This window comes from Allocoprococcus similis (genome assembly GCF_054660775.1).
On the sequence record NZ_BAAHSG010000009.1, the window covers coordinates 1 to 57,671 of the forward strand.

General features: G+C 43.9%; 57 protein-coding genes and 1 pseudogene (1 of these 58 running past the window's edge). 37 read left to right on the forward strand and 21 right to left on the reverse strand.

The genetic code is table 11. The features are described 5' to 3' along the window. Positions 1-136 precede the first annotated feature (136 nt). Positions 137-724 carry a TetR/AcrR family transcriptional regulator gene (locus tag ACYQ5K_RS05135; protein WP_173688994.1) on the reverse strand — a complete coding sequence of 196 codons (588 nt, stop codon included), beginning with the start codon at positions 722-724 and terminating at the stop codon, positions 137-139. A 264-nt stretch (positions 725-988) separates the two neighbouring features. Here ACYQ5K_RS05135 and ACYQ5K_RS05140 point away from each other — a divergent pair, with 264 nt between their 5' ends. From ACYQ5K_RS05140 to ACYQ5K_RS05185, 10 genes are all read left to right on the forward strand, one after another. Then, a complete protein-coding gene (locus ACYQ5K_RS05140) occupies positions 989-4,264 on the forward strand; it encodes a M14 family metallopeptidase (RefSeq protein WP_243259198.1) in 3,276 nt (1,091 codons plus the stop codon). Positions 4,265-4,296: 32 nt separating this feature from the next. Next, a complete protein-coding gene (locus ACYQ5K_RS05145; RefSeq protein WP_173688993.1) occupies positions 4,297-4,989 on the forward strand; it encodes a DUF969 domain-containing protein in 693 nt (230 codons plus the stop codon). Between the two features lie 14 nt (positions 4,990-5,003). Next, complete coding sequence (locus ACYQ5K_RS05150) at positions 5,004-5,957, forward strand: DUF979 domain-containing protein (protein ID WP_173688992.1); 954 nt, start codon at positions 5,004-5,006, stop codon at positions 5,955-5,957. Between the two features lie 91 nt (positions 5,958-6,048). Then, a complete protein-coding gene (locus ACYQ5K_RS05155; RefSeq protein WP_243259199.1) occupies positions 6,049-7,038 on the forward strand; it encodes a M29 family metallopeptidase in 990 nt (329 codons plus the stop codon). 23 nt (positions 7,039-7,061) lie between these two features. Beyond that, entirely contained in the window at positions 7,062-7,706 is a 645-nt protein-coding gene (pcp, locus tag ACYQ5K_RS05160; RefSeq protein ID WP_173688991.1) for a pyroglutamyl-peptidase I, read from the forward strand. A 357-nt stretch (positions 7,707-8,063) separates the two neighbouring features. Next, on the forward strand, positions 8,064-9,470 hold the full coding sequence (locus ACYQ5K_RS05165; RefSeq protein WP_173688990.1) for an alanine/glycine:cation symporter family protein: 1,407 nt from the start codon (positions 8,064-8,066) through the stop codon (positions 9,468-9,470). Between the two features lie 299 nt (positions 9,471-9,769). Beyond that, on the forward strand, positions 9,770-10,855 hold the full coding sequence (locus tag ACYQ5K_RS05170; RefSeq protein WP_459777316.1) for a PD-(D/E)XK nuclease family transposase: 1,086 nt from the start codon (positions 9,770-9,772) through the stop codon (positions 10,853-10,855). A gap of 442 nt (positions 10,856-11,297) precedes the next feature. Continuing rightward, positions 11,298-14,777 (forward strand): DNA polymerase III subunit alpha, encoded by a 3,480-nt coding sequence (locus ACYQ5K_RS05175; protein ID WP_459777317.1) that lies wholly within the window; start codon positions 11,298-11,300, stop codon positions 14,775-14,777. 85 nt (positions 14,778-14,862) lie between these two features. Beyond that, complete coding sequence (gene pfkA, locus ACYQ5K_RS05180; RefSeq protein ID WP_055247911.1) at positions 14,863-15,840, forward strand: 6-phosphofructokinase; 978 nt, start codon at positions 14,863-14,865, stop codon at positions 15,838-15,840. A 24-nt stretch (positions 15,841-15,864) separates the two neighbouring features. Further along, a complete protein-coding gene (locus ACYQ5K_RS05185) occupies positions 15,865-16,338 on the forward strand; it encodes a YwiB family protein (protein WP_055247913.1) in 474 nt (157 codons plus the stop codon). A gap of 102 nt (positions 16,339-16,440) precedes the next feature. Here the strand turns inward: ACYQ5K_RS05185 and ACYQ5K_RS05190 are convergent, their stop codons facing one another. Continuing rightward, a complete protein-coding gene (locus ACYQ5K_RS05190; protein WP_022221110.1) occupies positions 16,441-16,881 on the reverse strand; it encodes a hypothetical protein in 441 nt (146 codons plus the stop codon). 237 nt (positions 16,882-17,118) lie between these two features. On the opposite strand from ACYQ5K_RS05190, the gene tig reads away from it, so the two are divergent. Together tig and ACYQ5K_RS05200 are read left to right on the forward strand one after the other, a co-directional pair. Then, entirely contained in the window at positions 17,119-18,243 is a 1,125-nt protein-coding gene (gene tig, locus ACYQ5K_RS05195; RefSeq protein WP_195230951.1) for a trigger factor, read from the forward strand. Positions 18,244-18,363: 120 nt separating this feature from the next. Further along, positions 18,364-19,005: an HAD family hydrolase gene (locus tag ACYQ5K_RS05200; RefSeq protein WP_195230953.1), complete on the forward strand. Its 642-nt coding sequence runs from the start codon at positions 18,364-18,366 to the stop codon at positions 19,003-19,005. 232 nt (positions 19,006-19,237) lie between these two features. Here the strand turns inward: ACYQ5K_RS05200 and ACYQ5K_RS05205 are convergent, their stop codons facing one another. Further along, positions 19,238-19,948, reverse strand: a complete 711-nt coding sequence (locus ACYQ5K_RS05205) for a gamma-glutamyl-gamma-aminobutyrate hydrolase family protein (RefSeq protein WP_173688985.1) — start codon at positions 19,946-19,948, stop codon at positions 19,238-19,240. Positions 19,949-20,064: 116 nt separating this feature from the next. Here ACYQ5K_RS05205 and ACYQ5K_RS05210 point away from each other — a divergent pair, with 116 nt between their 5' ends. The 3 genes and pseudogenes from ACYQ5K_RS05210 to ACYQ5K_RS05220 form a co-directional block, all read left to right on the forward strand. Then, entirely contained in the window at positions 20,065-20,532 is a 468-nt protein-coding gene (locus ACYQ5K_RS05210) for an HAD family hydrolase (protein ID WP_022221108.1), read from the forward strand. A 42-nt stretch (positions 20,533-20,574) separates the two neighbouring features. Beyond that, positions 20,575-21,777 (forward strand): class I SAM-dependent rRNA methyltransferase, encoded by a 1,203-nt coding sequence (locus ACYQ5K_RS05215; protein ID WP_459777318.1) that lies wholly within the window; start codon positions 20,575-20,577, stop codon positions 21,775-21,777. Positions 21,778-21,824: 47 nt separating this feature from the next. Beyond that, positions 21,825-21,896, forward strand: a pseudogene (locus ACYQ5K_RS05220) (hypothetical protein); the annotation flags it as partial. Here the strand turns inward: ACYQ5K_RS05220 and ACYQ5K_RS05225 are convergent. The 5 genes from ACYQ5K_RS05225 to ACYQ5K_RS05245 form a co-directional block, all read right to left on the reverse strand. Beyond that, positions 21,895-22,380 (reverse strand): gamma carbonic anhydrase family protein, encoded by a 486-nt coding sequence (locus tag ACYQ5K_RS05225; RefSeq protein WP_459777319.1) that lies wholly within the window; start codon positions 22,378-22,380, stop codon positions 21,895-21,897. The pseudogene ACYQ5K_RS05220 and the gene ACYQ5K_RS05225 sit on opposite strands and share 2 nt — an antisense overlap. 32 nt (positions 22,381-22,412) lie before the next feature. Continuing rightward, a complete protein-coding gene (locus tag ACYQ5K_RS05230) occupies positions 22,413-24,251 on the reverse strand; it encodes a Na/Pi cotransporter family protein (RefSeq protein ID WP_459777320.1) in 1,839 nt (612 codons plus the stop codon). A gap of 182 nt (positions 24,252-24,433) precedes the next feature. Further along, complete coding sequence (gene bilS, locus ACYQ5K_RS05235; RefSeq protein WP_459777321.1) at positions 24,434-24,964, reverse strand: flavodoxin family protein BilS; 531 nt, start codon at positions 24,962-24,964, stop codon at positions 24,434-24,436. Between the two features lie 20 nt (positions 24,965-24,984). Continuing rightward, entirely contained in the window at positions 24,985-25,704 is a 720-nt protein-coding gene (locus tag ACYQ5K_RS05240) for a J domain-containing protein (RefSeq protein ID WP_459777322.1), read from the reverse strand. A gap of 21 nt (positions 25,705-25,725) precedes the next feature. Next, entirely contained in the window at positions 25,726-26,121 is a 396-nt protein-coding gene (locus tag ACYQ5K_RS05245) for a zinc ribbon domain-containing protein (RefSeq protein ID WP_173688868.1), read from the reverse strand. A 232-nt stretch (positions 26,122-26,353) separates the two neighbouring features. Between ACYQ5K_RS05245 and srtB the strand changes: the two genes are divergently transcribed. The 10 genes from srtB to dnaB all read left to right on the forward strand — a co-directional run bounded on the left by srtB (position 26,354) and on the right by dnaB (position 34,792). Further along, positions 26,354-27,184, forward strand: a complete 831-nt coding sequence (gene srtB / locus ACYQ5K_RS05250; RefSeq protein ID WP_173688867.1) for a class B sortase — start codon at positions 26,354-26,356, stop codon at positions 27,182-27,184. Positions 27,185-27,199: 15 nt separating this feature from the next. Beyond that, positions 27,200-27,394 (forward strand): DUF951 domain-containing protein, encoded by a 195-nt coding sequence (locus tag ACYQ5K_RS05255; protein WP_173688866.1) that lies wholly within the window; start codon positions 27,200-27,202, stop codon positions 27,392-27,394. A gap of 100 nt (positions 27,395-27,494) precedes the next feature. After that, the gene (gene rpsF, locus ACYQ5K_RS05260) at positions 27,495-27,782 is read left to right on the forward strand and encodes a 30S ribosomal protein S6 (protein ID WP_008368913.1); all 288 of its coding nucleotides are present in this window, start codon (positions 27,495-27,497) and stop codon (positions 27,780-27,782) included. Positions 27,783-27,795: 13 nt separating this feature from the next. Further along, positions 27,796-28,236 carry a single-stranded DNA-binding protein gene (locus tag ACYQ5K_RS05265; protein WP_055155542.1) on the forward strand — a complete coding sequence of 147 codons (441 nt, stop codon included), beginning with the start codon at positions 27,796-27,798 and terminating at the stop codon, positions 28,234-28,236. 21 nt (positions 28,237-28,257) lie between these two features. Continuing rightward, on the forward strand, positions 28,258-28,521 hold the full coding sequence (gene rpsR / locus ACYQ5K_RS05270; protein WP_008368909.1) for a 30S ribosomal protein S18: 264 nt from the start codon (positions 28,258-28,260) through the stop codon (positions 28,519-28,521). 208 nt (positions 28,522-28,729) lie between these two features. Beyond that, a complete protein-coding gene (locus ACYQ5K_RS05275) occupies positions 28,730-29,653 on the forward strand; it encodes a nucleotidyltransferase family protein (RefSeq protein ID WP_195230957.1) in 924 nt (307 codons plus the stop codon). 142 nt (positions 29,654-29,795) lie between these two features. Beyond that, a complete protein-coding gene (galE, locus tag ACYQ5K_RS05280; protein WP_459777323.1) occupies positions 29,796-30,812 on the forward strand; it encodes a UDP-glucose 4-epimerase GalE in 1,017 nt (338 codons plus the stop codon). Between the two features lie 114 nt (positions 30,813-30,926). Then, positions 30,927-32,975: a DHH family phosphoesterase gene (locus tag ACYQ5K_RS05285; RefSeq protein WP_173688864.1), complete on the forward strand. Its 2,049-nt coding sequence runs from the start codon at positions 30,927-30,929 to the stop codon at positions 32,973-32,975. A gap of 1 nt (position 32,976) precedes the next feature. Beyond that, a complete protein-coding gene (gene rplI / locus ACYQ5K_RS05290) occupies positions 32,977-33,423 on the forward strand; it encodes a 50S ribosomal protein L9 (protein WP_173688863.1) in 447 nt (148 codons plus the stop codon). 13 nt (positions 33,424-33,436) lie between these two features. After that, positions 33,437-34,792: a replicative DNA helicase gene (dnaB, locus tag ACYQ5K_RS05295; RefSeq protein WP_055155539.1), complete on the forward strand. Its 1,356-nt coding sequence runs from the start codon at positions 33,437-33,439 to the stop codon at positions 34,790-34,792. Positions 34,793-34,852: 60 nt separating this feature from the next. Here the strand turns inward: dnaB and ACYQ5K_RS05300 are convergent, their stop codons facing one another. After that, positions 34,853-35,464, reverse strand: a complete 612-nt coding sequence (locus ACYQ5K_RS05300; protein ID WP_173688862.1) for a helix-turn-helix domain-containing protein — start codon at positions 35,462-35,464, stop codon at positions 34,853-34,855. 233 nt (positions 35,465-35,697) lie between these two features. Continuing rightward, on the reverse strand, positions 35,698-35,868 hold the full coding sequence (locus ACYQ5K_RS05305) for a DUF362 domain-containing protein (protein WP_008368888.1): 171 nt from the start codon (positions 35,866-35,868) through the stop codon (positions 35,698-35,700). A 346-nt stretch (positions 35,869-36,214) separates the two neighbouring features. Here ACYQ5K_RS05305 and ACYQ5K_RS05310 point away from each other — a divergent pair, with 346 nt between their 5' ends. Then, positions 36,215-37,435 (forward strand): substrate-binding domain-containing protein, encoded by a 1,221-nt coding sequence (locus ACYQ5K_RS05310; protein WP_173688861.1) that lies wholly within the window; start codon positions 36,215-36,217, stop codon positions 37,433-37,435. Positions 37,436-37,678: 243 nt separating this feature from the next. Here ACYQ5K_RS05310 and ACYQ5K_RS05315 read toward each other — a convergent pair whose 3' ends face one another. From ACYQ5K_RS05315 to ACYQ5K_RS05325, 3 genes are read right to left on the reverse strand one after another with little or no spacing between them, the layout of a single operon-like run. Then, a complete protein-coding gene (locus tag ACYQ5K_RS05315) occupies positions 37,679-39,091 on the reverse strand; it encodes a sensor histidine kinase (protein WP_173688860.1) in 1,413 nt (470 codons plus the stop codon). After that, complete coding sequence (locus tag ACYQ5K_RS05320) at positions 39,091-39,792, reverse strand: response regulator transcription factor (RefSeq protein ID WP_173688859.1); 702 nt, start codon at positions 39,790-39,792, stop codon at positions 39,091-39,093. Before ACYQ5K_RS05320 ends, ACYQ5K_RS05315 begins: the two co-directional genes overlap by 1 nt. Before the next feature lie 17 nt (positions 39,793-39,809). Further along, positions 39,810-42,185, reverse strand: a complete 2,376-nt coding sequence (locus ACYQ5K_RS05325) for an endonuclease MutS2 (RefSeq protein ID WP_173688858.1) — start codon at positions 42,183-42,185, stop codon at positions 39,810-39,812. Between the two features lie 158 nt (positions 42,186-42,343). Between ACYQ5K_RS05325 and ACYQ5K_RS05330 the strand changes: the two genes are divergently transcribed. From ACYQ5K_RS05330 to ACYQ5K_RS05380, 11 genes are all read left to right on the forward strand, one after another. Continuing rightward, positions 42,344-43,633, forward strand: a complete 1,290-nt coding sequence (locus ACYQ5K_RS05330) for a S1C family serine protease (protein ID WP_173688857.1) — start codon at positions 42,344-42,346, stop codon at positions 43,631-43,633. A gap of 56 nt (positions 43,634-43,689) precedes the next feature. After that, the gene (locus tag ACYQ5K_RS05335; protein ID WP_008368874.1) at positions 43,690-44,631 is read left to right on the forward strand and encodes a 3'-5' exoribonuclease YhaM family protein; all 942 of its coding nucleotides are present in this window, start codon (positions 43,690-43,692) and stop codon (positions 44,629-44,631) included. 31 nt (positions 44,632-44,662) lie between these two features. Further along, complete coding sequence (gene rlmD, locus ACYQ5K_RS05340) at positions 44,663-46,336, forward strand: 23S rRNA (uracil(1939)-C(5))-methyltransferase RlmD (protein WP_459777324.1); 1,674 nt, start codon at positions 44,663-44,665, stop codon at positions 46,334-46,336. 24 nt (positions 46,337-46,360) lie between these two features. Next, positions 46,361-46,609, forward strand: coding sequence for a DUF6061 family protein (locus ACYQ5K_RS05345; RefSeq protein WP_173786273.1), 249 nt, complete (start codon positions 46,361-46,363; stop codon positions 46,607-46,609). A gap of 159 nt (positions 46,610-46,768) precedes the next feature. Beyond that, positions 46,769-47,503, forward strand: coding sequence for a MerR family transcriptional regulator (locus tag ACYQ5K_RS05350; protein ID WP_173786272.1), 735 nt, complete (start codon positions 46,769-46,771; stop codon positions 47,501-47,503). Further along, positions 47,496-47,699: a PLDc N-terminal domain-containing protein gene (locus ACYQ5K_RS05355; protein WP_096239140.1), complete on the forward strand. Its 204-nt coding sequence runs from the start codon at positions 47,496-47,498 to the stop codon at positions 47,697-47,699. Before ACYQ5K_RS05350 ends, ACYQ5K_RS05355 begins: the two co-directional genes overlap by 8 nt. After that, the gene (locus ACYQ5K_RS05360; protein WP_173786271.1) at positions 47,699-48,598 is read left to right on the forward strand and encodes an ABC transporter ATP-binding protein; all 900 of its coding nucleotides are present in this window, start codon (positions 47,699-47,701) and stop codon (positions 48,596-48,598) included. Before ACYQ5K_RS05355 ends, ACYQ5K_RS05360 begins: the two co-directional genes overlap by 1 nt. Next, entirely contained in the window at positions 48,595-49,365 is a 771-nt protein-coding gene (locus ACYQ5K_RS05365) for an ABC transporter permease subunit (protein WP_195230965.1), read from the forward strand. The genes ACYQ5K_RS05360 and ACYQ5K_RS05365 overlap by 4 nt, the downstream gene beginning before the upstream one ends. A 140-nt stretch (positions 49,366-49,505) precedes the next feature. Then, a complete protein-coding gene (locus tag ACYQ5K_RS05370; protein ID WP_096239143.1) occupies positions 49,506-50,117 on the forward strand; it encodes a TetR/AcrR family transcriptional regulator in 612 nt (203 codons plus the stop codon). A 5-nt stretch (positions 50,118-50,122) separates the two neighbouring features. Continuing rightward, positions 50,123-51,004: an ABC transporter ATP-binding protein gene (locus ACYQ5K_RS05375; protein ID WP_177296726.1), complete on the forward strand. Its 882-nt coding sequence runs from the start codon at positions 50,123-50,125 to the stop codon at positions 51,002-51,004. Then, the gene (locus tag ACYQ5K_RS05380) at positions 51,001-51,792 is read left to right on the forward strand and encodes an ABC transporter permease subunit (RefSeq protein WP_173786268.1); all 792 of its coding nucleotides are present in this window, start codon (positions 51,001-51,003) and stop codon (positions 51,790-51,792) included. Before ACYQ5K_RS05375 ends, ACYQ5K_RS05380 begins: the two co-directional genes overlap by 4 nt. A gap of 57 nt (positions 51,793-51,849) precedes the next feature. Here the strand turns inward: ACYQ5K_RS05380 and ACYQ5K_RS05385 are convergent, their stop codons facing one another. From ACYQ5K_RS05385 to ACYQ5K_RS05420, 8 genes are all read right to left on the reverse strand, one after another. Continuing rightward, positions 51,850-52,284 (reverse strand): DUF3021 domain-containing protein, encoded by a 435-nt coding sequence (locus ACYQ5K_RS05385; protein WP_173786267.1) that lies wholly within the window; start codon positions 52,282-52,284, stop codon positions 51,850-51,852. Beyond that, positions 52,281-52,724 carry a LytTR family DNA-binding domain-containing protein gene (locus tag ACYQ5K_RS05390; RefSeq protein ID WP_173786266.1) on the reverse strand — a complete coding sequence of 148 codons (444 nt, stop codon included), beginning with the start codon at positions 52,722-52,724 and terminating at the stop codon, positions 52,281-52,283. The genes ACYQ5K_RS05385 and ACYQ5K_RS05390 overlap by 4 nt, the downstream gene beginning before the upstream one ends. Positions 52,725-52,735: 11 nt before the next feature. Continuing rightward, a complete protein-coding gene (locus ACYQ5K_RS05395; RefSeq protein ID WP_096239148.1) occupies positions 52,736-53,467 on the reverse strand; it encodes an ABC transporter permease in 732 nt (243 codons plus the stop codon). Then, positions 53,464-54,195, reverse strand: coding sequence for an ABC transporter ATP-binding protein (locus ACYQ5K_RS05400; RefSeq protein WP_173786265.1), 732 nt, complete (start codon positions 54,193-54,195; stop codon positions 53,464-53,466). The genes ACYQ5K_RS05395 and ACYQ5K_RS05400 overlap by 4 nt, the downstream gene beginning before the upstream one ends. 119 nt (positions 54,196-54,314) lie before the next feature. Next, positions 54,315-55,490, reverse strand: a complete 1,176-nt coding sequence (locus ACYQ5K_RS05405) for a hypothetical protein (RefSeq protein WP_173786264.1) — start codon at positions 55,488-55,490, stop codon at positions 54,315-54,317. A 63-nt stretch (positions 55,491-55,553) separates the two neighbouring features. Further along, complete coding sequence (locus tag ACYQ5K_RS05410; protein ID WP_173786263.1) at positions 55,554-56,279, reverse strand: MerR family transcriptional regulator; 726 nt, start codon at positions 56,277-56,279, stop codon at positions 55,554-55,556. Further along, positions 56,263-57,225, reverse strand: coding sequence for a DUF2268 domain-containing putative Zn-dependent protease (locus ACYQ5K_RS05415; protein WP_092979410.1), 963 nt, complete (start codon positions 57,223-57,225; stop codon positions 56,263-56,265). Before ACYQ5K_RS05415 ends, ACYQ5K_RS05410 begins: the two co-directional genes overlap by 17 nt. 87 nt (positions 57,226-57,312) lie before the next feature. Continuing rightward, a protein-coding gene (locus ACYQ5K_RS05420) for a DUF6076 domain-containing protein (RefSeq protein ID WP_459777325.1) crosses the window boundary here: on the reverse strand, positions 57,313-57,671 show its 3' end. 799 nt of this gene lie beyond the right edge of the window; only the last 359 of its 1,158 coding nucleotides appear in the window; its start codon lies beyond the right edge, outside the window — the gene reads right to left on this strand; the stop codon is at positions 57,313-57,315.

The window sequence follows — 57,671 nt, forward strand, 5'->3', positions numbered from 1 at the left end:
CCTATTCTTTTTCTAAATCTGCCCTCAAGACTTTGGGCGCAGACCTGGCGGCTGCTAAACATAAAAATTCAGGAAACTATAGAGAGATAGTTTCCTGGTATATGGGAGAGGGTATTTATATTGAGGGTGGGTTAGGTTAGTTTGCGCGTAATGATTCAATAAATGGTGTGAGGAGAGACTCGCCGTACTGTAACAGGGAGAAACTTTTCTGGGTGAGGCACCAGGAGTAGGTGAGGCCGATCTGGGCAGAGGTGATCATCTGGGAGAGTTCGACGTAGGAGTAGTCTGACTTTAGTTCTCCACATTTGATCCCGTCGAAAAGGATCTTGCGCAGGATCTTATAATAGTTACGATCCTGGTTTAAAATATGTCTGGTTCCGGTAGTAGTTACCTGAAGGCCGTAGAGGGACGGGAAGAGATCCATATATGGGGAGTGCTCCAGGTTGTTCAGCACAAAATGGTTGAAGGCGAGCAGCAGATCGGCGGCTGGAAGCGTCCGGTCGCAGGTCTGAAGCCAGCTATCATAGTCACTGTCGTAGGAATAGGCGAGGCTGAAGAGAAGCTCGTCTTTTCCACGAAAATGATGATAGAAGGTGCTGCGGGATTTGCCGGAAAGCTCAATGATCTGGGAAATCGTAGTTTCGTCATAGCCCTGTTCTGTGAAAAGCTTCCATGCTGCATCCATGATGTCCTGTTTTGCATGTCGTTTGCCGTGCGTTGTCATAATTGATCGCTCCTGCCTTCTTGAAAGTATTGAAGCTATTGTAACACAGGGATGTGGAGAGTGCAATGTTTTGTTTCTGCATACATTTTAATGTTTTGTTTCTGCATACATTTTGTTGAAAATGTCCATATAAGGAGAATATAGTTGACTTTATTTAAATACTTTAGTAGAATGAAGAGTATAAAAAAGCAGAACGCAGTTCGGAATATAGTATCTTTTTAGACCGCGGTACGAAAACGAACTACAGTGCTTTGGAGGTGTAAGATGGAAAAATTAAAACTTGCAGCCGGCATGACAGGAGAACAGAAGCGTTATGCGGTTGAAGCAGCACTGCTTCTGGGATTTCAGACAGAGACAGCTACATTTCCGGTGATCACAGCGGACGGTGAGATTCCGGTGCCGGAGAATATGGAAGAGCTGAAAGCCCTGTGGAAAAAGAGTACAGGGGAGACACCGGAAGAGTACGAATCAGCATCAAAGCATACAGGTCCGATCTTTGATCTGGATTTCCGTAAGGAAAAAGGGCTGGAGATGATGCTTCAGAAAGGCGATTTCCTGAAAGACGAGAATCAGGATCTTCTTCCGGATGTGCTGGATGTGAAGATTGTACTTCCGGAGGATGCAGATGATGCGATGCTCGTTGCAGCATGTAACCTGGCATGGCGTTTTGGTATGGAGACAACCGGATATAAAGGAAATATTACGGCAGATGCAGCTTATGCAGGCAACCGGCTCGTTCTGGAAAAAGCAGAGCAGACAGAGCTTGTACAGGAAAAAGAAGGAGAAAGTGTAAAAGTATCTCTTCGCGGTGACGGAGAGGAACTAATCGCATTTACCTCCCGCCTCTGTACGGAATTTCCGCAGATCAATGGTCAGAGAAGCTGGAAAGACCTGCTGATGGATATGGTGGATGACTTTGTACTGCGCGGCGCAGATGGACAGCTCGCAGCTTTGAAAGCGATGCAGAAAGAGCAGACAGGAGAATATGAAGTATACGGATCTCCGCTCTGGAATGATACACAGAAAAAAGAAGCCGGGGATGCAAAGGTATATAATTACAAATCCGGACAGAAGATGTACGAGAAGGTGTATGAGCTTCCGTGGGAAGTGGAAGTGTTTGAAAAACTTCTGGAAGAAAAGGTTTATCCGCAGATCCGGAAAGGAAGCAAGGTAAAGATTACCGGTGCGGTAAGTGAAAATATAAAAGTACGCCAGAAGATAAAAGAAAAAATCGAAGACAGAATCCAGATGTTAGGTGCCAAGCCGGAGGATACCTCCGTTATCTGTGCATACAAGCAGGGATATTCCTGGATCGTTGAAGAGATGCTTTCGGTGATGAAGGAAGCGCAGGCAGATCAGGTTGAGATTTATTTCAAACCGTTCCTGCCGGAAGGTCAGACAGACTGGCTGGATGAGAACGGTGCAACCCCGTCCTATCACAATCTGAATGCAGACACTCCGGACAAGTGGTATGATCTTCCGATCCGCTATTTGCAGGAACTGTATCCGGTAGAAGATATTCTGGTAAAAGAGCTTGGAATTGAAAGAGATAAAGTCATTTTCAAAGCTTATGAAGGCGAAGAAGATATCACTTATCTCTGCAAGGGGATCAAGGACGAAAAGGTCTGCTGTGAGGATACTTACAAAGCAGTCTGGTCGGAAAGACCGTATATGGATGAATATCCGCAGATGGGAAAGGTTCATCCGGCAACCGGTTATGTAAAAGCAGAGATTGACGGACAGGAAGTATTTTATCAGACAGTCCGTACCGATATGGAAGAGATCTGGGATGTTTACCAGAAAGAAGTTCTTCCGGACTGCAAACGCTATATTGAGGAAAAGACAGGCGGAAAGATCTCCGCAGACCTGCAGCCGTTCTTCCATGAACTGCGTCTGGATGTGACCGCAAGTGAACCGGACTATGCGACCGGATCAAGAGAGGATCTGATCTCTTCGCTGGATGCTTTGCATGAAGATATGTATTTTGTCGGAAGCGACTATTTTAAAAATTATGGTGTGAAGAAAGCAGATGTCATGCTGGATGCGCCGGGACTGATCCTTCCGGTGATCCATGAAAAAGAAGGCAGACCGGTATTTAAGGTGACACTGACCGAGCCGTTAAAAGAAGAAGCATGCATTGTAAAAGATGGAAAAACAGTTCTTTTGCAGAGAAAACGGGAAGAAGCAGATGCATGGATCCGTGCCATTTCATGGGAAAATGATAATTTTACTTTCCATATCCGCACAAATGGGGTACAATCTAATATATTACACTCTTACGCATCATTGTGGTCAAAGGGTGTACTGGCAGAGTGCGAAAGTGTTGCGGCAGGTACGAAGCTTTTGTTTGAAAGTGAGCAGGGCGAGATACAGTATGCAGCACTTACGCCGGAAAGAGAAGAAAAACCAAAGACGAAACGGATCGAAGAGATTGATCTGCATGAGCATGAACTGATCGGATATGATACTTACCGTGAGATCATCGAAGACCTGAAGCAGGTTCCTGGAATCGAAGTGTTCCGGACTGCGGTATCTTATACAGGACGTGAACTCTATGCAGTATGGATCAAACCGGAATACGAAGGCTATCTGTCCATGACGAAGCGTATATCAAGAATTCCGAGCGAGATGATCAATGCAAGACATCATGCGAATGAAGTATCTTCGACAAATGCAGCATTTATCCTGATCAAGAAGCTGCTGACCGAAGATGTTTACAAAGATTTACCGGATAAACTGAATCTGGTGATCGTTCCGATGGAAAATGTGGATGGTGCGGCAATCCATTATGAATTGCAGAAAGAGCATCCAACCTGGAAATTCCATGTGGCAAGATTTAATTCTCTTGGAAAAGAGTTCTACTATGAACATTTCCAGCAGGATACGATCCACAGCGAGGCGATGGGATTAACCCGTATTTTTGACCGGTATGTCCCGGATATGATCGTGGACAATCACGGAGTACCGAGTCATGAATGGGAGCAGCAGTTTTCAGGTTATACCTCCCCGTCTTACAAAGGCTTCTGGCTTCCGAGATCTCTGCTTTATGGTTATTTCTGGTATGTGACCAATCCGGAGTACAAGGATAATTACCCGGTCAATAAGGTAATGGAAGATGTGATCGCAGACAAGATTGCCGAGTATCCGGAGATGAGAGAATTGAACCGTGAATGGAGTGCTCAGTTTGAAAAATATGCACATGCATGGATGCCGAAATTGTTCCCGGCAAACTATTATAAAGAAATGATCAATTACTGGATCCCGTTCGCGGCAGATCCAAACCATCGTTATCCGTCGATCCGTTTTCCGTGGATCACAACGGTTGCTTATACCAGTGAAGTTGCAGATGAGACGGCACAGGGTGAATACCTGAATTTGTGTGCAAGGGCTCATGTGGCACATGACGAGGCGACTATCCGGATGCTGATGGAAGCGGAACATGTGATGGAATGCTCTTTAGAGGAGCAGGATGGACAGATTTTGACCAGTTACATAAGACAGCGGCCGATGATTGTCAAAGTGACTGGAAAAAATAAATAACTTTTATTATTTATCTAAAGGAGGAGTTAGGTATGGAACTCATCAAATTACTTGGCGTGTTAATCGTAATCGTCGGATTCGCGCTGAAACTGGATTCAATCCTCATTATTTTCCTGGCCCTTATCACGACAGGGATTGTTGGAGGACTTGGAGTGAGCGGACTTCTGGAAACAATCGGTACAAACTTTGTAGCGAACAGAAGTATGGCGATCTTTATCATGATCCTGCTTGTTACAGGTACTCTTGAAAGAAACGGTCTGCGTGAAGCAGCGGCCAACCTGATCAGAAAGGTTAAGAGTGCGACAGCAGGTAAGCTGGTTGCTGCATATGGTATTCTGAATGCGCTGTTTGGAGCATTCAATGTCAGTTTCGGTGGTGTAGCCGGATTTATCCGTCCGGTGCTTCTTCCGATGGCAGAAGGTGCGATCACCAACAAATTTGGCAAAGCAAATGAAGATCACGTGGATAATGCAAAAGGACTTTCCGTTGCAATGCAGAACTTCACATGGTTCTTCTTCCAGGTACTGTTCGTAGGTGGAGCAGGTGGAATCCTTGTACAGACAACACTTGCAGGTCTTGGATATGAAGTAGAACTGATCGACCTTGCTGCAGTTGAAATCCCGGTAGCATTATTCGCACTGGTTGTTTCTTGCATTTTTGTTATCGCGAAAGACAACCGACTGATGAAGAAATATTACGGGAAATCAGCAGATACTAAGAAATAGAGGGAGGAAGACAGATGAGTAATTTAAAATTTATACAGATCGGTGATTCATTTAATACCATCGGACTGAATGTGGTATGGATCATTATTGGACTGATCACAATTTATGCAGGAATCAAGAACCTTCTGGACAAAGAGAATCCGTCAAGAGTCGGAACCGCTGTTTTCTGGTGTTCTTTCGGTGTCGTATGTGGATTCGGTACATGGTTGCCGGCAAAAGTTTCCGGTGCCCTTGTTCTGATCATGTGCCTGCCGCCGATCTTTAAGAAGGTTAAAATCGGCAAAGTCGATAATCCGACAAAAGAACATACAGAACAGCAGTTTAAGAAGATCGGTATGAAAATTTTCATCCCGGCATTCTCAGTAGCTGTATGCTCCCTGTTCTTTGCATTATTCAGTAACATGAGTTCAATGATCGCAATCACAATTGGTGTTATTGTTGCAATGATCTTACTGATTGCTTACGATTCAAAACAGAATAAACCGGTAGTATTCTTAAATGATTCGGAAAGATTCCTCGGAATCACAGGACCACTCAGTATGCTTCCTCAGTTACTGGGATGCCTTGGTGGTGTATTTACGGCAGCAGGAGTCGGCGATGTTATCGCACAGCTTGTTGAAAAGGTCGTTCCGAAGGGAAATGTAAACGTTGGTATCATCATATATGCGATCGGTATGGTACTCTTTACTATGATCATGGGAAATGCATTTGCTGCGATCACAGTTATGACCGTTGGTATCGGAGCACCATTCGTACTTGCTTACGGTGCCAATCCGGTAGTGATCGGTATGATCGCACTTACATGTGGATACTGTGGAACTCTGCTTACACCAATGGCAGCAAACTTCAATATCCTGCCGGTAGCGATCCTGAATATGAAGGACCGTTGGGGCGTAATCAAGAATCAGGTTCTGGTTGCACTTATTATGCTTGTATTCCAGATCTGTTATATGATAGTATTAAAGTAAATAAGATATGAGAAACTAAGGTCATCGTTTTCTGACTTTTCAGAGAAATGGTGGCCTTAGAATCCGTAAGCGATAGAAAGAAGAGGAACATATGACACCGAATATGGAACGGGGGGCCCGGATCATTATTCACGAATGGGTAAAAGTAAGGGCGTGGGACAAAGTACTGATCGTGACATCGAAGGAATATCTTGCAGAAGCAAAAGCAATGGAAAAAGAGGCTTCCGGAAAAGCACGGTCAGTGAATACGCTGCTTGTCGAGAACAAGGGGCGTCATGTGGGAATCTTTTTTGATGATAATGAAGCAGTTTTTGATCCTTATACGGCAATTATCGCGGCGACAGAGTATTCGCTGGTGACAACGAAAGCCGCAAAGCGTGCGATACAGAAACACAAGAAATTCCTGTCCCTGCCACTGGCAACCAATGACGGAAGATCTTTTCTGGAATACGATTTTCTGACGATGGATACGAAGAAGAGCCGGCTGATGGCAAAGGCATTTATCAAATATCTCAAGTATTCAGAAAAAGTCCGTGTGACAACTCCGGCAGGAACGGATATGATGTTCTGCAAAGTGGGCAGAGATCCGGGATTTTTTAACGGAGTTCTGAAGGATGGAAAGGGATATTCTTCTTCCAGTATTGAGGTCTATGTTCCGATCGAGGAGACAAAGACAGAAGGGGTGATGGTGCTTGACGGTTCTCTCGGATATATTGGTCGCGCAGAGGAACCGACAAGGATTTTATTTAAAGGCGGACGGATTACGGAGATTGAAGAGACACCGACCGGAATTCGGTTGAAAAAATATATGGAAGATTATCAGGATCCCCGGATCTATATTGCAGGGGAGCTCGGGATCGGATTAAATTCATGCTCGCAGTGCCTTGGAAACTGTTATATTGAGGATGAATCCGCTTATGGGACATTCCATGTAGGACTTGGGCGTAATATTGCTCTTGGAGGTATTCAGAACGCCAAAGGGCATTTTGATCTGGTATGTATGGAACCGGATATTTACACGGACAACAGACAGATCATGCAGCAGGGGAAGGTTATTATCCCGGAGCCTGTGTTATACTAAGAGATATAAAGGAGGAAATTAACATGAAGGTTTTATTAACAGGATTTGATCCATTTGGGGGAGAAAGTGTAAATCCGGCATTCGAGGCAATCAAGCTTCTTCCGTCAACAATTGCGGGAGCAGAGATCGTATATGTAGAGATCCCTACAGAATTCAAGAAAAGTGCACCGGCAGTTGAAGCAGCGATCAAGGAACATAACCCGGATATAGTGATCAACGTAGGTCAGGCAGGCGGACGTTCCTGCGTAACGGTAGAAAAAGTAGGAATCAACCTTGCAGATGCCCGGATTCCGGACAATGCAGGTGACCAGCCACTTGATGAGCCACTTCAGGCAGACGGTCCAACCGGATACTTTGCAACAATTCCGGTAAATGCAATGGTTCAGAATGTACGTGCTCACGGACTTCCATGCCATGTATCTTTTACAGCAGGAACCTACGTATGCAACTGTGTAATGTACAATGTACTGCATATGTGTGCAACCAAATACACCAACATCCGTGCCGGATTTATCCATGTTCCATTCGCATGCGAACAGGTTGTAGATAAAGCGAACGGAATGGCAAGCATGCCGCTTGAGACCATCGCAAAGTCTCTGGAATACTGTATTGAAGCTGTAGTGAATAATACAGAAGATGTAAAAGAGGCTATGGGAACTACCCATTAATATGTAAATAGGAAATACCGTCGCATTGGAAATGAGATCTGATGCGGCGGTATTTTTTTGAGAAATTCTATCAAAAATACAGTATCATATCACTTAAAGAGAATGAATGTTCATTAAATATTAAAAAATTCTATTATAAAGAAAAAGAATTGATTTGTCATGGAAAAGAATGTTATGTATAATATGCATAAAGAAAGCGAAGCGGAAATAAGAAAAATGAACAATTTTACGAACGAAGAGAGCTTTTTTTAAAAAATCAAGTTGATTAAGAAGGTGAAGAAAACAATCTAGTGGGGAAAAGATTATCGTAAAAAAAATATGGATGGAAAACAATAACAGAGGCGAAGGAGAAGTGAAATGAGTAATTTAATGGGGATGCTGACGACTATCCAAAGTTATGTATGGGGACCTCCGACATTGTTGCTGCTGATCGGTACAGGGCTTTACTTTACTATCAAATTGAGAGGGCTGCAGATCACAAAATTTCCACGTGCGGTAAGGATCATCTTCGAAAAAGAAAGTGGAACCGGGAGCGGAGAAGGAGATGTATCGGCATTTGCGACGCTATGTACAACGATGGCAGCAGATATAGGAACAGGAAGTATTGTTGGAGTTGCAACGGCGCTTCGAATTGGTGGACCGGGATCGTTATTCTGGATGTGGATTTCAGCCATACTTGGTATGGTGACGAAATATTCGGAAAGTCTTTTAGCGGTAAAATATCGAGTGACGGACGAGAATAACCAGATGGCTGGCGGACCGATGTTTTATATCCAAAATGGTATGGGAGAGAGGTTTATTTGGCTTGCAAAAATCTTTTCTGTGTTTGGCATATGTACAGCATTATTTGGCTGCGGAACGTTTCCGCAGGTAAATGCGATCACAGAATCTGTCAATGTGACATTCCATATACCGATCATTGTAGCAGGTGTGATTGTGACGATACTTACTGCGGTTGTAACGATCGGAGGAATTAAAAGTATTTCAAAGGTTGCTGAAATTGTGGTGCCGATCATGGCGCTTACTTTTCTTGGAGGCTCGGTAGTGGCGCTGGTGATCAACCGGGCGGCGGTACCGGATGCTTTTAAGACCATTTTTACCTGTGCATTTGCAAAAGAATCGGTAATCGGAGGAACTGCAGGAACAGGTGTCATTACGTTTATGACGGTTATGAGAACCGGGATTGCCAGAGGGGTCTATACAAATGAGGCAGGACTTGGAAGTTCACCGATCGTTGCAGCAGCAGCGAAGACGAACTCCGGTGTGAGACAGGGGCTTCTTTCCATGACAAGTGTGTTTGTTACTACGATTCTGACCTGTTCTATGACAGGACTGGTTATCATCAGTAGTGGGCTGATGAACAGTTCGGATATGAACGGAAGTACGCTTGTTACGGCGGCATATAACATGTGTCTGCCGCACAATATAGGAAAGTATCTGATCGCAGTAGGAATTATGTTCTTTGCATTTACCACCATTTTGGGATGGAATTATTACGGAGAACGCTGCCTGGTTTATCTGACCGGCACAACAAAATGGATCAAACCATATAAGATCATCTACATTGCAGCGATTGCACTGGCGCCGTTTTTATCGCTGGAACCAATCTGGCTCCTGGCAGATATCACGAATGCGCTGATGATCATTCCAAATCTGATCGCAATTATTGCACTTAGAAAAGTGATCATTGGGGAAACAAAACTGTATTTTTCAAAACCAAATATAAAAAAAGTTTCTGTTGGCGTGAAAGCGACAGAATCGTAGGAAATATCCTGATGGTAGAAGTGTTCTGCTATCAGGATATTTTTATTGTGTGTATTTGGGAGAGCGATTCAAATTTCTGAGTCCTTTGTTATTTGAGGTTGTGATATCAACAGACCTCTTTATTTTCAGAACATTTGCTAATTGAAGACGGACTGGGACCATGTTATAATCAGGCAACAAGATGTGGAGAAAAAGAACGATAGAAAATCTAAAAATCAAATTATAGTCATATAACCAGCAGCTTATGGAAACTCATATCTGAAAATGCTCCTGATAAAAATTGTAGCGGGAGGAAATATATGAGAACGAAATTACAGAAGTATTTCCCAATGATAAAGACCAGGCAGGCGATTCTGGACGAGATTGATGGGAATACAAAAATGCATAGTGTTTTTTACAGCTGGGAAAAGAAACAGAAGGAAGAATTTTTAGATTTTTGTACAGGTGTAAAAGGGGTAAAATTACTGTATGATTCATTTTTTAAGCAGATTATGAATCCGGAGACGGCACCGAGGCGGCTGGAAGAGTTTATTTCAGCAGCAATAGGGGAGAAAGTGAAAATCCTGCATGTGCTGCCAAATGAATCTGCGAGAATTGCAGCAGAGGATTCACTTTTAATTATGGACATGGTGGTACAGTTGACGGACGGAAGTCTGGCAAATGTGGAAATCCGGAAGCTGGGATACCGCTTTTCAGGACAGAGAAGTGCGTGTTATTCAGCTGATTTGCTTTTACGGCAGTATAAGCGACTACGGGAAGAAAAAGGAAAGAGTTTTACATATAAAGATGTCAAGAACGTATATACAATCGTGTTATTTGAAAAAAGTGAGAAGAAATATCATGAATTTTCAGAGCAGATTTATATCCATCATATGGAGCAGAAAAGCGATACCGGAATCCAGGCAGATCTGCTTCAGAAATACACGTTTATATGCCTTGACATCTTCCGGGATGTCATTCAAAATAAAGATGGAGAGATTGAGAATAATCTGGAAAAATGGTTATTATTTCTAAGTGAAGATAATCCGGAGAGAATCATGCAGCTAGTCGAAAAAATACCGGAGTTTAAGGCTCTTTATGAAGAAGTATATACCATGTGCCAGAATGTGGAAAGGATGATGGAAATGTTCTCGAAAGAGCTGGAGATATTGGATAAAAATACAGTACGGTATATGATCGATGAGATGCAGGAAGAGCTTGAAGGGCAAAAGAAAGAAATCGATGCCAAAAATAGAGAGATCAAAGGACAGCAAAAAAAGCTTGAAGATCAAGGCAGGATCATCCATGAAGATGCAAAGCGTATAGAAGAAATGAATCAACTTCTTAAAAAAAGAGAAGAAAAGATTCAGGAACTGATGGAGCAGTTAGAAGAGTCATCCAGATAAGAGAAGGGCGTACTGGTTACTGGCTATAATAAAAGATGAATATCGTCGCATTGGAAATATGTCTGATGCGGCGGTATTTTTGCGTTAGAGGATAAATAAGGTTGTGACAGCACAATTAAGTATAATCTGTGTTTCCATCAATTCTCTTTCAGAAGATTCCAACACCCCCAGAAAATCATTCGATACCGTTGAACAGGCGGATTTCCAAATATATGTACTCCGGTTCCCTTCGAGGCAATGGAGATGAAACCCAGGAATCGTGGAAGCCATTGCTGAACACGATTCCCGTTTTCGGGGGTTCATCGGAATGTTTTGCCGAGGGGAACCGGAGTACATATATTTGGAAATCCGCCGCCACCAACCAACAAAATTTTCCTCCACCAGTTGGAAATCCCCCGCATTTCTGCTAGAATGGAACACAGAGAAAAGGAGCGAACACAATATGAATTTTGCGCATTTGCACGTCCATACGGAATACAGCCTTCTGGACGGTTCAAATAAAATTAAAGAATATGTTGCCAGAGTCAAAGAACTGGGGATGACAGCCGCGGCGATCACAGATCATGGTGTTATGTATGGCGTCATTGACTTCTACAGGGCGGCAAGGGCGGCAGGAATCAATCCTGTGCTGGGATGCGAAGTCTACGTGGCACCGGGATCCAGATTCGATAAAACGGCCGTAGGACGCGATGAGGACCGATATTATCACCTGGTACTTCTTGCCGAGAATAATACGGGCTACGCCAATCTGATGAAGATCGTGTCACGTGCATTTACGGAAGGTTACTATTATAAGCCAAGAGTAGATTATGAGCTTCTGGAGACCTATCACGAAGGAATCATTGCCCTCAGTGCATGTCTTGCCGGAGAGGTACAGAGGAATCTGGCGAGAGGGATGTATGAAGAAGGAAAAAAGGCTGCGCTTCATTATGAACAGATTTTTGGGAAAGGCAACTTTTTTCTGGAACTGCAGGATCATGGGATTCCGGAGCAGCGCACCGTCAACCAGCAGCTGATGCGTCTGTCGCAGGAGATCGGAATCGATCTTGTGGCGACCAATGACGTGCATTATACCTACGCAGAAGATGAAAAGCCACATGATATCCTGCTTTGTCTTCAGACAGGGAAAAAGCTCGCAGACGAGGATCGGATGCGCTATGAAGGCGGACAGTACTACGTGAAGTCCAAAGAAGAGATGGCAGAACTTTTCCCATATGCACCGGAGGCGCTGGAAAATACACAGAAGATTGCAGACAGATGCCATGTAGAGATTGAATTTGGTGTGACAAAGCTTCCGAAATTCGATGTGCCGGAAGGATTTACCTCATGGGAATATTTGAATAAGCTCTGTTTTGACGGACTGAAAAGACGATATGGAGAAGACCCGGATCCAGCTCTTGTGGAGCGTCTGAATTATGAATTGGGCGTTATCAAAAGCATGGGTTACGTGGATTACTTCCTTATTGTATGGGATTTCATTCATTTTGCAAAAAGCAATGGAATCATGGTTGGACCTGGGCGTGGATCTGCGGCGGGAAGCATTGTGGCGTACACACTTGCGATCACCAATATCGATCCGATCCGGTATCAGCTGCTGTTCGAGCGTTTCCTGAATCCGGAACGTGTGTCCATGCCCGATATCGACGTGGACTTCTGCTTTGAAAGAAGGCAGGAGGTCATTGACTATGTTGTGCGTAAATACGGCAAAGACCGGGTGGTGCAGATCGTAACCTTTGGTACACTGCAGGCGCGCGGGGTGCTGCGGGATGTGGGAAGGGTTATGGATCTTCCCTATGCCTTTGTGGATTCAATTGCAAAGATGATTCCGAAAGAACTGAATATTACACTGGATAAATCCTTGAAGATGAACCATGAGCTGAAGAAGCTCTATGATGAAGACCCGCAGGTAAAAGAGCTGATCGATATGTCAAAGAGACTGGAAGGTCTGCCACGGCATACATCCATGCATGCCGCGGGAGTCGTGATCAGTCAGAAGGATGTGGATGAATATGTTCCGCTGGCACTTGGAGCGGACAATAATGTGGTCACACAGTTTACCATGACTACGCTGGAAGAACTGGGACTTCTGAAAATGGATTTCCTAGGGCTTCGTACCCTGACCGTCATCCAGGATTCGATCAGACTGGTTGAAAAAAGTACCGGTGTGAAGCTGGTAACAGAAGAATTAAATTATAATGATAAAGCAGTACTTGACTATATCGGAACCGGCAAGACAGACGGTATTTTCCAGATAGAAAGTGCAGGGATGAAGAGCTTCATGAAGGAGCTTCGCCCACAGAGCCTGGAAGACATCATCGCCGGAATTTCCCTTTACCGTCCGGGGCCGATGGATTTCATTCCGCAGTATATCAAAGGAAAGAACCATCCGGAGCTTATTACTTACGAATGCCCACAGTTAGAGCCGATCCTGGCACCGACCTACGGCTGCATCGTATACCAGGAACAGGTTATGCAGATCGTGCGTGACCTTGCCGGATATTCACTTGGGCGAAGCGACCTTGTACGTCGTGCCATGAGTAAGAAAAAGGGCGACGTGATGCAGAGAGAGCGTCAGAATTTTGTATATGGTAATGAGGAAGAAGGCATTCCGGGCTGTGTCAAAAATGGAATCGATGAAAAGGTTGCGAATAAGATCTATGATGAAATGATCGATTTTGCAAAGTATGCGTTTAACAAATCACATGCGGCAGCTTATGCGGTTGTCTCATACCAGACAGCGTATCTGAAATATTATTATCCGGTAGAATATATGGCAGCGCTTATGACTTCTGTCATCGACAATCCGGGAAAGGTTGCCGAATACATTTACACTTGCCGACAGATAGGAATTTCTATCCTGCCGCCGGATATCAATCGTGGGGTTGGTGATTTTTCTGTGGATAATGGTAATATCCGTTACGGACTTGCGGCGATCAAGGGGGTCGGAAGACCGGTGATCGAGCAGATCATCCGGGACAGAGAAGAGCATGGCACGTTTCGTGATCTGAAGGATTTTCTGGAACGGCTTTCCGGTAAGGAAGTCAATAAACGTGCGGTAGAAAACTTTATCAAATCCGGCGCATTTGACAGCCTGAAAGGGACCAGAAAGCAGTTTATGATCATTTATGTGCAGATCATGGATCAGGTAGCGCAGAACAAGAAAAATTCGCTTGCCGGACAGATATCGCTCTTTGATATTGTGGATGACGAACAGAAAAAAGAATTTGAGGTCACGCTTCCGGATGTGGGGGAATACCAGAAGGAGACGATGCTTGCATTTGAAAAAGAAGTACTCGGCGTGTATATCAGCGGACATCCATTGGAAGAATATGAAGAGAAATGGCGGAAGAGTATTTCTGCAACAACATTGGATTTTCAGCTTGATGAAGAGACCGGACGGACAAAAGTGCGTGACGGGTCAAGGGAGATCATCGGTGGTATGATCACATCAAAGACGATCAAATACACAAAGAAGAATCAGACGATGGCATTTATTACCGTAGAGGATCTTCTTGGAACGGTAGAGGTTGTCATTTTCCCGCAGAGCTATGAGAAGAGCCAGCAGTATCTGCAGGAGGACAGCAAGGTATTTGTGCGCGGACGCGTATCGGAAGAGGACGATAATGCAAGTAAGCTGATCTGTGAGGAAGTAATTCCGTTTGAGATGACGAAAAAAGAACTGTGGATTCAGTATGCAGACAAACAGAGTTACCTTCAGGATGAGCAGAATCTGTTCCGGATGCTCGCGGAAAGTGAGGGTGAGGACCAGGTTGTAATCTTCTGCAAAGCGGAGAGAGCGGTAAAAAGATTGCCTAAAAACGCAAATATCCAGGTAGAACCTGGGATTTTGAGCAGATTGACGAATTATTTCGGAGAAGATTGTGTAAAAGTAATAGAAAAACCCATTGAAATGAAGGGGTGAATATTATACAATAACGTGTGAATTGAGATAAATTAAGCAAAAGGATAGTAAAGTTACAAAGTAGAAGAGACGGAGGAGACATATCATGGCAGAAAAAGTAATCAGAACTATCGGCGTATTGACCAGTGGTGGAGACGCACCGGGAATGAACGCTGCAATCCGTGCAGTTGTAAGAACCGCATTGGGCAAAGGACTGAAAGTAAGAGGAATCAGAAGAGGTTATTCAGGACTTCTTAACGAGGAAATTATTGATTTAAGTGCCAGAGATGTATCGGACACGATCCAGAGAGGTGGAACGATTCTTCTGACAGCCCGTTGCGAGGAAATGCGTACACCAGAAGGACAGCAGAAAGCAGCAGCAATCTGTAAGAAATACGGAATTGACGGTCTGGTAGTTATCGGAGGAGACGGTTCCTTCAAGGGAGCACAGAAATTATCTGATTTTGGAGTAAATACAATCGGACTTCCGGGAACGATCGACCTTGATATCGCATGTACAGAATACACAATCGGATTCGATACAGCGGTTAATACAGCGATGGAAGCAATCGACAAAGTACGTGATACATCTACATCACATGAAAGATGCAGTGTTATCGAAGTTATGGGACGTGATGCAGGATACCTTGCACTGTGGTGCGGTATTGCCAATGGAGCAGAGAAGATTCTTCTTCCTGAGGAACATGACTACGATGAAGCAAAGATCATTGCAGACATCAAAGAAAGCAGAAAACGCGGTAAAAAGCATTACATTATCATCAATGCCGAAGGTATCGGTGATTCTATGAATATGGCAAAGAGAATCGAAAAAGAGACAGGTATGGAGACCCGTGCTACGATTCTTGGTCACATGCAGCGTGGTGGAAGCCCGACAGCAAAAGACAGAGTATATGCATCTATCATGGGATCTCTTGCCGTAGATCTTCTTCTTGAAGGAAAAACAAACCGTGTAGTAGGATACAAACATGGCGAGTATATTGACTTCGATATCAACGAAGCACTGGCAATGCAGAAAGGAATTCCGGAGTACCAGTACGATATCGCAAAACAGCTTGCCATCTAATAACAGACAGATTGGATGACGTGTATGACACAGGATGTATTATTGACGATTTCCGGACTGCATGATATGGCATTTGCAGATCCGGAAGAAAATGAAGAGAATGAGCCGATCGAAGTGATCACTCCGGCGAGCTATTACTGGAAGAACGGAAAGCATTATATTCTTTATGATGAAGTAATGGAAGGGATTCCGGGGGTGGTTAAGAATAAGATCAAGATCACCGGTGAAGATTCGATGGAGATCATGAAGAGCGGAATTACGAATGCACATATGGTATTTGAGAAGAATCAGATGAATGTTACTTATTATGATACACCGTATGGGCAGCTTCATGTTGGAATTCATACACGGAAGCTGGATGTGAATGTGGATGATGAGCGAATTGATATTGCTGTGGAGTATGGGCTTGATGTGAATCATGAAGCGACGGCAGACTGCCGGATCGCAATGAGCATAAGACCGAAAGCACAGGCAGAGGAAGCAATTTCAGGAAAATAAAACAAAAAGGGTAAATGATTCGATCGGCTCAGAATCATTTACCCTGTTTTTCATTATGGGGAATAAAAAAGAACGTACCTTATGGCACATTCTTTTTTAATCTTACTTGTTCCGCAGTCTTGCCCAGAATCCTTTTTTCTTAGGTGGAGTCTCAAGAGAACCTCTGACTCCTTTTACTGCAGTGATGTAAATACCGCTTACGGTTGCTTTTACTTCTTTTTTGACTGGAATAAGATCATAGATGCTTGCATCACACATCAGAGTCATGATCTTTGGTCCGACTTTTGCCTTGACTACCGGTACCTTTGAACGACGAAGATACTTAGGTGTATTCTCAAGAACAACTGACGGGAAACCGGCATCTTTAAGCTTCATCTTACCTTTGTCGATAACCAGGATGTTGACCTGCTGTGCAGCAGCTGCAATCATCTCTTCCTGTTCTGCCTGCTTTTTCTGCGCTTTCTTACCGAGGAAATACAGAACAACCAGGGCGATAAGCAGTACGGCAAGAATTACCAGTAATACGATCGTTATCTTACTCACGGGTTTTCCTCCTCAAATCATATTTACACATAGCTTATTGTAGCATTGTTTGTAGACAAGTGCAAGTAATTTGAAGTTTTTGGCGGCTTTTTGAAAGTAATGGAAAATCTGAAATAAATGTGAATTTTGGGAAATCCCTTTTCAATGACGGATTATGTGTTATAATCATATGTAGCGCTCTGATGTGGGTGATTTGGACAGTCAGAGAGAATGAAGATATAAGAGGTGTAAAATAAAATGAAAAAGAAATTAACAGTACTGGCAGCAGGTATCTGTGCATTGTCATTACTTCTTACCGGATGCTCCGGTGAGATTTCCAATGATTATGTTACGATTACAAAATATAAAGGTGTGGAGATTGATAAAGTAGATGCGGATGCGATATCGGATAATGATGTAGAAACACAGATCAACAGTGTGCTTCAGTCTAAATCAACTACAACAGAAGTTACAGACCGTGCAGCACAAACCGGAGATACAGTAACGATCGACTATGAAGGAAAAAAAGATGGTGTGGCATTTGATGGTGGAACAGCGACAGATGCACAGCTTACATTAGGAAGCGGTCAGTTTATTGACGGATTTGAGGACGGTGTTGTCGGACATAATATCGGTGATACCTTTGATCTGGATCTGACTTTCCCGGAAAACTATGGAAATGAAGAGCTTGCAGGTCAGGCAGTTGTGTTTACCGTTACACTGAAGGGAATCAGCCAGACCGATGTACCGGAGCTTACCGATGAATTTGTACAGAGTGTTTCTGAGACTTCCAAGACGGTGGAAGAGTACAAAAAGGAAATCAAAAAATCTCTGAAAAAAAACAGCAAAGAAAACCAGCAGAATACAATCAAGGAAAATGCATGGAAAGCAGTACTTGAGAACACAACTGTGAACAAGTATCCGAAGAAGGATCTGAAGAATATGATCAGTTCGATCAAGACACAGTATAAGAATATGGCATCTTATTATAACCTTGATTTTGCAGATTTCCTTAAACAGTATATGAATATGGATGAGGAAACTTTTAATTCAAAGGCAACCCAGGCTGCAAAGGATCAGGTAAAGGCCAACCTTGCGGCAGATCTGATCATTGAGAAGGCAAAGATCGATGTGTCAGATAAGACACTTGAGAAGAAGTATAAGGAGTATGCAAAGGCTTACGGATACGAAGATGTAGATGCACTCAAAAAGGCACTGGAAGATGCAGGGAACCTGGAGAATCTGGAAAAGACAGCAAGACTGGATATCGTAGAAGACTGGGTAGCAGACAACTGCAAGCAGGTGAAAAGTACTTCATCTGACAGCAGCAAAAGCGGTTCAAGCAATACAGGAAGTACCGGCAGCACAGAAAGTACAAAATAGATATAAGCAAACAGTCAAAAGGCGGAGAGTAAAATCTTCGTCTTTTTTCTTTCTGAAGGGAATGGTATGATATAGAAAGTAATTGTTTTTACAAAATGAAATATGCTACAGGAGGACAAGATGAAAGCAGTACTTTTTGATATGGATGGCATCCTGATCGATACAGAGAAATATCTGACAGTATACAAACAAAAGGCAATGCGGGAGGCGGGATACCGGCTGGATCTGGAAACGGCCTACAAATTCCGCAGCTGTGCATCCGTATTTGCAAGAGAGCAGATGAAGGAAATTTTTGGAGAGGATTTTCCATACGATGAGCTCAGACGGCGCAGACAGGAACTGATGAGTGATCACATTGCGCGTTTCGGAATCGAGAAGAAGCCGTATGTGGAAGAGACGATCAAGGAGCTGAAAAGACGTGGTTATCAGACAGCGGTTGTGACGGCTACAGCGGAAGACAGGGCTGTGCGTTATCTGGAAATGGTCGGATTTAAAGAGCTGTTTGATGAGATCATCAGTGCATCTATGGTGAAATTGGGAAAACCGAGACCGGATGTGTATCTCTATGCCTGTGAGAAGATCGGGCGGAAGCCTGAAGAGTGCATGGCGGTCGAAGATTCACCGAACGGGGTAAATGCGGCTTATCAGGCGGGCTGCCATGTGACGATGGTTCCGGATCTGACACCTGCAGACGAAGAGGTCAAAAAGATGGCAGATCATGTTGTCCCAGACCTGCGAGGACTTCTGGAATATCTGAAATAACCCCTGAAAATGAGGAGAGCCGATATCCGGTTTCCCGAATATCGGCGTTTATGAAAAAGAAAAATTTTATTATGTGAAAAGGTTTATTTCCTTTTGACAATTATTAGTATACTCATATCTTGTGAAAAAAGTGTGTTTATAATTTGAAAGAATTATGAACGTTTGTGAACATGTTATACATATATTCTGAAGGGACCGCAGAAAGCAGAGTCTGCAGCCCGGCAAAAGGAATTTAATCTGTTCCGGGAAGCATCGACCGGACGAAAAGCGAAAACAATTCCCGCATGCATGGAGAAGTAAAAAACATGGATTCCGGATGCCACTGTACGCCAAGTGCAAAAGGCTGTCCTTCGATTTCGATTGCTTCGACTGTGCCATCAGAAGTGTGTGCACAGGCATGGACATTTTTTCCGAGCAGATGAACGGACTGATGGTGGAAACTATTGGTGTACAGAGTGTCTCCGGTCAGTTCATGAAGATGGCTGCCTTTGGTGATGAAGATCTGATGCCACATATCGCTGCGGTTCTGTGAGGTCTGCATATGCAGAAAAGGATCTCCGGGCTGGCAGGAAAGATCCTGATAGACCGTTCCGCCACAGGCAGCGTTGAGTACCTGCATACCCCGGCAGATGCCGATTACCGGCAGATGACGTTTTAAGATTTCCTCTGCAAAATGAATCTGGAAAAGATCCACAGAAAGATTGGTCTGTCCTACACCGGGAAGTGGATCTTCATTGAAGAGAAACGGTGTAAAATCACCTCCTCCGGGGAGCAGAAATCCATCGCATATGTCAAGATAAGAATCGATCGGGAAGTCCTGAGGAAGAATCGGTATCAGAAGGGGGATTCCTCCGGAAATGCGGACTGCCCTCACATAGGTATCGGTTACAAACTGGTTTTTGCCGTCGAAGCCACAGCATAAGATTCCAACAACTGGTTTCATATTTACAATCCTCCTCTTTATCAGATAAAACAGTTGTTACAAAATATGTGGAGTCTGTATGAAATATGTATTATAATAGAAAAAGCAACGTGCCAGATGGCAGGAAAGGAGTTCCTATGAAACTGGTTATTCCGGAGTATAAAACATTAGAACTTGATACGATATTTTTAGATATGAACGGGACGATCGCTGTGGACGGCGTGATCCCGCCGAGTGTGAAGGAACGTCTTATCGCACTTTCAGAGCAGTTCCGAATTTATGTACTGACTGCAGATACGCATGGAAATGCGAAAGCGCAGTGCGAAGGGCTTCCGGTGATCCTGGAGACATTTCCGACAGGCAATGCAAAGGAGTATAAAAGGGAATTGGTAAAAGCAACCGGTGCAAAGCGCTGTGTGGCAATCGGCAATGGCAGGAACGATGAGTGGATGCTGAAAGAGGCGGCACTTTCCATCGCTGTTATGGACCGGGAAGGGGTCTATGGAAAATTATTGAAAAATGCGGATCTCTGTGTCAGATCTATGCAGGATGGACTGGATCTTCTGCTCTATCCAGGCCGGATCATTGCAGGACTCCGTGGATAATATTTGCAGAAGAATACGTAAGAGTATGTGGAAGGAGAAAAGATGCGTCAGGCTATAGTGACATTGAAAAAGGGTGAGGGACGTCTGCTGAAATCAGGCGGCGCCTGGATATTCGATAATGAAATTGATTCGATCATGGGAGAATTTGAGAATGGTGACATTGTGATCGTCCATGATTTTGACGGATACGGAATGGGAAGAGGATTTATCAACATGAATTCTAAGATCCGGATCCGTATGATGACAAGAAAGCAGGATCAGGAGATCGATCATGCATTTCTGGAAATGCGGGTGAGAGATGCGTGGGAATACCGGAAAAAGACAGTAGATACATCAAGCTGTCGTGTGATTTTCGGGGAAGCGGATTTTCTTCCCGGACTGGTGATCGATAAATTCTCGGATGTGCTGGTTGTAGAGTCTCTTGCACTCGGAATCGACCGGATGAAAGAAGAGATCGTGGACATTTTGAAAGCGGTTCTTTCAGAAGATGGAATTACGATCCGTGGCGTGTATGAACGGAGCGATGCAAAGGTTCGTCAGAATGAAGGCATGGAGAGAGTCAAAGGCTTTATCGGTGAAGAATTTGATACCAAAGTTGAGATTGTCGAAAATGGTGTCAGATACATGGTTGATGTCAAAGACGGACAGAAGACAGGATTTTTCCTGGATCAGAAATACAATCGTCTGGCAATCCAGAGACTTTGTAAGGATGCAGAGGTGCTGGACTGCTTCACGCACACAGGCTCTTTTGCGCTGAATGCAGGGATTGCAGGGGCAAAGCATGTAACAGGTGTAGATGCTTCAGAACTTGGCGTAGAACAGGCAAGAGAGAACGCAAGGCTCAATGGATTAGAAGACAGAGTTGAATTTGTCTGTGCAGATGTATTTGATCTGCTTCCAAAGCTGGAAGAAGAAGGAAAACAGTATGATGTGGTAATCCTGGATCCACCTGCATTTACCAAATCCCGTAAGACGATTAAGAATGCGACAAAGGGATATCGTGAGATCAATATGCGCGGAATGAAGCTGGTAAAACCAGGCGGATATCTGGCAACCTGTTCCTGCTCGCATTTTATGGATTATGAGCTTTTTACGAAGACGATCCACCAGGCAGCGCAGAATGTGCATAAGAGGGTCAGACAGGTAGAATACCGGACACAGGCACCGGATCATCCGATTTTGTGGTCTGCAGAAGAATCGTATTATTTAAAATTCTATGTGTTCCAGATCGTCGATGAAAAGTAGACTTTAAACGCATTTTAAATACTGCAATTTATATAATAAAAAGGGGATTGAAAATCCAATGTAAAAGATTTTCAATCCCCTTTTTTGTATGCGCGGAGACATATTTTGTACAAAATTCTATTCAAACTGCGCAGCCGATAATGCAACATAATCCGCAGCATTTTTATAAATCGACTGGATTTCCGCCTCGGTGAGAGGTCTTTTTACTTTCGCCGGGCTTCCGATAACCAGCATTCCATCCGGAATAACTGTGTTCTGAGTAACCAGACTTCCGGCACCGATCAGGCAATGCTTTCCAATCTTTACACCGTTTAAAATCGTACTTCCCATCCCGATCAGAGACGCGTCGCCAATTGTACAGCCGTGGATCACACAGTTGTGACCGACAGTGACATCATCACCGATAACGGTCGGAAAACCGTAATCTACATGGACGGTACTGTTATCCTGGATATTACTTCGCTCGCCAATAGTGATGGACGATTCATCACCGCGGACAACGGCATAATAGAACACACTTGAGTCTGCACCAATTGTAACATCGCCTAGGATAACGGACTGACTGGCAATGTGCGCCTGTGGTGAAATATTTAAAGAAGACATTTTCTCTGGCATCCTTTCTGGTAGTGCGATCGCTATTTTACTTCTTGGGCAGTATCAGCGGCGGTTGCTTTTGCGGCTACTTTTGTATCCTGTTCTGCTTCCGGCTGATAACCATTGATATTATACTTCTGTTCATAATAATCAAAGGTGGATACATAAGTGTTGTCTTTCAGTTTCCGCACACTCTTGGTATATTCGTGCATATCGAAATTGGAAGAATCCAGTTCCAGGATTGCAACGGCAATGTTAGAACAGTGGGCTGCAATACGATCATAGTTGGTGAGCAGGTCGTTAAATGCAAATCCGGTGTTCAGATCACACTGCCCGTTACGGAGCCTTTTAATATGACGCATTTTCAAATCGTTGCATAAAATACCGATCAGTTCGCGAAGCGGTTCCACTTTGGCAGCATTTACAAGGTCTTCATCTACAAATGAATTGATCGTGAGATCAAGGAGCTCTTTTAATGCGGATTCAAGAACATGAAGCTCGTATTTGGCTGCATCTGAAAAAATACGTGATTTTTCATGAAGTTCCTGTGCAACACGGGAAATATTGACTGCATGGTCACCCAGACGTTCAAAATCACTGATCGTATGAAGGAACTTGGCGGTCTGTTTGGACTGCTCCGGTGTCAGGTCATGCATATTGAGCTGCATCAGATAGGTTCCCAGTTTATCTTCGTATTTATCGATCAGATTTTCCTTTTCCTGAACTTTGTTGAACTTATTATCTGAAAAATCTTTCAGCAGTGCAAGGGCGCGACGGATATTTTTGTATGCTTTCTTTGCCATTCCGTTGACTGCAAGCTGGCTCTGTGTGATTGCCAGTGGCGGATAATTGAGGAAACGTTCCTCAAGAAGATCAAAATCTGCCTGCTCTTCGTTGTCTTCATCGGTATCTTTAATAAGGAAGAAGACAAGTTTTTCAATCTTGCCGATAAATGGAGCAAGAACAAGGATCGTCAGAAGCCGGAATACCGTATTCAAAAGTGCCACACGGAAAGGTGACATGATTTCACCCATAAATGGGAAATGCACGATGGCATTTGCAGAATAGAATACGATGGACCAGAAAATCATTCCAAATAAATCGTTCAGCAGATAGATCAGAGCAGTACGCTTTCCGTTCTTGTTCGTTCCGATTGAGGAAAGAAGAACCGGACATGCGGCGCCAACGCCGATACCCATTGTGATCGGAAGTGCAGCTGCAAAGGTGATCGATCCGGTAATGGACAGTGCCTGGAGGATACCTACAGAAGCAGAAGCGCTCTGCAAAACTGCTGTAAATACGATTCCGACAAGGATTCCCATAAATGGATTCGTGAACATGGTCAGAAGTCTGACAAAATGCGGATTCTCTTTCAGAGGAGAGACGGCACCGCTCATGGTCTGCATTCCGATCATCAGGATCGCAAAGCCAAGCATGATGTCACCGATATCAGAATACGGTTTTTTCTTGATAAATGTACGGAAAATAATTCCGATGATTGCTACGATTGCAGAGATTGTAGCGGTTGATAAAAGCTGCGCGATTCCGCTGGAACCATCAATGTAGGAGAGACATAAGATCCATCCGGTGATACTGGTTCCGATGTTGGCACCCATGATGATACCAATTGCCTGTGCGACCTTCATCATACCAGAGTTTACAAATCCGACTACCATAACTGTCGTTGCAGAGGATGACTGAATGATAGCGGTTACGACAGTACCCAGCAGAAGTCCTTTCAGAGGAGTATTGGTCAGCCTGTATAAAATAAGTTCAAGCTTATTGCCGGCAACTTTCTTCAGACTGTCGCCCATCAGTGACATACCGTATAAAAACAGTGCTACCCCACTGAGCAATGACAAAACCATTGTAATTCCCATAATTTTGTTTTCCTTTTCTTTAAGCATTAGTTTACATTTTGTCGCAAAAAAAATATCGTACAGCTACTTTAAATATGAAAAGTCTGCATGCAGATCACACAAAGTGACGCTATACGACACCTTTATTATATAACAAGAAAGTTTCCATAGGTAGACTGAAACGATATTTTTTTACACTTTTTTTACACGGACTTAACTTTTTCTATACATTCGGTAGCAAAAAGAGCTGCATTTTCAAGGTCTGTGCGTGTCGGATGAATCATTGCTTCGTCAAAATTCTGTAATTGCCGGCGGATTTGCTGGCAATCGCAATCTTCTGTTGTGTTCAACAAGGATTCATATTTTTGACGGACAGCAAGTGGCATTTTCCCCTGGCAGATAAAAGAACCAAGATAGTGATTGTCATCTTCAAGCCAGATCCGGACACTGGACGCGATCTCTTTGTAGTATTCCGGGCTGTTCCCTGCACCGCAGGTTCCAAAGAGAGCGACGGATTTGTCCGACAGACCGGAAAGGAAGTTGCCGATCTCGAGGCGGCAGGTTCCGCGGTGAACACAGAAACCAACAAAATAAATTTTGGCTTCTGGGAAATCGGTACGTTCATGAAGATTTATCAGATCTTTGGACATCCCCGGAAGGGATGCGAAAATTTCTGTTGCTATTTTTTTTGTATTTCCTGTCTCACTGTCATAGACAACAAGATAATCTAACATATAGTATTTCCTCCTGTCATTTAGTGGTATGTATAAGGAGAACCGCAGAAGAATCCACCGCCGCCACAGCAGAGATTGCACATGATGTTGGCAATGCAGAGCTTCACGCAGAAATCATTGTTGATCGTTGGTGTGCCGCCATACATTGTCTGCTGTGTACGATACCAGCTCCCGCCATTTTCAAGACGGCTGACAAGGGACTGATATTGATAGTTGGACGGTTCCAGACGAAGTGCTTCTTTGGCGTGCTCCAGGGCGAGGACATTATTGCCCATGCCGGAATTGGCGATAGAGCTGTAATAGTACCATCTGGCAGAACGGTCTTTGATTCCTGAAAGGACATTTAAAGCTTCTTTATAATGGCCACTGTTCAGATAATTGGCGGCGGCACGCAGATGAATATCTTCTTCTGTCTCGGTTGTCTGCTGATTCTGATTGGTATACTGACCGTAGAAACCGCCGAATGGACCAAAACCGCCAAAACCTCCATATCCGCTTCCGGCACCACCATAATCTCCGGAGCCTGTTCCGGTATATCCGGAAGCACCCATTTCTTTTTCCTTCATGATCTGCTGGTAAGCCTGCTGGATTTCTTTGAATTTGGCTTCTGCCTGATCTTTATTTGGATTGTTGATATTGGCATCCGGATGATAAATGCGGCTTAATTTGCGGTAGGCTTTCTTGATCTCCTCGTCGGAAGCATCCCGTGAAACGCCGAGTATTGAGTAAGGATCCTGCATAATTGATTATTCTCCTGATCGTTAGCTTTTTTTGATAAAAGTAGTCTGGCATTTTGGACAGCGGATCTCAATTTTACCTTTTCCCTTTGGAACACGGATCTTCTGTTTGCAGTTTGGACACTTGTAAATGTGGTGTGTCTTGCGCTGCGTTGCCATATACTTCTGTTTTGCAAAAAATCCACGGATCTTTGAAGTGTGCTGGAGAAACTTCTGGTTTTCCAGTGCACGCTTGTAGGTCTGGCGTGAAAATATGCGATAGTAAGAGTATATCACGAATGCCCATCCAATTACATAAAAAATACGAAAATGGAAGATGCTTGTGATCAGCATCAGAATTACGCCGCTCCATAAGAGAAATTTGCCGAAGGTATCTACTCCGTACCTTCCATACATAAAACGCATCAGTTTTTCTTTCATAATGTTCACCCAATCTTTTTTATTTTTATAGAATATGATACTATACGATGGTTTACATTGTACGCCTGCACACACAAAAATCAATAAACTCTCTATTAAAAAACTCTAAAAAGTATGTTATACTGCTGATATCGTGAAAATATAAAAGAAAATAGGACTTCCGGGATTGCTGGAATTGCATGGCAATGGAGCAATCCGGGAACATCATATATAAAAAGCAGAGGAGGAAATTATGGGACGGAAAGAACATGACCGGGATGAAAAGCATTCCAGGCGTGACCGGCGCAAGAAAAAAGGTGGAATCATCAGTACGGTCATTTTGATCGTTGCAATCTGTGTGTTTGCATTTTCTGCCTTTCAGCTGTATAAAATCTTTAACGGATATCACAAAGGGGAAAGTGAGTATGATGATCTGGTAAAGCTTGCGGTTACGGAAGATAAGGGAGAGCAGGAGAACGGGACGGACGATCAGGATGGAAGCAGATTTTCCGTGGATTTCGATGCGCTCAGACAGATCAATCCGGATGTGGTTGCATGGATCCGTTTTGATGAACCGGCGGTGATCAATTATCCGGTTGTGCAGGGAAGTGATAATTCAGAATATCTGAGTAAGACATTCAAGGGATATGACAATACCGTAGGAACGATTTTTGTAAATGCTTATAATCATGCGGATTTTAATGACAGAAACACGATCATTTACGGACATTATATGTATAATGGAACGATGTTTAATGAGCTGGAGCAGTATCACGAAAAAAGTTTCCGGGAAAAATACCCTTACTTCTATATTTATACACCGGATGGCAATGTGGCTACTTATCAGATTTATTCTGTTGGAGTGGTAAAAGATACTTCCGAAGGCTATACATATCAGTTCGCAGATGATGCGGCGTTTGCATCCTTCCTTGAAGCAACGAAGGCGTCTTCTTTATATGATACAGGTGTGGAAGTGGGAAATGATTCGCAGATCGTGACGCTGTCCACCTGTACACGGGAGGGAAATGATGACAGAACGATCGTGCACGGTGTCAGGGTAAATGTACAGCCGGCAGGAAAATAAAAGAGGAGTAAAGAGATGGAAGCAGAAGCAAAATTTGAAGTCGGAGATGTGATCCGGATGAAAAAACCGCATCCGTGCGGAAGCTCAGAGTGGGAGATCCTGAGAGTAGGAGCGGATTTTCGTCTGAAATGTCAGGGGTGCGGACACCAGGTAATGGTACCGCGCAGACTGGTTGAAAAAAATACAAAAGAAATAAGAAAAAAGGCTTGAAACAAAGCCTGAATTATGATATCATACCAACTTGTGATATATTATTTATCCTTGTTCCCGGCGAATCCGGGAGCCAAAAGACCATAAGGAGGTGCAGGACATGAGCAAATATGAATTAGCAGTTGTTGTCAGCGCAAAACTCGAAGACGACGCCAGAGCAGAAGTAATCGAAAAGGTGAAAGCACTTGTTACACGTTTCGGTGGTAACATTACTGACGTTGACGAATGGGGAAAGAAGAGATTAGCTTACGAAATCCAGAAGATGAAAGAAGCTTACTACTACTTCATTCACTTTGAATCTGAAACAACAACACCAGGCGAAATCGAAGAAAGAATTCGTATCATGGATGGTGTAATCAGATATTTATGCGTGAAACAGGAAGCTTAGAAAGAGGCAACGTATGAATAAAGTAGTTTTAATGGGACGTCTGACAAGAGATCCTGAAGTGAGATATTCACAAGGTGAGAACGCTCTCGCTATTGCAAGATATACATTAGCTGTAGACCGCAGATTCAAGCGCGATGGAGAACAGACCGCAGATTTTATTAACTGTGTTGTGTTCGGAAAGAGTGCTGAATTTACAGAACGTTATTTCCGTCAGGGAATGCGCGTAGTGGTTTGCGGAAGAATCCAGACCGGAAGCTATACCAACAGGGATGGTGTAAAGGTCTATACAACAGAAGTTGTTGTTGAGGAACAGGAATTCGCAGAAAGTAAGAATGCTAGCAGTGCTAATACACAGTCTTATCAGGCAGCCCCGGCACCGGCGCCAAGCGCTGATGCAGGTGACGGTTTCATGAACATTCCGGATGGAATTGATGAGGAGTTACCGTTTAATTAAGGTTGAAAGGAGATGTGTACAATGGCATTCGAAAAAGGAAACAGACCGGATTCTCCAATGAAGAGAAGAGGCGGACGCAGAAGAAAAAAAGTTTGTGTATTCTGTGGTAAAGAAAACAACGAAATCGATTACAAAGATACAGCAAAATTAAAGAAATATGTTTCTGAGAGAGGAAAAATCCTTCCGAGAAGAATCACAGGAAACTGTGCAAAACATCAGAGAGCTCTTACAGTAGCAATCAAGAGAGCAAGACATATCGCTTTAATGCCATACGTTCAGGATTAATCGAATATGATCAGAACAGGATTTCCATTTTGGAAGTCCTGTTTTTTTATTTCCTAGGAAATAAAAGGCACTGCGTGCCGGAGATGCGCACTCGCACATTCTTTTTTACTATCTTTCTGTCCGGCAGACGATTGAAAAAGCAGTCGTTTGGGGTTAGAATAAGAAAGACAAAGTTTTGAAATCTAAAAAAGAATTGGAGAATCAAATTATGAAAAAACCAGTTTTAGTAATTATGGCAGCGGGAATGGGAAGCCGTTATGGCGGACTTAAACAGATCGATCCGGTTGATAAAGAGGGACACATCATCATGGATTTTTCCCTGTTTGATGCAAAAAGAGCCGGATTCGAGAAGGTTATTTTTATTATAAAGAAAGAAAATGAAGACAGTTTCAGAGAAGCAGTAGGAAACCGTATGGCAAAATATATGGAGGTTTCTTATGTATTTCAGGATATCAACAACATTCCGGAAGGTTTTGAAGTTCCGGAAGGCAGAGTGAAACCGTGGGGAACCGGCCATGCAGTCCTCAGCTGCATTGATGAGATCGACGGACCGTTTGCTGTTATCAATGCAGATGATTATTATGGAAGACATGCGTTTGAAGCAATTTATAATTATCTGTCCGAACATGAGGATGATGACAGGTATCGTTATGCGATGGTCGGATATCTTCTGAAGAATACAGTAACAGACAATGGCCATGTGGCAAGAGGAATCTGTACGACCAATGAAGAGGGTGAACTGGTAAATATTACAGAAAGAACCCGCATTGAGAAGCGTGACGGTAAGATTGCGTTTACTGAAAATGATGGCGAAACCTGGGAAAATTTACCAGAGGATACACTGGTTTCTATGAATATGTGGGGATTTACGAGAAGCATCCTGGATGAGCTGAAAGCAGAATTTCCACAGTTCCTGAAGAAAGGACTTACTGAAAATCCGATGAAATGTGAATATTTCCTGCCGGCAGTCGTAAGTAATCTTCTGGAGGCAGACCGCGCAACAGCAGCGGTTCTTCCGTCTACAGACAAATGGTACGGCGTAACTTATAAAGAAGACAAACCGGTTGTTGTAGAAGCGATCCGCAATCTGAAAAAAGAAGGTCTTTATCCGGAAAATCTCTGGGAAGAGTAGAGATATGTCAAAATTTAGTAAATAGTTCGCTTGATTTACTAAAAAATATAAAAAATTTAGTAAAAACACTTCCATATAGGCAGGATGTGTGCTATAGTGTGTAAAGAAAAGTAAATGATTCTAATTTCAGGAGGAAAAAATCATGGCAATTTTAGTAACAGGCGGAGCCGGATTTATCGGCAGTCACACATGTGTAGAGATGCTGAATGCAGGATATGAAGTTATTGTAGTAGATAATCTTTGCAATGCTTCTGAAGAAGCAATCAGACGTGTAGAGAAGATCACCGGCAAGAACGTTACATTTTATAAAGCAGATATCAGAGATAAAGAAACACTGGATCAGATTTTTGACAAAGAAAGTGTAGAATGTGTCATTCATTTCGCAGGACTTAAAGCAGTCGGAGAATCTGTTGCAAAGCCACTTGAATATTATCAGAACAATATTGCAGGTACACTTACACTCTGTGATGTTATGCGTAACCATAATGTGAAGAACATCATCTTCAGTTCTTCAGCAACGGTATATGGTGATCCGGCGTTTATCCCGATTACAGAAGAATGCCCGAAGGGAACCTGCACGAATCCTTATGGATGGACAAAATGGATGCTTGAGCAGATCCTGACAGACCTGCATAAGGCAGATCCGGAGTGGAATGTTGTTCTTCTTCGTTACTTCAACCCGATCGGCGCACATGAGAGCGGACTGATGGGAGAAGATCCGAAGGGTATCCCGAACAACCTGCTTCCATATATTGCACAGGTTGCAATCGGTAAACTGGAATGCCTGGGTGTATTTGGCGATGATTATGACACACCGGACGGAACAGGTGTGAGAGACTACATTCATGTAGTTGACCTTGCAATTGGACATGTAAAGGCGCTGAAGAAGATCCAGGAAAAATCAGGCGTAAGCATTTACAATCTTGGAACCGGAGTGGGATATTCAGTACTGGATGTATTGCATGCATTTGAAAAAGCATGTGGAAAAGAGATCCCTTACCAGATCAAGCCAAGAAGAGCCGGAGATATCGCAACATGCTACTGTAATGCAGAAAAAGCAAAGAATGAGCTCGGATGGGTTGCAGAACGCGGAATCGACAAGATGTGTGAGGATTCATGGAGATGGCAGACAATGAATCCGAATGGATACGAAGCTTAATAAAAGAAAGAAAAATGTGTCAGGGTGTACGTTGCCCCGGCACATTTTTTAGTTCCCTAATATCCGGAAAGGTGATATAATACAAATATCTATAGGTTTTAAGAGGGCTGAAAGATGAAAAAGGATATAAAGTTAAAGGGACAACTGAAATTATATATGCAATGGCCGGGAATTATGATTCTTTTCCTGATCCTGATGAATATCTGGATCTTCAGGATGGACCGAAAGGCCGGGCTGCTTATGGGCGCGTTTGTGCTGGTTTATGCAGTCGTCATTGGTATTATGTATTTTTACAACAAGTCTCTGATTCTGGCAGACATGGTAGAGTTTGCAGCGCAGTACGGGATTGTCCAGAATACACTTCTGAAGGAGCTTTCGATTCCGTATGCAATTTTACTGGATGATGGAAAAATCATCTGGACGAACACACAGTTCCGGGAAGTCCTTGGGACGACTATCCGGAAGGATACCTATCTGAGTAAATATATTCCGGAGTTGAACCGGGGTGTATTTCCAAAGGAAGACAATGAATCGGTAAGTCTGGAATTCAGTTATCTTGACAGAGATTATCAGGCTGAGATCCAGTGCGTATCGGTCGAAGGCTTCAGTGAGACAGAGCAGCTTCTGGAGATACCGGAGGAAAAGGAATATTTTATTGCGATACATCTTCAGGATGTGACAGAGCTGAACCGGTATATCCGTGCGAATGAAGAGCAGCGGCTGGTGGCCGGACTGGTTTATATTGATAACTATGAAGAGGTCATGGAAAGCGTCGAGGAAGTAAGGCAGTCTCTTCTGGTGGCACTGATCGACCGTAAGATCAACCAGTATATTGCGGATTTTTCCGGTATTGTGAAGAAGCTTGAGAAAGACAAATATTTTGTTGTGATCAAAAAAGAGAGCTTCAATCAAATGGAAAAAGACCGTTTTTCTTTACTTGATGAGGTAAAAGGAGTCAGTATCGGTAATCAGATTCCGGTTACACTAAGTATTGGGCTTGGACTCAGTACAGATACCTATGCTGCAGGATATAATTATGCCCGTATAGCGATCGATCTTGCACTTGCAAGAGGCGGAGATCAGGTAGTTGTGAAGAATAACAAGGGAATCAGCTATTATGGCGGAAAGCGTGAGCAGACTTCTAAGAATACCCGGGTAAAAGCAAGAGTAAAAGCAGAAGCACTCCGGGAGTTTATCACCGGAAAAGAGCGTGTGATCGTGATGGGACATAAGATGGCAGATGTGGATTCATTTGGTGCGGCAATCGGTATTTACCGGGCAGCAAGTGCGATGGAAAAGAAGGTCAATATTGTTCTGAACGATATTTCTGTGACACTCAGACCGCTTTATGAAGCATTTACTGATGATCCGAAGTATCCGGATGATCTGTTTGTGACTTCCCATGAGGCGGAGGAACTGGCAGATGACAATACGATGGTAGTTGTTGTTGATACCAATAAGCCAAAGATGACAGAATGTGAACGCCTGCTTCGTCTGACGAAGACGATTGCAGTTCTGGATCACCACAGACAGAGTGATGAAGTGATTGAGAATGCTGTCCTGTCGTATATCGAGCCATATGCTTCCTCGGCGTGTGAGATGGTAGCAGAGGTTCTCCAGTATATCGGCGATGATCTGCGTCTGAATTCCATGGAAGCGAACAGTATGTATGCAGGTATTCTGGTTGATACCAACAATTTCATGTCCAGAACAGGAGTCCGGACCTTTGAGGCAGCTGCGTACCTGAGAAGATGTGGCGCAGATGTTACTTATGTAAGAAAACTCCTCCGTGATGATATGGCATCTTACCGTGCAAAAGCTGCAGTAATCAGCAGTGCTGAGGTGTATCGGGATGTATTTGCGATCGCGCGAGGCGAACATCTGGGAATTGAAAGTCCCACCATCATTGGAGCACAGGCATCAAATGAGCTTCTCAACATTGAAGAGATCAAGGCTTCTTTTGTACTGACTGAATATAATGGTAAGATTTACATCAGTGCACGTTCTATTGATGAGATCAATGTACAGATCATTATGGAGCGGCTCGGCGGAGGCGGTCATATCAACACTGCCGGTGCCCAGTTCCCGTATTCCGATATGGAAAGAGCGATTGAAACTCTGAAAAAGACAATCGATATTATGATAGAAGAAGGAGATATTTAAGATGAAAGTTATTTTATTGGAAGATGTAAAATCCCTTGGGAAAAAAGGCGAGGTTGTAAATGTAAGTGACGGATATGCAAGAAACTTCATTTTCAAAAAAAACCTCGGACTGGAAGCAAATGGAAAGAATTTAAATGACTTAAAGCTTCAGAAACAGAATGAAGAAAAGGTTGCACAGGAGCATCTGGAAGCAGCGCAGGAGCTTGCAAAGAAATTAGAAGCAGCAAAAGTAGAACTCAAGATCAAGACCGGGGAAGGTGGAAGAACATTCGGTTCTGTGTCTTCAAAGGAAATTGCAATTGCAGTAAAAGAACAGCTTGGATATGATCTTGATAAGAAGAAGATCCAGATCAAAGAAGCGATCCGTACACCGGGAATGTATCTTGTACCGGTCAAGCTTCACCAGAAAGTGACTGCTGAATTAAAAGTGCACGTCGGGGAAGCTTAGGAGGATCTGAGACATGGATGAAGCACTCATTAAGAGAGTACCGCCACACAGCATAGAGGCAGAGCAGTCTGTTGTCGGAGCGATGCTGATGGACCGGGATGCGATTACAGTAGCTGCCGAGATCATTTGTGGAGACGACTTTTATCAAAAGGCATATGGTGTAATTTTTGATTCAGTGGTAGAACTTTTTAATGAGGGAAAACCTGTTGACCTGATTACACTGCAGAACCGTCTGCGTGAAAAAGCTGTTCCGGAAGAGATCAGTAGTCTTGAATTTGTCCGGGATCTGGTAACAGCAGTTCCAACCTCGGCAAATGTAAAGTATTATGCTGAGATCGTCTCTGAAAAAGCAACGTTGAGGCGTCTGATCAAGATGAATGAAGCGATTGCGGATGAATGTTATCAGGGGCAGGAGCCGCTGGAGGCGATCCTTGAAAGGACAGAGAAGCAGGTTTTTGAGCTGGTGCAGAACCGCGGAGGAAACGGTGAATACGTGCCGATCAAGCAGGTAGTATTAAATGCCCTTGAGAAAATTGAGAAAGCATCTAAGAGTAAGGGAACTGTTACAGGAATCCCGACTGGATTTATTGACCTGGATTACAAGACATCCGGTCTGCAGCCATCCGATCTGATCCTGGTCGCAGCCCGTCCTTCTATGGGTAAGACGGCGTTTGTACTGAACATTGCACAGCATGTGGCGTTTAAGCAGAACCGTACAGTTGCCATATTCAGTCTGGAAATGTCAAAGGAACAGCTGGTAAACCGTCTGTTCTCGCTGGAATCCTATGTAGATGCACAGCTTTTAAGAACCGGTAATCTGAAGGATTCCGACTGGGAAAAGCTGATCGAAGGTGCCGGAACAATTGGAAGATCGAACCTGATCATTGATGATACACCGGGTATTTCGATTTCGGAAATGCGTTCCAAATGCAGAAAATATAAAATGGAACATAATCTTGAGCTGATCATCATCGACTACCTGCAGTTGATGAGCGGAAGTGTTGGTGGACGTAATGAGTCCCGTCAGCAGGAAATTTCTGATATTTCCCGTTCCTTAAAAGCGCTTGCCCGGGAATTGAGTGTGCCGGTCATTGCGCTGTCACAGCTGAGCCGTGCGGTTGAGCAGAGACCAGATCACAGACCGATGCTTTCTGATCTGCGTGAGTCCGGGGCGATCGAGCAGGATGCCGACGTGGTTATGTTCATTTATCGAGATGATTATTATAATAAGGATACGGAGCATGTCAATGAGGCAGAGATCATTATTGCCAAACAGAGAAACGGTCCGATTGGAACCGTAACGCTTACATGGCTTCCGCAGTACACGAAATTTGCCAATTCAGAACGAAAAGTTGTGGATGGGGAATGAGAAATTATAAAATGAAAAAGACAGGGAACAGAATTAAAACTGTTCGCTGTCTTTTGATTTTTATGTGGTTTCGCCAAATAATTTCCGTAGGTAATGTCCGGCGGCAGGTTTTGAAGCTTCTTTCCGGAGCGCCTGCTGCTGACGAAGTAAATGATCAAGCTTCCGGTAACGGTCTTCTTCCAGACGTTCTTTTGCCTGTAAAAGAAAATCCATTTCCTTTGTTACTTTTTCAGATACGGATTTGCCGAGAGAACCCTCCAGGATCTGGTTGTTTTCCAAAAGAATTTTTCGGAGAGACTCTTCGAGCAGAGGCTGATAAACAGAAAGAGAAAGGTTGTCCGCTGTATTAACAGAAAGAGCCGGATCCTGGGGTTCAGCAACTTCGTTTATCGAAGCGGCAGCCTTTGGTGCATCCGATTTTCTGGCTTTCAGAAGTGCTTTTGTGCGAAGCATGTCCGGAAGGAGCTGTTTGATCTCCTTCAGGAGCAGTCCCTGTTCTTTGAGTTCTTTGATACAGCTAAAAAGCTGTATATCTTCTTCCGTATAGTGCCGATGTCCCATCTCAGTGCGTCCGATCGGAAGATCAAGCTCTTCCTCCCAGTAGCGAAGAACATGTGATTCTACGCCGACGTGTTTGGCGGCTTCTGAGATCATGTAATGAACGTCGCCCATACGATAACCCCCTTATTAAAATAAGTATGTGATATAGATTGAGTACAAGTCTATTGTAGCATAAGAAGAAGAGATGGAAAGAAAAATCGTTCGACAAATGTTGCAGAGGGAGAATGTCAGATAGGATGATGCTTACCGGATCTGTACCTGGTTCAGGCGTGTATATAAAAAGAGACGATCTTCAGATGAAAACCGTCTCTTTCTTAATGTCTTATTCAATCTACGTGTTCTGATTACTCAGCGCTGATTGCTCCTGTAGGACATGCTGATTCGCAAGCACCACAGTCAACACATGCAGAAGCATCGATCTGCATATGATCTGCACCCATAGAGATTGCTCCTACTGGACATTCGCTTTCGCAAGCTCCGCAGCTTACACATTCGTCTGAAATTACGTGTGCCATGATATGTATCCTCCTTGTTATTATGAAAAAATTAAAATCGATATGCCTTTCGCATACCCTTATTCTAATACAGAACATGAAAATATACAAGAGGAATTTATGCTTAAAAATAGATACAATTGAGTTAGAAATGTCAAACTAATAGCGTAAAATGGGCATTTCTTTGGTTAGAAATATAAAACCAAAAGGTTAGTAATATAAAACTTGCAAATGAAAACAAAAAGAATTTATGAAATCTTAAGAAATTTTTCTACCTTTCCCGGGCGATTTGGTGTATAGTGGGTACTGTATCATTTTATAACCAATAATGAAACTGATTTTAAGATAGAGAAAGTGGAGTGGATTTATGAAAAAACGGTGGAGTATACTTTCGACTGTACTTTGTGTGGCACTTTTGACTGGTGGATGTGGAACTGGAAGCAAGAATGATGCAGGTACAGGAAAAAAGCAGACATTCAGTCATGAGACAAGGGAAGAGAATGAGCATCAGAGCAACCTGGATGTTTTACAGCCATCTGCATATGGCAATGTGCAGGGACTGGATCTGGAGAAAGGAAGTTCGATTTCTATTATAGGAAGAGGAAGTTCTTCCGCATACTGGAAAGCTGTTCAGGAAGGTGCAAAGCAGGCAGTAGCGGATATTAATACAAACCTGGGATATAAAGGGAATGATAAAGTAAAGCTTGTTTATTCTGCGCCGGAGACAGAGAATGATGTAGATGATCAGGTAAACATTCTGGATGAGGAGCTTGCACGGTATCCGGTTGCAGTCGGGATTGCAGCAGTTGATTCAGGGGCATGTGAGGTTCAGTTTGATCTTGCTGCAGAGAATGGGATCCCGATCGTAGCATTTGATTCCGGAACCGATTATCAGAATATTGTCTCCATGATCGATACAGATAATACAACCGCAGCCGCAACAGCAGCAAGTAAGCTGTGTAACAGTATCGGTGAGAGTGGACAGATCCTTGTAATTGCACATGACTCCAAGTCTACTTCTTCTGAAAAAAGAGAGCAGGGATTTATACAGGAAGTGGAAAAGAATGATCCGGATGTAACGGTTGCAGAGATCTGGCATCTGGATGATCTGGATGCGATCACGAAAGAGATCAATGCAGATTCATCTGAAAAGAATTCCCAGGAGACTGCAGATAATGTGCAAAAAGCAGAGGAAGAGAACGCAGACAGCCGGGATACCCAGACGGCACAGCAGGATGCAATCAAGTATCTTCTTGAAAAGTATCCGGATGTAAAAGGAATTTTTGCAACCAATGAAACGGCAGCAGACCTTGTGGTGAATGTTCTGGACTCTATGGATAAAACAACAGGAGAAGACCGAATCAAGGTAGTGAGCTTTGACGGCGGGGAAGATCAGATGAAGCTTCTGGAAGACGGGAAGATTGATGGTCTGATCGTTCAGAATCCATACGGAATCGGCTATGCAACGGTTGTTGCCTGCGCAAGAGCAGTGCTTGGTCAGGGAAATGAAGCAACAGTAAGTACCGGATATACCTGGGTTACAAAAGATAATATGAATAAAGATTCGATTAAGAAGATGCTTTATTAGTAAGAAGAAATGTCTGGAATCCGTGGAAAATGGGTTTCAGACAATTTTATATAAAAACGGTTGTGACTGACATATTATTTATGCCGGCTACAACCGTTTCTTTTTATTTCATAGGAAATTCCAAAGGAACTTCCTATGAAATAAAAGGCACTGCGTGCCGGAGATGCGCACTCGCACGAAGATGAAGAATGTCGCAAGCGACCGCGCTCGGCGCGAGAATGTGCTGAGGCACATTCTTTCTTACTATTTTTTCATCAGTGGAAGGGAGAAGATAAATTCTGTTCCGACTCCCTCGGTACTGATCACATTGATATTTTCATTGTGTGCCTGAATAATTTCTTTTACGATCGAAAGCCCGAGTCCGGTTCCTTTTTTGTCTTTTCCGCGGGAGAGATCGCTTTTGTAAAAACGTTCCCATATTTTGTTGATACTTGATTTCGGAATGCCAATTCCATAATCTTTGACGGAAGTATATACTTTGTCACCGCGCGGTGTGGTTTCAATCGTGATCGTAGATTCCGGATTGCTGAATTTGATCGCGTTGTCCAGCAGATTGTACAGAACCTGCTGGATCTTGTGCCGGTCAGCATGTACATACAGGGTACGGGTTGCCAGAAGAAGTTCGATAGAAATTTTTTTGGCAGTGCAGGTACCTTCGAAAGAAGCTGCTGTGTTACGGATCACTTCGTGAATATCAAAATCTGTTTTATCAAGAAGAAGATCCTTCGTATCAAATTCATTTAATGTCAGCAGATCGCGTGTAAGGTCAGTAAGACGTTCTGTTTCAAATAAGATGATATTTAAGTATTTGCCCTGCATTTCAGGTGGGATCGTGCCATCCGCCATGGCTTCAACATAGCCTTTGATGGAAGTCAGGGGAGAACGGAAATCATGGGATACATTTGCCACAAATTTCTTCTGGTAATCCTCCATATCTTTCAGTTGGGAAGACATGTAGTTGAGAGATGCGGAAAGATATCCCATCTCATCCTGCGTATTAACCGGAATGACAACATCCAGATTGCCGGAAGCATACTGCTTTGCCGCATTCGTAATCTTGACGAGCGGGCGGTAGATCAGAAAATGTACACCCAGCAAAATAATGAATGAGAGCACATAAATGATCAGAATCACGATATACGTGTTACGCATCAGAACAGAATGTGCGTCTGTGATCTGCGAGTAAGGCTTATGTACAAGCAGATATCCGCGGGTTGAAAATTTCTCTGTGACCGGAGCGATCACGGTGATCATTTCTGAGTTGAAGTACCCATGATAATCACCGGTCAGATAAGTGGAGCCGCCGGATTCGGCAGGATCAAAATTTTCAATCCGGGAAGGGGCATAGGATACATCGCCGGATTTGGCAGATGCAAGCAAAGATCCCTCGTTATCAACAAACCAGATATCTGAATTCAGATAATCGCTCATACCATTGAGCTGTGTATAAACATCTGCCAGGGTAATGGTTTCGGAAAAATAGTCCGGCAGATAATTGGATGCAAGCAGATTTGCCGACTGATACATATTGCCGGAAATGCTGCTTTCCAGATAGTGGGTTGTCAGTGTGGATGACAGGGATGCCACCGTAAAAATACTTAAAAATCCGAGAATAATATATAAGAGGATAAATTTAAGGTAAAGGGTACTTTTCATTACTTCACCTCAAATTTGTAACCGATTCCCCAGACGGTACTAAGTCCCCAGGAAGGATGATCCTTGATCTTCTCGCGCAGACGCTTAATATGAACATCAACGGTACGGGTGTCGCCGACATACTCATAGCCCCAGATCTGGTCAAGGAGCTGCTCGCGTGTGAATACCTGGTTTGGTGAGGAGGCGAGAAAATACAAAAGCTCCAGTTCTTTTGGCGGCATATCTACATTCTTACCATCAACGGTTACTGCGTAATTGGTAAGATTGATCTCGATTCCCGGATAGTCAACAACCTTTCCGCGGCTGGCGGCAGGAACTTCTGGTTTGGCAGGCTGATAGCGTCTGAGTACCGCTTTTACTCTTGCGACAAGCTCCTTGGAATCGAATGGTTTTAAGACGTAATCATCAGCACCAAGCTCCAGACCGAGCACCTTGTCAAATACCTCTCCTTTTGCGGAAAGCATAATGATTGGGGTGTTGTGCTTACTGCGGATCTCGCGACAGACCTGATAGCCGTCGATGCCCGGAAGCATCAGATCGAGCAGCATCAGGTTTGGCTGATAGGATTCAAATGCGGTAAGTGCTTCTTCCCCGTCGTGTACGATCATCGTATCGAAGCATTCCTTTGTAAGGTAGAGAGAAATCAGTTCTGCAATATTCTCGTCGTCATCTACAATTAAGATTTTCTGTTTAGTCACCATGATAGTTCCCCCAATGATTATTTGAATTCTACGATAGTTACACCGGCATCGCCCTCCCCGAAAGCTCCCAGCCGGAAGGATTTGATATGTTTCTGGCGGCGCAGATACTGATGGATCCCGTTTCTGAGTGCGCCGGTTCCTTTCCCGTGTACAATTCGTACCGGACTTAAGTGTGCGATATAGGCATCATCCAGATATTTGTCAAGTTCGGCAACTGCTTCATCGACTGTCTTGCCGAGAAGATTGATCTCCGGGCTGACGTGCATGGATTTGCCCATCTTCATCTTGCCACTGCTGGTTCTGCGCATCTGCTTTGCAGTAACCGTAAGCGGTTCTTCGATCAGTTCAAGATCGGAAATATTGACCTGTGATCGGAGGATACCCATCTGGACAAACAGGTTGCCTTTGGCATCCGGCAGTGAATTTACCGTTCCGGTCAGATTCATACTCAGTACTTTTACAGAATCGCCCAGATGGAAATCGCTTGCCTTGTAAGCTTTGGAAGGCTTTTTCTTTTCCAGACGGTTTTTATTTTCAGTTTTGGAAAGCTGCTTGCGGATCCGTTCTCTTTCTTTTTCCATCTCGGAAGCAGAAATACTGGCTTTGCCGAATTTGCGGAAGTTCTTCATCGTCTCATCTGCAAAATCCTTGGCTTCCTGAACAATGTCGGTTGCTCTGGCATTTGCCTCACGAATGATCCGGTCGCGCTGTGTATCCAGCTTTTCCTGTTGGTTCTTGAGCTCGGACTTGAGACGCTCCATCTCGCGACGGTAAGAAGCAATCTCTTCCCGTTCTTTCTCGATGGTCTTGCGGCTCTGTTCCAGATCAGTAAGGAGATCTTCAAAAGATTCATCCTCCTCGGTCAGATGCGTTTTGGCATCCTGGATGATATAATCCGGAAGGCCGAGTTTTTCGGAAATCGCGAAAGCATTACTTTTTCCCGGAATACCGATCAGAAGATGGTAAGTCGGGCTCAATGTCTCCACGTCAAATTCACAGCAGGCATTTTCTACTCCCGGAGTAGAAAGAGCAAATACCTTCAGTTCGCTGTAGTGTGTCGTTGCCATAGTACGGATCCCTCGGTTATGCAGATGTGACAGGATGGCGATAGCAAGCGCAGCACCCTCAGTCGGATCGGTTCCCGCACCAAGTTCATCGAAAAGGACTAATGAATTCTCATCCACATGATTTAGGAAAGAGACCACATTTGTCATGTGAGAAGAGAAGGTACTTAAAGACTGTTCAATACTCTGTTCGTCACCAATATCAGCATAAACCTGGTTAAATACAGCAAGCTCTGATCGGTCAAGTGCAGGAATGTGCAGACCTGCCTGTCCCATCAGGGTAAAAAGCCCCACAGTCTTGAGGGAAACGGTCTTACCACCTGTGTTCGGACCGGTTATGACGAGAAGATCAAAGGTATCTCCAAGTGTCAGACTGATCGGAACAACTTTTTTACGGTCCAGAAGAGGATGCCTTCCCTCACGGATCCGGATCCGGCCTTCGTTGTTGAAGACTGGGCGGCTGGCGTTCATATCCAGTGCCAGTGCACCTTTTGCAAAAATAAAATCCAGTTCCACAAGTGCTTTGTAGTTCAGACGGATTTCTTCAATATATTCAGCTGCATCCACACTGAGGCGGGCAAGGATCACCTGGATCTCTTCCTGCTCCCGGGCATATAATTCTTTCAGATCATTGTTCAGTTTGACAACGGCCATCGGCTCAATGAAAAGTGTGGAGCCGGTTGCTGACTGGTCATGGATCAGACCATTTACCTGGCTGCGGTACTCGGCTTTTACCGGGAGACAGTAACGGTCGCCACGCATGGTAATAATGGCATCCTGGAGATAGGTGCGCATGGAACCGTTCAAAAGTCCGGTCATGGTAGAATGGATCTTGTCATTCATGCCGTTAATACTGCGGCGGATCTGCTTTAATTTGCTGCTGGCATCGTCGCTGATCTCATCTTCACCAAGAATGCAGCGGTCAATTTCAGCAGAAAGTGGTGTAAGCGGCGCAAGCTGTTCAAAATATACATCCAGACAATCTGCCTGATCGTCTGCATTTTCATGACGGCCGTAGGATTTGATCCGGGCGGTTGTCTGAAGAAGCTTGCCGATCCGGAGGAGTTCCGGTGCGCTTAAGGCACTTCCGATCTCCAGGCGCTTGAGAGAGTCAGAGACAGCATAGCAGCCGCTGAAAGAAGGAATTCCCTTCTTTACAATGCGGGTAAATGCTGCGGAAGTCTGTTCCTGTGCAGTGTTGATTTTGTTAAGGTCGGTCATCGGCTTGATCCGTCGGCAGAATGAAGCTCCGCCAGGGGAAGAAGCGTGATCGGTCAGCATCTCTATAATTTTTGGAAATTCCAATTTTGTTAAAGATTTTTGATTCATAATACATTTATACCTCATATTTTGTCTGGTTCTATTCTAACGTATTTACCGTCTAAATGAAAGTGGAAAGGTGAAATTTCGTTGAACATTTGCGGGGAATCATGTATACTAAAACCAGGTGTGGCTGAAAGCACTCCGGAGGCCTAAGGAGAAGCACAATGTCTGATAATCGGGAGAATAAGCGGAACGAAGAACCGCACGACAGTGAGGAAGAAAAATATTCGTTTTTGCAGGAAACAGTAAAAGATGAACAGCGAAGTAAAAAAGGAATCATAGGAAATCTGTGCAGGCTTGCAGGAAGAGGACTGATTTTTGGACTTGCAGCAGGTCTTGCGTTTTATGCCCTTCGCCCATGGGCGATGACACATCTGGGCGGAGAGAAGGTAACGATTCCGCTGGATCAGGAGGAAACTCCGGTTGAGGATGAGGAGGATACCAAGGATCAGGAAGCACAGGATGAAGAGATTCAGTATCCGGATCTGACTGTTGAAGATTATCAGGAGATGAACCACGCATTATACCAGGTGGCAGTGTCGGCAGGAAAAAGTGTGGTTGAGATCTATGCCGTGCACCGGGATGAAGGCTGGGAGAATGCAGGGGAGCAGGAACAGGCTGTATCGGGAGTTATTTTCTGGGGTAATGGTGCAGATCTTTTGATTGCGGCACCGGCAAGAATTGTAAAAGATGCAGAAGCACTGAAAGCTACATTTTCAGACAATACGACATATAACGCAACTTTGAAAAAGCAGGACCGGAATCTTGGACTTGCGATTATTGCGGTTAAGAGATCAGATCTGTCGGATAGCACGAGGAACCAGATCCAGACGGCGACGCTTGGTAATTCCATTGCAGTGAACCGTGGGGACGGCGTGATCGTTCTTGGTGAGCAGTTTGGATATGCAGGTGGTGTCGGATATGGGATCATCAGTTCCACCAGAAATTACCGGACAGTGGCAGACGGGCAGTACCGGCTGCTTGATACAGATATTGCAGGAAGTGAAAAAGGGAGCGGAATTCTGTTTAACACGGCGGGTGAAGTGATTGGAATCTGTGACCAGTCAGAACTGCAGAGAGACGGAAATCTTGTGAGTGCCTATGCGATTTCGGATATCAAGGAAGAGATCGAACTTCTGGCAAATGGACAGGGAGTTCCGTATATTGGCGTTCACGGAGTCGTAGTGACGGAGAAGCTTTCCGGCGAACAGGGAATCCCGAAAGGCATTTATGTCAGGGAAGTAGAGGCCGATTCGCCTGCGATGCAGGCAGGGATCCAGAATGGTGATGTGATCACAGAGATTAACAAGACAGATATCACCGGTATAACAGGACTTCATAAACAGATCATAGAAGCCGGAACCGGTACACAGATCAGGATCAAAGGGCAGAGGCGTGGCGCAGATGGTTATGTCGATGTAACATTTGATGTGACAGTTGGAAGTAAAGAATAGATTTGCAGATAAAAAGCAATCATAAATTTAAAATATAGAGCAGGAAGAGGAATGACATGAGATATATTGAGACATTACACGAAGGCGAGACAATCAGAAATACGTATCTTTGCAAAGGAAAAAGAAGTGCGGAGACAAGGAACGGGAAACCATACGACAACCTGATCCTTCAGGACAAGACAGGAACTTTGGATGGAAAGATCTGGGATCCGAATTCAAATGGAATTGCAGATTACAGCGAAAAAGATTTTATTGAAGTTTACGGGGAGATCATCAGCTATAACGGCAATCTTCAGATGAACATCAAGCAGCTCCGTGTAGCAGACGAGGGAGAATACGATCCGGCGGATTATATGCCGACCAGCGAGAAAAGTGTGGATGGAATGTATGAAGAACTGATGCGTTATGGAAAGCAGGTGAAGAACCCGTATCTGCAGCAGGTGATCCGGTATTATTTTGTAAATGATGAGCAGTTTATCAAGAGCTTCAAGGCACATTCGGCAGCAAAGAGTGTACATCACGGATTTGCCGGAGGACTTCTGGAGCACACATTAAGTGTAGTGAAATTCTGTGAATATATGGCAGGGGCATATCCGATCCTGAATAAGGATCTTCTGTATACAGCGGCAATGTGCCATGATATCGGAAAGACACAGGAACTTTCCCTGTTTCCGGATAATGATTATACCGATGACGGGCAGCTGCTCGGTCATATTGTGATCGGTGTGGAAATGCTGGATGATGCAATTCGTGAGATTCCGGATTTCCCAAAGAAGCTTGCCAGCGAATTAAAGCACTGTATCGTAGCGCATCACGGAGAACTCGAATACGGTTCGCCGAAAAAACCGGCGCTTGCTGAGGCAATGGCACTTAATTGTGCGGATAATGCTGATGCAAAGATGCAGACATTGACAGAGATTTTTAAGGCAAAAGATACAAAAGACTGGTTAGGTTATAACCGTCTGTTTGAATCCAACTTAAGAAAGACCAGTATCTAAGAGAAGTTCTGAAAGAAAGATGAGTATAAAAATGAAGAAAAATGACGTAGTGACGGTAGAAGTTACAGATATCGGAATCGGCGGTGAAGGAATCGGAAAGGTAGATGGACATACGCTGTTTATCAAGGATGCAGTCATCGGAGATACCGTTGAAGTAAAAGTAATGAAAGCAAAAAAGAACTACGGATATGCGAGATTAATGCGGATTGTAAAAGAATCCGCATTTCGTGTATCTGCACGCTGTCCGGAGGCAAGACGTTGTGGCGGATGCCAGATCCAGGAGATGGATTACCGGAAACAGCTGGAGTTTAAAAATACAAAAGTAAGAAATAACCTGATCCGTCTTGGCGGTGTGGAAGAAGAATTGCTGGATCAGATCATGGAGCCGATCGCAGGAATGGAGGAACCGTTCCGTTACCGGAATAAAGCACAGTTCCCGATCGGAGTAGATAAAGAAGGGAATCTGATTGCCGGATTCTATGCCGGAAGAACCCATCAGATCATCCCGGTTCCGGACAGGGACTGCGTACTTGGAGTACCGGAGAATAAAGTGATCCTGGATCAGATTCTGGACTACATGCGGGAAGAGAAGATTTCTGCATATGATGAGAAACGGCACAAAGGACTGGTGCGCCATGTCCTGGTCCGGTATGGATTTACAACAAAAGAGATCATGGTTTGTCTGATCCTTAACGGGGATAAGCTTCCACACAGTGAGAAATTGGTGGAAAAGCTGATAAAGATTCCGGGAATGACAAGCATTACTTATAATATCAATAAAGAAAAGACGAATGTGATCATGGGATCAAAGGTTTGCCCGCTCTGGGGACAGACGTATATCACCGATTATATCGGCAATGTCAAATACCAGATTTCACCGCTGTCCTTCTATCAGGTGAATCCGGTACAGACAGAGGTACTTTACGGAACCGCACTGGAATACGCCGGACTTACTGGAAAAGAGACGGTTTGGGATGTGTATTGTGGAATCGGAACGATTTCCCTTTTCCTTGCGCAGAAAGCACAGAAAGTTTACGGCGTGGAAATCGTGCCGCAGGCAATTGAAGATGCAAAGCATAATGCCGAGATCAATGAGATTACAAACGCGGAGTTTTTTGTAGGAAAGGCAGAAGAAGTGTTGCCGGAATATTATGCGGATTATGCAAAAGAGCATCCGGGAGAGCATGCGAGGGCGGATGTGATCGTAGTCGATCCGCCGAGAAAAGGATGTGAGACAAGCGTACTGGATACAATGGTTCAGATGGAGCCGGAGAGGATTGTATATGTGAGCTGCGATTCAGCGACTTTGGCGCGGGATGTGAAGTATCTGCGGGAGAATGGGTATGAGATCAGGAAGGTGAAGGCGACTGATATGTTTCCGATGAGCGTGCATGTGGAGACGGTTGTCTTGCTTTCCAAGGGCAAGGTCGACTCGAAAAAGATTCGGGTTGAGTTCTCTTTGGAAGATATGGATATGTCGGAGTTCCAAGATGGAGCTACCTATCCGCAGATCAAGGAGTATGTGTTGGAGCATACCGGATTAAAGGTGTCCAACCTCTATATCTCACAGATTAAGCGGAAATGTGGGATTGAGGTAGGAAAAAACTATAACCTGCCAAAATCCGAGGATTCCAGACAGCCCCAGTGTCCGCCGGAAAAAGAGAAAGCAATCCGAGAAGCGTTCAATTATTTTGGGATGATCTAACATCCCGCAGAATGGAGGTTTCTTATGGATAGATTGATTTCTTGTGAGTTTAACATGGATACTGCCTGTGTGGAACTGAAATTTGCTGATGGAAGTATGATAGCGATTGACACTATCGCTGTGGAGAACGAGATTGCTAACAACATGTATCAGCGGTCAGAACTGGACTATCTAATCTACAATGACCCGATTGGATATGCTGACTTGATACTGAACGGCGAGCCTGAAGTATATTTGAAAACTGTAACTGAATACAGAAGTTTGGACAGTTGATTTAGGAGCCGCCTATAGCTCAGCCTATGGGCGGCTTAAAATCTGTGATAGACCCGAATATGAACAAAAAGTTAATATTCAGAAAAATCCCCCTGCGTAAGGTCTTGCTTGTGACGCTGCGTAATGTTGTAAAATAAGCGGCGTAAGGAGGTGAAAGCTATGTCAAAATACACAACAGGAGAAATTGCAAAGCTTTGTGGCGTATCTGTTCGGACAGTGCAGTATTACGATTCGAGGAACATTCTCGTTCCCAGCGAGCTGTCGGAGGGTGGTAGGCGGCTTTATTCCGAACAGGATCTGAAGCGAATGAAGATCATTTGTTTTTTACGAGATGCCGGAATATCTATTAACAGCATTGGCGAGTTGCTGTCCGAAGATGATCCAGGCAGTGTCATATCTGTTTTGCTGGAACAGCAGGAACAGGCGCTTCGTGAGGAAGTAAGCGAACGGCAAGAAAAACTTGCTATACTTGATGGCATCAAAAAAGAGCTAAGAGGCATTGATAATTTCTCTGTTGAATCTATCGGTGATATAGCTTATGCGATGGAAAACAAAAAGAATATGCAAAAGCTCCATGCCATTCTGCTCATAACCGGAATTCCGCTTGGCATTATCCAGTGGACATCGATTGTTCTGTGGATCACTATGGGAATTTGGTGGCCGTTTGCTGCGTACTGGTTTGTGGCAATTCCCTATGCCGTATGGGTATCAAACTTCTATTTCAAACGGGTAGTATATATCTGTCCGCAGTGCCACGAGGTATTTAAGCCAAACTTCAAGGAAGCGTTTTGGGCAAGACACACGCCGACACTCCGTAAACTGACCTGTACCTGTTGCGGTTATCACGGCTTCTGTGTGGAAACCTACGGAAAGGAGGAGAAAGAGAATGGATAAGATTATGGAATTTCTCCCATTTTTGATCCCGTTGGTCATTGCAGAATTTGCATTGCTCGGCTATACTCTGCATCACATCTTGACCCACAAGAATTATAAACGAGGCAATCGCACGCTGTGGCTCATCATTACCATCGTGTTGATGAACTTTGTCGGGCCTATCATGTACTTCCTGCTCGGCAAGGAGGATGCGTAATGGACATGCTGGCAATAACAAATCTTCAGAAACGCTTCGGGGACAAATCGGTTCTGAAGGGGCTCGATCTGTCTGTTCCCGAACACAGCGTTTTCGGGTTTATTGGTAAAAACGGAGCTGGTAAGACAACCACCATGAAAACGATACTTGGACTTCTCAAAGCAGATGGCGGCGAGATATTGGTATCAGGAGAAAAGGTTGTTTATGGACAGACGGCAACAAACAGACACATTGGTTATCTACCCGATGTACCGGAATTCTATCCATTTATGACAGCACCGGAATATCTCTCTTTTTGCGGTGAGATCACCGGAATGAGCAGAATTGAAATCAAAAGCAGAAGCAATGAGCTTCTGAAACTTGTTGGGCTTGGCAATGAAAAACATCGAATCAAAGGTTTTTCCAGAGGTATGAAACAACGGCTCGGAATTGCCCAGGCACTCTTAAACCGTCCGAAGCTGCTCATCTGCGATGAACCCACCTCTGCCCTTGATCCTGTGGGACGAAAAGAAATACTGGATATTCTGATGGCAGTTAGAGAACAGACGACCGTCTTATTCTCCACACACATTCTGTCTGATGTGGAGCGCATCTGCACCGATGTGGCATTTTTAAATGACGGTGTAGTGAACATCCAGGGGAAACTGTCAGATATAAAATCCCAATACCGTACAGAGGAGTATGTTCTTGAAACAGGAAACGAGGAAGAACTGAAACTGCTTATGAACGTATTTGCGGGACTGAAAAAATCCGGCATAAATACAGCCTCTTTCCGTGAGAACGATCACACCCTGTTTGACATACTGCGCTTTGTTACGGATAATCGTATCCGTCTGCTGAAAATAGAACGGGTTGAACCTACACTTGAAACTTTGTTTATGGAGGTGGTGGAGAAATGAAATCTTTACTTGCCTTTATGAAAAAAGAATGGATGGAACAGGTTCGATCAGGGCGGCTGTTGATTCTTGTCATAATCTTCATTTTGCTTGGTATCATGAATCCTGCTGTTGCAAAACTGACGCCTTGGCTGCTTGAAATGATGGCGGATTCTCTTGAAGCAAGCGGTATGACGGTTACGGCTGTTACGGTAAGCGCAATGGATTCATGGGTGCAGTTCTTCAAAAATGCTCCGATGGGACTGATTGCATTTATATTGCTTGAAAGCAGCATCTTTACGAAAGAATATCAGTCAGGCACTTTGGTGCTTGCTCTGACAAAAGGACTCGACCGGCATAAGGTAGTGATTTCCAAAGCAATCATTTTGACTCTGCTCTGGACAGTTTGTTATTGGTTCTGCTTCACTATCACCTTTGGCTACAACACTTATTTCTGGGATAATTCCATAGCGCAGAATTTATTTTTTTCTGTCATTTGCTGGTGGCTGTTTGGATCATTGGTGGTAGCTTTGACCGTGCTGTTTTCCACGTTGTCCAACTCAAACACGGGTGTGCTTGCCGGAACAGGCTGTACAGTTCTGGTATCGTATTTGATTGGCCTAATCCCGAAAGCAAAGGAATATCTTCCTACTCTGTTGATGGACGGAAATTCCCTTATTTACGGAACGGTGGAGGCACGGTCATATGTTACGGCAATTTACATCACCGTTCTTTTGAGTGTGGTCTGTTTGGCAATCAGCTTTCCTGTCTTTAATAAGAAGTATTTATGAGCTAAAGGCATCGCTTCTGCGGTGCCTTTATTCCTTTGCTGGGATTTTGGAAATTTTCGAAATTTCTACAAGCAGTCTTCTCAAAATCGGTCAACGGATTTAGAATATGCTTGACCGAAACGGTTTATGGAGGTGACACGATGAATGAACGCTTTTATACCCTGCCGCCAGAGAAGCAGCAAGCTATCATCAATGCGGGCTACCGGGTATTTTCACAAAATTCGTACAAAAACAGTCCTATGAGTGAGATTGCTGCCGAGGCGGGAATCAGCAAATCTCTGCTGTTCCATTATTTTCACAACAAGAAGGAGTTATACTTGTTCCTGTGGGACAAATGCGCCGAAACGACAATTGAATTTCTGACCAGATATGGATGCTACGGACAGACGGAGCTGTTTGAAAGCATGGAACGAGGTATGCGGGCAAAAATGGAAATCATCCGCTTGTACCCGGATATGGGCAACTTCACAATCAAGGCATTTTACGAAAAGGATGCAGGAATCAGTGCAGCTATTCAGGAGAGCTATCACAGGTATTTCAATCTGAAAGCGGATAAAACACGCCTGAACCTCGATCCCTCTCAATTTATACCAGGACTGGATATTCCTATGATGTATCGGGAAATGTATTGGGCTTCGGAGGGTTATCTTTGGGAAATGGTGCAGCAAGGCAATGTGGATATAGAGAAAATGGAAAAGGATTTCACAAAACTGTTGGCCTTTTGGAAAAGCATCTATCTGCGTAAGGAGTAAAAATCATGGAAGCAATTAAAACGGAGAATTTAACCAAATATTACGGGAAATCCAGAGGTGTTTTGGAACTGAATCTGTCTGTGGAGCAGGGCGAAGTGTTCGGTTTTATCGGGCCAAATGGTGCGGGAAAATCTACCACCATTCGTACCCTGCTGGGACTGGTATCCCCCACAAAAGGCAGTGCTCAGATTTTCGGTATGGACACGGTAAAGAATAAAGAAGCTGTTTTGCAGAAGGTTGGGTATCTTCCGTCAGAAGCGATTTTTTATCCCGGCATGAAGGTAAAGGACATCTTGAAATTATCTGCCGACCTGCGCAAAAAGAATTGTGCAGCCGAAAGCAAATCCCTCTGTGAGCGTTTGCAGTTGGATAGAAACCGAAAGGTGGACGAATTATCCTTTGGCAATCGAAAGAAAGTCGCCATCATCTGTGCTTTGCAGCATCGTCCGGAACTTTTGATTTTGGATGAACCCACCGGTGGTCTTGATCCGCTTATGCAGCGTGAATTTTTTGAAATCATCCGGGAGCGCAGCAGTCAGGGAACAACCGTATTTCTTTCCAGCCATATTCTATCCGAAGTACAGCATAATTGCTCCCGTGCCGCCATTATTCGGGAAGGCAGAATAATTGCTTGCGACAGTGTGGATACTTTGGCAAAAACAAATGCCAAGCGAGTGTCTCTGCGGGGAACTGTTGACCTGACGGATTTGACCGGGATTCGGGATCAGGTTACGGTAGACGGAATCACCAGCTTCCTATTCGGCGGCGATATAAACCAATTGCTTCGGCAGCTTTCGGACGGAAACATCTTGGACATCCATATTTCGGAGCCTGATCTGGAGGAAATCTTCCTGCATTATTATGAAAAGGACGGTGATAGAGTATGACGATTGTAAAGCACGAATTAAAGCAAGGAAAAAATTCCTTTTTGATATGGACGGCGGCAATCGCCATGCTGCTTGCAGTTTGCGTGTTTTTGTTCCCGGAAATGAAAGGGGAAATGGATGGCATCAGTGATGTATTTGCCTCTATGGGTTCTTTTACTGCGGCCTTTGGTATGGATCGCCTGAATTTCGGCACACTGGTCGGCTTCTATGCCATTGAGTGCGGAAATGTGCTGGGACTTGGCGGTGCATTTTATGCTGCGCTTTGTGCCGTAGGCATTCTCAGTAAAGAGGAGAAGGAGCGGACTGCCGAATTTCTTCTGACCCATCCTGTCAGCCGTGTCAAAATCATTACGGAAAAACTGATTGCTGTTCTGATTCAAATAACAGCGTTGAATCTAATTATTTATGCCATTTCCGTCGGCTCCATGGTTATAATCGGGGAGGAGATTCCCTGGGAAGAAATAAATCTGTTGCATCTTGCTTACTATCTGCTTCAAATTGAATTGGCGGGCATTTGCTTTGGTATCTCTGCATTTCTACGCAAAGGAAGCACTGGCGTGGGACTTGGCATTGCGGTGATGATGTATTTTATGAACCTGGTCGCCAACATCGCCGAAGTTGCGGAGTTCTTGAAATACATAACACCTTTCGGATATTGTGAGGGCGCTGACATTGTGAGCAACGGGTATTTAGATGGTACTTTAATTGCAATTGGTCTTATATTCGGGACGGTGGGAATTGTTGTTGCCTATTGGAAATACACCCGAAAAGATATTCATTCCGCATAAAGAAACCGCTGCAATTTTCATCCCTTGTCGGATGGAAGTTGCAGCGGTTTTTCTGATCTATGGATTCTGTTGTTTCTGCTTTAGCGCTTCATTGAGCCTTTCTGTTCTGTTTTTGGTTATTGAATAAATGAGCGCCCATATCACGATATAGCCCACAAGAAAAATAGCCGAGAAAACTACGATGGGCATTACACCCCAATCCAGCCAATCGTTAAGCAAATAAGTGACGAGATAGCTGATATATAAAACGCTGCCGTGAATCAAAATTGCCACCATCAAGGGCAACCGTTCAATTTGATAAATGGCGTTCATACCTCCTGCAATAAAAGCAAGTGCGGTTATTGAAAAGATTCCAATGCAGACCTGATTTACGGTTAGAGTCTCTACGGCAGCGGTCTGTTGCAAAATCAGATAGAGTATCGCTAAAATGATGGGACCCATGCCGCAAGCTGCAAACCCTCGGCGCAAAAACTCCAAAACAAACTTTTTCATATTCCTTCATACCTCCTTCTGATTTCCGCAAAGCAGCGTCTGGAAACATATTCCCTATAGCCACATTGAAATACGGCATCCACACCGCCGCTGAACACCGCATCAAATCGCAGAATACGGTGTTCATTGGCAAGGGTAGATTTGTTAATGCGGATAAAGTAAGAGGGTAGGATACCTTCCAAGTCACGAAGCCTGTCCTTGAGTGAAAAGTGGTTACCACCTATATCAATGGCAATTACTTTTCTGTTCAGAATGGTAATACATTCGATTTCTGAATATGCCAGTTTCCGCATCTCGTCATCCCTGTATCCCATAATGTAGTCCTCACCGGAATAGCTACAAACAAGATTCTCGATTTGCTGTGTCAGAGAAGAAGGTGCATGAACGACTGCTATAATTTCTTCTTCTGCGTTTTTATCGATAATGAGCTTATATTTCATCTCCTCAATCCTTACTGTTTTTTCATTTGCCTAAGAAAGCAGAATACGGCAATAACTGTTATCAATACACCATACAGCAAAACAGGTAGAATGTGCGTTGCTGCAAGTTCAAAATTACCGCTGAATAGTGCTTTTTCCAATTCGGCTGCGTGCATAAAGGGCAGCGCATTGGCAATTTTCTCAAATGCCCCTCCCACAAGCTCCAGATCAAACCACACACCGGAAAGCCATGCAGAGAGATTGGTCAGCAATGCCCCACAGATACCGCCAACCTGTTTCACTCCAAAAACGCTGCCGCAAAAAAGTCCCAAAGAAATATTGAAAACAGCCATAGGGATGATGCCAATGACAGCGTACACGATATTTACGCTGACAGTCAGCCCCAACGGAATCGCAAACAGATAGCAGATCAGAACCTGTCCGATAGCAATAGGTAATAGCGGGAGCATATATCCCATGATAAAGTCAAATCCCGTAAGCGGAGTAGTATACAGCCTCTGCAAGAGGGCGCTTTCCCGGTCTTTTGCGATTAGTGTTGCGGAAAACAGAGTCATAAACGACAGCCCGAATACGGTAATGCCCGGAGTCAGTGTGTCGATTTCAAACAGGCTTACCGGGATATTAGCCTGTATCGCACTAAGCAGAACCAGCAAAACCAAAGGGAATCCCAGACCGAAACCAAGGTTGATCGGATCACGCAAAATCTCTTTTGAACATCTTTTGGCAAATGTCATCATTCTCATACCACAGTATCCTCCTTCACAATAGAAACGAACGCTGTTTCAAAATCATTTGTTCCTGCTAATGCGTTCAGTTCTTCTACTGTTCCTACCGCAAGAAGTTTTCCGCTTTTCATAATGCCGATGCGGTCAGAAAGAGCCTCTGCTTCTTCCATGTAATGCGTTGTCAGAATGATGGTTATCTTGCCTTTAAGTGAACGAATTGTTTCCCAAAGCTCGTGCCTTGCAATGACATCCAAACCAAGGGTAGGTTCGTCCAGAAACAGGATTTGCGGTTCGCTGATCAGAGCCATGGCAATGCTGACTCTGCGTTGCCAACCGCCGGATAACTTACCAGCTTTTCTTTTCAAAACGGTATCCAAAGCGAATTGCCCGGAAAGTTCTCGAATCTTTTCTTCCGTTTTACCTTTTGAAAAACTGTGGATGCCGCAGATCAGTTCCAGATTTTCTTTCACGGAGAGGTTTGGAGCAACAGCCGTTTCCTGCGGAGATACGCCAATCAGCCGCTTTACCTGTTCCGGCTCCTTTGTAGTACTATAGCCACCTACGAGGATGTCTCCGCTTGTGGGTTTTGTCAGACAGGAGAGCATTTTAATAGTTGTGGTCTTTCCTGCGCCGTTTACACCCAGTAGAGAAAACAATTCTCCCTGCTGAATATCTAAATAGAGCCTGTCCACGGCAGTCAGGGTTTTATACTGCTTGACAAGTTCCATGGTTTTAATTGCTTGCATTTGTGATATCCTCCATTTTGATTTTATTTGCCAGTACTATCATAGCAAATCAAAATGGAGAAATGTTGATTTCTGTCTGTTCGGTCGATTTTGATGTCTCATCGGTTTATTATTGAACTTCATAACTCGAATGCAACCATTATTTCCTTGGGCAGCTTTTCGTTCTCACAGTTCAAAAGATACGCTATTGCCCGGTTTGCATAGCGATTTGTTTTCATCGTATCCCAATCGGCAAGACGGATGATTTCCGCTGTGCCGTTCTCAAAATCAAATGAAATCTCGCCCCATTCGCCGTCGCAGTCTGCTTGGTATTCGTAGATTGCGGCGGCGATTTTCTTTTTGCGCTTGGTTTTGGATTTCTGTTTCAGCCGGACAGCATGGAGCGCACCTTCGGCAACCAGCAGTTCTGTCAGCTTGTCCACCGCTTTCCGGTAGGCTCGCTCTGCACCGCTGGCTGTGCTGCCCTCAAACATAACTGCCAGTTCCTCAAAGGTGGGGCGGTTCTTCCATGAGCCGACACGCCCGCAGGTCATGCAGATCGACAGTCGCTTTTCAAGCAAGGTCTGTTCCCGGTAGTTTAGCTTCTCAAATGCCCGCTGCACCTTTTCTGCCTGTATACCGTTCCAGAGGATGTCGGTATAGTTCCAAGTATCATCAAGGGCAACATCTTCGCCTGTTTCTTCCCCGTCCTCGTCTGTTACATAGGATGGCTGCTGATTGCGGATACCACGGACAACCTTTAGATATTCTTCCGCAAGGGCAAGGTCGCAGTTGTACTTCTTTGAAAACTCGCTGATTGCATCCTTGGTGTTATGATACAGCCAAGCCATTGACCGCACCATTTTGTAATTGGTCAGAGAGGATACCGACCATTTTTCTTCGCCCATACGGAAACGGAGCAGAGCATCCCGTATGAATGGAAAAATGTATGTAGCATACTCTGCACCCTTGGCAGGATCATAGTCCATTAGCTTTTGGAGCATTTGCTCCCGGCAGGAGAGCTTTATATCTATAAAACGGTCTGTGTCATACAGATCGCCGCCATCCACACCAAGAAAGGATTTGATGCGCTTGTTGAGCTGCGGCTCGTAGTGGTGCAGGAAGAACGAAAAATATAGCAGATTCTTTTCCTGCAAGGCAGTCAGGATATATTCACTCAGGCTCCCCACCGCTGGCGGTTCCGGTTCCAGTTGGAAGATGCGCTCTGCCACATAGGGAATGATACCGTCACCGTGCGGATTGACTTGGTGTTTTGGTATGTATCCGGTCATATTCCATGTAAAATCACTTAGCATAGCGCACCTCCTTCCGATTTAACAATGCGTATAAAGATTTAGAAAACTGAAAGTTGCGCTCTCTTATTTGCAATATATCTCAATTGCTTTTGCTGTAAACAGAGCAGTTCCTTCTCCACCATAGCTATCAATGTTTTCGGTAAATTCTCCGCCACTTGCATACATCTTTCCCAGACCTGATAAAATTTCTTTTGTACAGGTGTAATAATTCTCTGTGATGAAATCCTGCAATTTTTTCACCTGTAATTGAACCGTATCACAGGATGTATCTAATTCTTTTATCTTGCCAAACTCTGTAAAAATAAGCATAAAACGATTGATTACATCCTTCTGCTGTGTATCAGACACCCCTTTCGTCTTTTCTTCAAATTCCTGATACTGGGCTATCTGTCCCCATTGTTCCTTTGCACGCTTTGAATAATCTTCCATCTTTTTTTTATCAAATACTTTAAAATCCGTCTTATTTACTCCCATCGTTTTTATTCTTCGAGCAAAATCAATCAAATTTTCTATATGTTCCTTCTTCAATACCAAAAGTTCTATTTGCTGCTCTAATACTTTTTCCTTATTAAATTTAGGATTATATATAATATCTTTGATTTTTTTCAGTGGAAATTCCAATTCTCTAAACAATAAAATCTGTTGCAACCTTTCTAATGCTTCTTCATCATACAAACGGTATCCTACCTCTGTATACTCAGTTGGTTTTAACAGTCCGATACTATCATAGTACTGAAGGGTACGTATACTTACTCCTGTTAGCTTACTTACCTCATTTACTGTCCTCATAGGAATTTCCTTTCCGAATAATGGTCGTTTCACTCCAAAATCCATCTATTTCTTTCAAAATTTCTTCTGCTGGAAGTATTGTTGCGTCAACAATATCTTTTCCAGTTTTATCCAAATAATATTTCACCATATAATATCCGCATGCATACCCAGCACAATAAGGCATACCCACCGGAATATAATTTTGTAATTTTGCCATTTCATCTCCATACATATATGATGTAATATTGTCAAATCCTTGCACTTCTAAAGCGTCCTGGATAAGTGGCTTAATATATTCATTTAACATTTCCTGGTCAGTTTTACTAACCCATGGTCCTAAGTTCTCTTCACCGTAAAGTTTTACTGCAAAATTTTCTGCCAATCCTTCACAAATCATATATTCTGCTAATGATATTTCATTACTCCACTTTATATATTGAAATCTTACATTATGATTCGTCTCATGAGCTAATACAACTGGAATCCTTGTTTTTGTCGTTTCAGAAGGTACTAATGATCCAAATATGTATCCCGGAATTCCACCATCACCACAATAACCATCATTCATCACCGAATAGGGACTTGATGGATCTGCGAGCATCAATGTAAACATATACTCTTTAACCTTCAAATCTATTCCATGTCTAACAAATGTCATAAGAGAGCTTTCAATAGATGCCACGCAATCCGTCCATAACTTTTCATCTGCTAATTCTGCAATATATTTTTGTTCTGTGTCTCCTATTTTTTGTGGCAATAAATATCCTAACATACCGCTTGCCATCACCACATCATATCCGCCAGATTGTTTTGCTTTCAACGGACAGTGATACATATCCCATTTCTTTTCAAATTTTTTCATAAAGTCATAGCGATATATATCATCTTTCTTCTCTAACGATGCATTTGCTATCTTTCGATAAATCTCATCTGATTTTACTATTTCTATTATAAATTCATGCATATCATTTCCTCCTATCGATAAGTACACTTTAAACTATTACGCAACGTAGGAGTCAAGACTTTTTCCAAATATTTATCTGATGAAACTTCAAATTCTCTTTAGGGCTTCTTTCTTCAAAGCAGCCTGTTCCATCTCTTTTTCATAAGTTCCCTTGGCATAAGCTACATTGCTCAATGCCCGGAGCATCCTATCTTTCGCCAGTTTCTTCATAATCTCTGCAAGATCAGCGTCCAGAGTACCACGCTTCACATAGCGGTTTATGGTATTCAGACGCTTCTCATATATCTGCTTCAGCGGATGATCGTCCGCAAGTTCCCGCTGTTCTCTGCCTTTCAGATTGCCGATCTGCCGACAGGTTCGGTGCAGCTTATCCCCCGGCGCATAACCGCCGCAATATTTGGTGTGCCTTGCGTTGGTAGTCAAAAACCATTTGCCGCAGATTTTGC

Excerpts from the sequence above, each read along its gene's own strand:
- ACYQ5K_RS05400 (WP_173786265.1), bottom strand. The coding sequence starts at position 54,195 with ATGCAAGCAATTAAAACCATGGAACTTGTCAAGCAGTATAAAACCCTG.
- ACYQ5K_RS05405 (WP_173786264.1), bottom strand. The coding sequence starts at position 55,490 with ATGCTAAGTGATTTTACATGGAATATGACCGGATACATACCAAAACAC.
- galE (WP_459777323.1), top strand. The coding sequence starts at position 29,796 with ATGGCAATTTTAGTAACAGGCGGAGCCGGATTTATCGGCAGTCACACA.
- ACYQ5K_RS05170 (WP_459777316.1), top strand. The coding sequence starts at position 9,770 with ATGAGAACGAAATTACAGAAGTATTTCCCAATGATAAAGACCAGGCAG.
- ACYQ5K_RS05285 (WP_173688864.1), top strand. The coding sequence starts at position 30,927 with ATGAAAAAGGATATAAAGTTAAAGGGACAACTGAAATTATATATGCAA.
- ACYQ5K_RS05375 (WP_177296726.1), top strand. The coding sequence starts at position 50,123 with ATGGAAGCAATTAAAACGGAGAATTTAACCAAATATTACGGGAAATCC.
- ACYQ5K_RS05240 (WP_459777322.1), bottom strand. The coding sequence starts at position 25,704 with ATGCAGGATCCTTACTCAATACTCGGCGTTTCACGGGATGCTTCCGAC.
- ACYQ5K_RS05205 (WP_173688985.1), bottom strand. The coding sequence starts at position 19,948 with ATGAAACCAGTTGTTGGAATCTTATGCTGTGGCTTCGACGGCAAAAAC.
- ACYQ5K_RS05395 (WP_096239148.1), bottom strand. The coding sequence starts at position 53,467 with ATGAGAATGATGACATTTGCCAAAAGATGTTCAAAAGAGATTTTGCGT.
- ACYQ5K_RS05370 (WP_096239143.1), top strand. The coding sequence starts at position 49,506 with ATGAATGAACGCTTTTATACCCTGCCGCCAGAGAAGCAGCAAGCTATC.
- ACYQ5K_RS05410 (WP_173786263.1), bottom strand. The coding sequence starts at position 56,279 with ATGAGGACAGTAAATGAGGTAAGTAAGCTAACAGGAGTAAGTATACGT.
- tig (WP_195230951.1), top strand. The coding sequence starts at position 17,119 with ATGAAAAAGAAATTAACAGTACTGGCAGCAGGTATCTGTGCATTGTCA.
- ACYQ5K_RS05175 (WP_459777317.1), top strand. The coding sequence starts at position 11,298 with ATGAATTTTGCGCATTTGCACGTCCATACGGAATACAGCCTTCTGGAC.
- dnaB (WP_055155539.1), top strand. The coding sequence starts at position 33,437 with ATGGATGAAGCACTCATTAAGAGAGTACCGCCACACAGCATAGAGGCA.
- rlmD (WP_459777324.1), top strand. The coding sequence starts at position 44,663 with ATGAAGAAAAATGACGTAGTGACGGTAGAAGTTACAGATATCGGAATC.
- pcp (WP_173688991.1), top strand. The coding sequence starts at position 7,062 with ATGAAGGTTTTATTAACAGGATTTGATCCATTTGGGGGAGAAAGTGTA.
- ACYQ5K_RS05185 (WP_055247913.1), top strand. The coding sequence starts at position 15,865 with ATGACACAGGATGTATTATTGACGATTTCCGGACTGCATGATATGGCA.
- ACYQ5K_RS05230 (WP_459777320.1), bottom strand. The coding sequence starts at position 24,251 with ATGGGAATTACAATGGTTTTGTCATTGCTCAGTGGGGTAGCACTGTTT.
- ACYQ5K_RS05150 (WP_173688992.1), top strand. The coding sequence starts at position 5,004 with ATGAGTAATTTAAAATTTATACAGATCGGTGATTCATTTAATACCATC.
- rpsF (WP_008368913.1), top strand. The coding sequence starts at position 27,495 with ATGAGCAAATATGAATTAGCAGTTGTTGTCAGCGCAAAACTCGAAGAC.
- ACYQ5K_RS05215 (WP_459777318.1), top strand. The coding sequence starts at position 20,575 with ATGCGTCAGGCTATAGTGACATTGAAAAAGGGTGAGGGACGTCTGCTG.
- ACYQ5K_RS05310 (WP_173688861.1), top strand. The coding sequence starts at position 36,215 with ATGAAAAAACGGTGGAGTATACTTTCGACTGTACTTTGTGTGGCACTT.
- ACYQ5K_RS05300 (WP_173688862.1), bottom strand. The coding sequence starts at position 35,464 with ATGGGCGACGTTCATTACATGATCTCAGAAGCCGCCAAACACGTCGGC.
- ACYQ5K_RS05140 (WP_243259198.1), top strand. The coding sequence starts at position 989 with ATGGAAAAATTAAAACTTGCAGCCGGCATGACAGGAGAACAGAAGCGT.
- ACYQ5K_RS05315 (WP_173688860.1), bottom strand. The coding sequence starts at position 39,091 with ATGAAAAGTACCCTTTACCTTAAATTTATCCTCTTATATATTATTCTC.
- ACYQ5K_RS05355 (WP_096239140.1), top strand. The coding sequence starts at position 47,496 with ATGGATAAGATTATGGAATTTCTCCCATTTTTGATCCCGTTGGTCATT.
- ACYQ5K_RS05155 (WP_243259199.1), top strand. The coding sequence starts at position 6,049 with ATGACACCGAATATGGAACGGGGGGCCCGGATCATTATTCACGAATGG.
- bilS (WP_459777321.1), bottom strand. The coding sequence starts at position 24,964 with ATGTTAGATTATCTTGTTGTCTATGACAGTGAGACAGGAAATACAAAA.
- ACYQ5K_RS05380 (WP_173786268.1), top strand. The coding sequence starts at position 51,001 with ATGACGATTGTAAAGCACGAATTAAAGCAAGGAAAAAATTCCTTTTTG.
- ACYQ5K_RS05335 (WP_008368874.1), top strand. The coding sequence starts at position 43,690 with ATGAGATATATTGAGACATTACACGAAGGCGAGACAATCAGAAATACG.
- ACYQ5K_RS05365 (WP_195230965.1), top strand. The coding sequence starts at position 48,595 with ATGAAATCTTTACTTGCCTTTATGAAAAAAGAATGGATGGAACAGGTT.
- ACYQ5K_RS05415 (WP_092979410.1), bottom strand. The coding sequence starts at position 57,225 with ATGCATGAATTTATAATAGAAATAGTAAAATCAGATGAGATTTATCGA.
- ACYQ5K_RS05275 (WP_195230957.1), top strand. The coding sequence starts at position 28,730 with ATGAAAAAACCAGTTTTAGTAATTATGGCAGCGGGAATGGGAAGCCGT.
- rplI (WP_173688863.1), top strand. The coding sequence starts at position 32,977 with ATGAAAGTTATTTTATTGGAAGATGTAAAATCCCTTGGGAAAAAAGGC.
- ACYQ5K_RS05255 (WP_173688866.1), top strand. The coding sequence starts at position 27,200 with ATGGAAGCAGAAGCAAAATTTGAAGTCGGAGATGTGATCCGGATGAAA.
- ACYQ5K_RS05325 (WP_173688858.1), bottom strand. The coding sequence starts at position 42,185 with ATGAATCAAAAATCTTTAACAAAATTGGAATTTCCAAAAATTATAGAG.
- ACYQ5K_RS05320 (WP_173688859.1), bottom strand. The coding sequence starts at position 39,792 with ATGGTGACTAAACAGAAAATCTTAATTGTAGATGACGACGAGAATATT.
- rpsR (WP_008368909.1), top strand. The coding sequence starts at position 28,258 with ATGGCATTCGAAAAAGGAAACAGACCGGATTCTCCAATGAAGAGAAGA.
- ACYQ5K_RS05350 (WP_173786272.1), top strand. The coding sequence starts at position 46,769 with ATGTCAAAATACACAACAGGAGAAATTGCAAAGCTTTGTGGCGTATCT.
- ACYQ5K_RS05165 (WP_173688990.1), top strand. The coding sequence starts at position 8,064 with ATGAGTAATTTAATGGGGATGCTGACGACTATCCAAAGTTATGTATGG.
- srtB (WP_173688867.1), top strand. The coding sequence starts at position 26,354 with ATGGGACGGAAAGAACATGACCGGGATGAAAAGCATTCCAGGCGTGAC.
- ACYQ5K_RS05145 (WP_173688993.1), top strand. The coding sequence starts at position 4,297 with ATGGAACTCATCAAATTACTTGGCGTGTTAATCGTAATCGTCGGATTC.
- pfkA (WP_055247911.1), top strand. The coding sequence starts at position 14,863 with ATGGCAGAAAAAGTAATCAGAACTATCGGCGTATTGACCAGTGGTGGA.
- ACYQ5K_RS05330 (WP_173688857.1), top strand. The coding sequence starts at position 42,344 with ATGTCTGATAATCGGGAGAATAAGCGGAACGAAGAACCGCACGACAGT.
- ACYQ5K_RS05265 (WP_055155542.1), top strand. The coding sequence starts at position 27,796 with ATGAATAAAGTAGTTTTAATGGGACGTCTGACAAGAGATCCTGAAGTG.
- ACYQ5K_RS05345 (WP_173786273.1), top strand. The coding sequence starts at position 46,361 with ATGGATAGATTGATTTCTTGTGAGTTTAACATGGATACTGCCTGTGTG.
- ACYQ5K_RS05385 (WP_173786267.1), bottom strand. The coding sequence starts at position 52,284 with ATGAAAAAGTTTGTTTTGGAGTTTTTGCGCCGAGGGTTTGCAGCTTGC.
- ACYQ5K_RS05210 (WP_022221108.1), top strand. The coding sequence starts at position 20,065 with ATGAAACTGGTTATTCCGGAGTATAAAACATTAGAACTTGATACGATA.
- ACYQ5K_RS05360 (WP_173786271.1), top strand. The coding sequence starts at position 47,699 with ATGGACATGCTGGCAATAACAAATCTTCAGAAACGCTTCGGGGACAAA.
- ACYQ5K_RS05200 (WP_195230953.1), top strand. The coding sequence starts at position 18,364 with ATGAAAGCAGTACTTTTTGATATGGATGGCATCCTGATCGATACAGAG.
- ACYQ5K_RS05135 (WP_173688994.1), bottom strand. The coding sequence starts at position 724 with ATGACAACGCACGGCAAACGACATGCAAAACAGGACATCATGGATGCA.
- ACYQ5K_RS05225 (WP_459777319.1), bottom strand. The coding sequence starts at position 22,380 with ATGTCTTCTTTAAATATTTCACCACAGGCGCACATTGCCAGTCAGTCC.
- ACYQ5K_RS05305 (WP_008368888.1), bottom strand. The coding sequence starts at position 35,868 with ATGGCACACGTAATTTCAGACGAATGTGTAAGCTGCGGAGCTTGCGAA.
- ACYQ5K_RS05245 (WP_173688868.1), bottom strand. The coding sequence starts at position 26,121 with ATGAAAGAAAAACTGATGCGTTTTATGTATGGAAGGTACGGAGTAGAT.
- ACYQ5K_RS05390 (WP_173786266.1), bottom strand. The coding sequence starts at position 52,724 with ATGAAATATAAGCTCATTATCGATAAAAACGCAGAAGAAGAAATTATA.